This window comes from Cupriavidus campinensis, assembly GCF_905397395.1.
Classification (GTDB): domain Bacteria; phylum Pseudomonadota; class Gammaproteobacteria; order Burkholderiales; family Burkholderiaceae; genus Cupriavidus; species Cupriavidus campinensis.
Genome location: NZ_CAJPVH010000010.1, coordinates 1 through 55,743 on the forward strand (window position 1 = coordinate 1; position 55,743 = coordinate 55,743).

Below are 55,743 nucleotides of genomic sequence, written 5' to 3' on the forward strand. Positions count from 1 at the left end.
GGTGGCGACGACGCGCCCGGCCGACCAGCCCGCCGCCTCCAATGGCGCCGCCAAGCCGGCCGACGCCTCGCGTCCGGCCGAAAAGCCCGCCACGCGCCCGGCCGAGAAGCCGGTGGCCGACCCAATCGCCGAGATCGCCCAGGCTGACGCCAACAAGGTGGGTTACCTGCTCCAGGTGGGCGCCTTCCGCTCGCAGGACGACGCGGACCGCCAGAAGGCCAATCTGGCCATGCAGGGCTTCGAGGCCAAGGTGACCGAGCGCGATGTCAACGGGGTGAAGATGTACCGCGTTCGTCTGGGGCCGTTCAACCGTATCGAGGACATGAACCGGGCGCGCGACCGCCTGCAATCGAACGGTTTCGAAGCTTCGGTGATCCGCTTTACAAAGCAGTAACATGGCGGGCGGCGCCGCGGAGGAACCGGGCGCCGCCGCACTTGTCTTAACGGTCGGCTCGCCGCGTGCGGGCCATCCCCCTGATCTCTCTGACCTATCAGAAGGCCCTTCGAAGATGAAGAAAATCGCCGCTTTCCTCGCCACTGTCGCCGCCGTGGGCGGTCTGCTGATGACTGCGCCCGCAGCCATGGCCGCACCGGCCGAGGGCAAGGACTACACGGTGCTGAAGTCGCCCCAGCCGGTGCCGGCGGGCAAGATCGAAGTGACCGAGTTCTTCTGGTACGGCTGCCCGCACTGCTACGACTTCGAGCCGGAGCTGGAAGCCTGGGCCGGCAAGCAGGGCAAGGACGTGGTGTTCAAGCGCGTGCCGGTGGCCTTCCGCGACGACCTGCTGCCGCACACCAAGATCTTCTATGCGCTGGAGTCGCTGGGCAAGCTGGACGCGCTGCACGGCAAGGTGTTCGAGGCGATCCACAAGGACCGCAAGCGCATGCTGAGCACCGACGAGATCGCCGATTTCATGGCCAAGAACGGCATCGACCGCAAGCAGTGGCTCGATACCTACAACTCGTTCACGGTGACCACGAACGCCCAGCGCGCCAACAAGATCGCCGATTCGTACAAGATCGAGGGTGTGCCGACCGTGGTGGTGCAGGGCAAGTACGAGACTTCGCCGAGCATCGCCGGGACCAAGCCGGCTGCCATCCAGGCCCTGGATACCCTGGTTACCGGCGTGCGCGCGAAGAAGCTCTGATCCGCGCGGCATGACCCCAGACGGCCCGGTGCGCGAGACGCGTGCCGGGCCGTTTTGCATGGCCCGGGCCGTTCCATCCCTCCGTATTCACTATATTGATCCGATGCGACCCCTGAAAGTCTTCCTTACCGGCGCATCGAGCGGCATTGGCCAGGCGCTCGCACGCGCCTACGCGGCGCAGGGCGCCGTGCTCGGGCTGGTGGGCCGGCGTGAGGCCGCCCTGCGTGACTTCGCCGCCTCCCTGCCCAACCCCAACGCGGTACGCATCTATGCGGCCGATGTGCGCGATGCGGATGCCATGCACGCCGCCGCCACCGACTTTCTTGTCCATTTCGGCTGCCCCGACGTGGTGATCGCCAACGCGGGGATCTCCGTGGGCACCGTGGCCAGCGAGCGCGAGGATCTGGACGACTTCCGGCTGGTCATGGACACCAACTGGTTCGGCACCCTGACCACCTTCCAGCCCTTCCTGCACCCGATGCGCGAGCGCGCGCCCGGCGCCGGCGGCTGGCGCGGCACGCTGGTGGGCATCGCCAGCGTGGCCGGCGTGCGGGGGCTGCCTGGCGGCGGGGCCTACAGCGCCTCGAAGTCTGCCGTGGTCAAGCTGCTGGAAAGCCTGCGGCTGGAGCAGGCGCGGCACCGCATCCGCGTGGTGACCATCGCCCCAGGCTATATCCGTACGCCGATGACGGCGCACAACCCGTACCGCATGCCGTTCCTGATGGATGCCGATGTCTTCGCGCGCAAGGCCATCCGCCGGATTGCCGCCGGCACGCGCTACAAGGTGATTCCGTGGCAGATGGGGGTGGTGGCGTCGATCCTGCACGTGATGCCAATGTGGCTCTATGACAAGCTGTTCGCCCGCGCGCCGCGCAAGCCACGCAAGGCGGACCGCGCCGGCAGGGGAGACGCCTGATGTGGGCCGACGCCCTCGGGCAGGCCCACGGCCCGGCCAGTGGCGAGGTCCGCATCGCCTCGCTGGTGCCGTCCGTGACCGAGTTGCTGTTCGATCTCGGCCTGGCTGACCGCATGGTGGCCCGCACCGGCTTCTGCATCCATCCCGAGCCGGCGGTGCGGGCGGTGGAGAAGGTCGGCGGGACCAAGGACGTCAAGCTGGACAAGCTGCGGGCGCTGGCGCCGACCCACGTGGTGGTCAATATCGACGAGAACCGGCGCGAAACCGTGGACGAGATCCGCACCTTCGTGCCGCACGTGATCGTGACCCACCCGTGCGCGCCCGAGGACAACTTCGCGCTGTACCGGCTGCTGGGCGGCATTTTCAACAAAGTGCAACAGGCGGAGGGGCTGGCGCAGGCGCTCCAGGCCGAACTCGAGGCGATCCGCGCCCGGCGTTGGCCCGCGCGCACCGTGCTGTACGCGATCTGGCAGGACCCGTGGATGACGGTATCGCGCGCCACCTATATCAGCCGGATGCTCGCGCTGGTGAACTGGGCCACCTGGCCCGATGACGGCGCGGACCTCGCGGCCTGCGTCGATGGGGATTGCAGCCGGCCGAACGCGCCCGGCGAGCGCTATCCCACCTTTCGCTGGAGCGACGCGCTGGTGCGCGAGCTGGACGCCGTGCTGCTGTCGACCGAGCCGTACCGCTTCACCGAGGACCATGCCGATGCGCTCGAGCGCCAGATCGGCAGGCCGGTGATGCTGGTGGATGGCGAGATGCTGTCCTGGTACGGCAGCCGCGCCGTGGCCGGCGTGCGCTACCTCAGGACCCTCGCCGAGTCATTCTGAGACGTTTGGGCGTCAGGCCGCCCGGAAGCGGACGATGCCGTCGTCGCCGCATTCGCGCACAAGCTGGCCGCGATGCCAGAGCGCGTGCAGGTGCGCCAGCGCCTCGCCCATCGCGAAGGTCAGCTGGTGGATGTCGAACTGGCGCCGGAAGATCACGCCAACGATGTCGTGCGCATGGCACGGCTTCTCGGCACAGGCGGCCAGCGTCTCGGCCAGGCGGTCCACATGGTGCTCCTGCAACTGGCGGATGCGGGTGTGCAGGTTGCGGAACGGGCGGCCGTGCGACGGCAGGATCAGCACGTCGGCGGGCAGGTCTTCGTACTTGTCCAATGAGTCGAGGTAGAGCTGGAGCGGATTGGCCTCCGGCTCCATGTCGAACACGCTGACGTTGGTCGAGATGCGCGGCAGCACCATGTCGCCCGAGATCAGCACGTTGTTGGCGGCGTTGTAGAGCGCCACGTGCTCCGGGGCGTGGCCGAAGCCGGAGATCACGCGCCAGCCGGCCGTGGCCGGATCGGCGCCGATGTCCACGGTGTCCTCGTCCATCAGGCGGCGGTACTGTGTGGGCACCTCGGGCACCATCGACGGATAGTAGGCCTTGCGGGCGCGCAGCTTTTCCAGGTTGTCCGGGTCCGTCAGGCCGTGGCGGGCGAAGTGGCTCGCCGCGAAGTCGCCGCCGGCGTTCGAGCCGACGCCGCTGCCGCCCGACATCACGCGCGCGGTCATGTAGTCGCCCAGGCTCATCCACAGCCGCACATCCCAGTGCTTGCAGAGCCAGTGCGCCAGCCCCACGTGGTCCGGGTGGCAATGGGTCACCAGCACGCGCAGCACGGGCAGGCCGTCCAGCTCGTTGGCGAAGATGGTCTCCCAGTGCCCCTTGATGATGTCGTTGGTGATGCCGCAGTCGATGATGGTCCAGCCGTCCCGCCCGTCCAGGCGGTCGCGCAGGAGCCACAGGTTGATGTGGTCGAGCGCGAAGGGCAGCGGCATGCGCAGCCAGAAGACGCCGGGCGCCACTTCCTGGCGCGTGCCGGGCGCCGGCATGGTCTCGTCAAACGGGTATTGGAGCTGGCTTTCGAGTGCGTTCATGGGGCGTGTCTCGGTCGAATCCGGCGCCTTCGGGTGCAGCGGGGCACCGGGCGCTCTATGGGGGCATGTTGTCCAGTCATTGTCAGCGGCGGCACTTGACGCTAACGTTAACGTCAATCGTCGCGGCCTGCTCGTCATCTTAGACCAAAACTTGACCGCGCAACGAACGACCGTTCACTTTCCTGGGCGCATCATGCCGGCACAGCCATCCCCCGCCACCTACACCATTACCGACCTCGCGCGCGAGTTCGACGTCACCCCGCGCGCGATCCGGTTCTACGAGGATCAGGGCCTGCTCTCGCCTGACCGCGAGGGCCCGGGCGGGCGCAAGCGCGTCTATAACGGACGCGAGCGCACCCGCCTCAAGCTCACGCTGCGCGGTAAAAGGTTAGGGCTTACTCTCAACGAGATCCGCGAAATTCTGGATCTCTACGAGTCGCCACGCGATACCGCACCGCAGTTGGAGCGCTTTCTGGGCGCACTGTCGCAACACCGGGAAGTCCTGGAGCGCCAGATGGAAGACCTCCAGGCCCAGCTTGCGGAGATCGACCAGCACGAGCGCCATTGCCGGACGCTGCTGGCGGCACATGGTGAGGCCCCGAAGACCAGAACCGCCTGATGCCGCACTTTTAGCCATCCGCCTTCGGATGGAATTGACGTTTACGTAAACGTCAATAAAATACGCCCCACAACACCGACACGAACAGACAGGAGACCGACATGACCGAACTGCCAGGCCTGAGATTCGATCTGGGCGAGGACATCGAGATGCTGCGCGCCTCCGTGCGCAGCTGGGCGCAGGCCGAACTGGCGCCGCGCGCGGCCGAGATCGACCGGTCGGACCAGTTCCCGATGGATGCCTGGAAGAAGATGGGCGACCTCGGCGTGCTGGGCATCACCGTGGCCGAGGAGTACGGCGGCGCGAACATGGGCTACCTCGCCCATATGATCGCGATGGAGGAGATCAGCCGCGCGTCGGCGTCGGTCGGGCTGTCCTACGGCGCGCACTCGAATCTGTGCGTGAACCAGATCCACCGCAATGGCTCGGCCGCCCAGAAGGCGAAATACCTGCCCAAGCTGGTGTCGGGGGACTGGATCGGCGCGCTGGCGATGAGCGAGCCGAACGCGGGGTCGGACGTGGTCAGCATGAAGCTGCGCGCTGACTTCAAGGGCGACCGCTATGTCCTGAACGGCACCAAGATGTGGATCACCAACGGGCCGGACTGCGACGTGCTGGTGGTCTACGCCAAGACCGAGCCGGACCTCGGCGCGCGCGGCATGACGGCGTTTATCGTCGAGAAAGGCATGAAGGGCTTCTCGGTGGCGCAGAAGCTGGACAAGCTGGGCATGCGCGGCTCCCACACGGGCGAACTGGTGTTCGAGAACGTGGAGGTGCCGGTGGAGAACATCCTCGGCGCCGAGAACGGCGGCGCCAAGGTGCTGATGAGCGGGCTCGACTACGAGCGCGCCGTGCTGTCCGGCGGCCCGGTCGGCATCATGCAGGCGTGCATGGACGTGGTGACACCGTACATCCACGACCGCAAGCAGTTCGGTCAGAGCATCGGCGAGTTCCAGCTGATCCAGGGCAAGGTGGCGGACATGTACACCACGCTCCAGGCCGCGCGCAGCTATTTGTATACCGTAGGCAAGAACCTGGATTCGCTGGGCAGCGGGCATGTGCGCCAGGTCCGCAAGGACTGCGCCGCGGTGATTCTCTACACGGCGGAAAAGGCCACGTGGATGGCTGGGGAGTCGGTGCAGATCCTGGGCGGCAACGGCTATATCAACGACTACCCCACCGGCCGGCTGTGGCGCGATGCCAAGCTGTACGAGATTGGCGCGGGCACGTCGGAGATCCGCCGGATGCTGATCGGCCGGGAGCTGTTTGCCGAGACGATGTGATCGAATGTGATCTAAGCATCGCTCAACCGGTCCTGACGAACCCCTTTACAATTCCCTGACTCCTTACCGCACCGCAGCCGCCGCCCTCGACCATGTCGCACTTCCCCAAGCTGCTCTCGTCGCAGATTGCCTACGATGTGGCGCGGACCATGCTGGACGGCTTCGACAAGCACTACCGGCTGTTCCGCGAGGTCAGCCACGCGGCCAAGCTGCGCTTCGAGGCAGGGGATTGGCACGGGCTGCAGCAGCTCCAGCGTGACCGCATCGCGTTCTATAACGAGCGCGTGCGCGAGACCACGGTGGTCCTTGAGGACGAGTATGACGCCGCGCGGATCGAGGACGGCATCTGGCAGCAGGTCAAGCTGCACTACATCGGCCTGCTGACCAAGCACCACCAGCCCGAGCTGGCCGAGACCTTCTTCAACTCGGTCTGCACGCGGATCCTGCACCGCTCGTACTTCAACAACGATTTCATCTTCGTGCGGCCCGCCATCTCGACCGAATACATCGAGAACGAGGAATCGCCGACGCGCCCCACCTACCGCGCCTACTACCCGGGCAGCCGCGAAGGCATGGCCGCCTGTTTCGAGCGGATGGTGCACAACTACCAGCTGGAGCGGCCGTTCGAGGACCTGGCGCGGGATATCGGCTACGTGGTGCGCGCCTTCACCGAACACCTGGGCGAGGCGCGGATTGCGCCGAACTTCCAGATACACGCGCTATCGTCGCTGTTCTTCCGCAACAAGGCCGCCGTGATCGTCGGCCGGGTGCTGAACGGCGACCAGACCTACCCGCTGGCGATCCCGATCATCCACGGCCCGACCGGCCAGCTCGTGCTGGACACCGTGCTGCTGCGTCCGGAACAGCTGCTGATCCTGTTCTCGTTCTCGCATGCCTATTTCATGGTCGACATGGAGATCCCGTCGGCCTACGTGACCTTCCTGCGCGACATCCTGCCGCGCAAGCCGCGCGGGGAGATCTACACCGCGCTGGGCTTGCAGAAGCAGGGCAAGAACCTGTTCTACCGCGACTTCCTCCACCATCTGCAGCATTCGTCGGACAAGTTCGTGGTCGCGCCCGGCATCCGGGGGCTGGTGATGCTGGTGTTCACGCTGCCGTCGTTCCCCTACGTGTTCAAGGTCATCCGTGATGTCTTCGCCCCGCCGAAGGAAACCACGCGCGCGCTGGTGGAGTCGAAATACCAGCTCGTGAAGCAGCACGACCGGGTGGGGCGCATGGCCGATACGCTGGAGTATTCGGACGTGGCCTTCCCGCTGTCGCGCTTCGACGAATCGCTGGTGCGCGAGCTGGAAGCCCACGCGCCGTCGATGATCGAGTACCAGCGCGGCCGCGACGGCGGGCAGGAGATCGTGGTGCGGCACGTCTATATCGAGCGCCGCATGACGCCGCTCAACCTCTGGCTCCAGGAGGGTACCGACGAGCAGGTCGAGCACGGCATCGTCGAGTACGGCAACGCGGTCAAGGAACTGATTGCCGCCAATATCTTCCCGGGGGACATGCTCTACAAGAACTTCGGCGTCACGCGCCACGGGCGCGTGGTGTTCTACGACTATGACGAGATCGAGTACCTGACCGATTGCAACATCCGCCGCGTGCCCGAGCCGCGCAACGAGGAAGAGGAAATGTCGGGCGAGGTGTGGTACACCGTACGTCCGCACGACATCTTTCCGGAAACGTTCCGCACGTTCCTGCTCGGCGACCCACGCGTGCGCGCCGCCTTCCTGCGGCACCACGAGGATTTCTTCGATGCTGCCATGTGGCAGCACCATAAGGACCGGCTGATGGCCGGACACGTCCATGACTTTTTTGCCTATCAGAGTAAAGACCGCTTCATCCACCGCTACGGCCCCGGCGCCGACGACCACCACGCAGATTATCCAAGGAGGGCGGCATGACTGACGCCATCGCGCAACTGTTCAAGAACAACCGCGACTGGGTGGACCGCGTCAACGCGGAAGACCCCACCTTCTTCACGCGCCTGGCCAACCAGCAGGCGCCCGAGTACCTGTGGATCGGCTGTTCCGATTCGCGCGTGCCGGCCAACCAGATCCTCGGACTGGCGCCGGGCGAGGTGTTTGTCCATCGCAATATCGCCAATGTGATCTCGCACAGCGACCTGAACGCGCTGTCCGTGCTCCAGTTCGCCGTGGAGGTGCTCAAGGTGCGCCACATCACCGTGGTGGGCCACTACGGCTGCGGCGGCGTGAAGGTGGCGCTCAAGCGCGAGCGCGTGGGCCTGGCCGACAACTGGCTGCGCCACGTGCAGGACGTGGCGGACAAGCACGCGGCCTACCTCGGCACGGTGCTGCGCGAGGATGATGCCCACACGCGGCTGTGCGAGCTGAACGTGATCGAGCAGGTCAACAACGTCTGCCAGACCACGGTGCTCCAGGACGCCTGGGACCGTGGCCAGGCCGTGACGGTGCATGGCTGGGTCTACGGCGTGTCCGATGGCCTGCTGCGCGACCTCGGCATGGCCGCCAGCAACAACGAGGAACTGCAAGAACAACTGGCCGCGGCCTATCGCCAGTACGGCGACCCCCCGCAGGCCTCGATCCGCTGATTTTCAAGACAGTACGAACCGGTATTCAGGAGACAACCATGCAAGACCCGATCGTCATCGTATCCGCCGCCCGCACGCCCATGGGCGCGTTCCAGAGCGAGTTGAGCAGCCTGACGGCGCCGCAACTTGGCGCCGCGGCCATCCGCGCCGCCGTGGAGCGCGCCGGCCTGAAGCCGGAGCAGGTGCAGGAAGTGGTATTCGGCTGCGTGCTGCCGGCCGGCCAGGGGCAGGCGCCCGCGCGCCAGGCGGCGCTCGGCGCCGGGCTGCCGCTGGACGTGGCCTGCACCACGGTCAACAAGATGTGCGGGTCGGGCATGCGCGCGGCGATGACGGTCTTCGACGGCCTGCTGGCCGGTTCGTTCGAGATCGCCATCGCGGGCGGCATGGAAAGCATGACCAACGCGCCGTACCTGATTCCGAAGGGGCGCGGCGGCTACCGCATCGGTCACGGCATGATCTACGACCACATGATGCTGGACGGCCTGGAAGACGCCTACTCTCGTGACGAAAAAGGCGGGGGCCGCGCGATGGGCACCTTCGGCGAAGACTGTGCCGCCAAGTACGCCTTCACCCGCGCGCAGCAGGACGAATTCGCGATGGAGTCCGTGCGCCGCGCCCAGCAGGCCACCGAGAGCGGCGCCTTCCGCTGGGAAATCACCCCGGTGACGGTGTCCGGCAAGGCGGGCGACACGGTGATCGACACCGACGAAGGCCCGCGCCGCATCAAGGTGGACAAGATCCCGTCGCTGAAGCCGGCGTTCGCCAAGGACGGCACGATCACGGCGGCCTCGTCCTCATCGATCAACGACGGCGCCGCCGCGCTGGTGATGATGCGCGCATCGACGGCGAAGTCGCTCGGCCTGCAGCCGCTGGCGCGCATGCTCGGCCATACCTCGCACGCACAGGCGCCGGGCTGGTTCACCACGGCGCCGGTGGACGCCATCGCCAAGCTCTACCGCAAGCTGGACTGGACCACCGACAGTGTGGACCTGTTCGAGATCAACGAGGCCTTCGCCGTGGTGCCGATGGCGGCCATGCATGACCTCAAGATTCCGCGCGACAAGGTCAACATTCACGGCGGCGCGTGCGCGCTGGGCCATCCGATTGGCGCCTCGGGCGCGCGCATCATGACCACGCTGATCGGCGCCCTGCGCAAGACCGGCGGCAAGCGCGGCGTGGCCAGCCTCTGCATCGGCGGCGGCGAGGCCACGGCGGTCGGCATCGAAATCGTCTGATTTCCGCCCATCCCCACGACAACCACAGGAGTTCTCCCATGCCCACAGCCCTCGTCCTTGGCGCCTCGCGCGGTCTCGGTCTCGAGTTTGTCCGCCAGTACCGTGCCGACGGCTGGCGCGTCATCGCCGCCGCGCGCAGCGATGAGGGCGTGGCGGCGCTCAAGGCGCTCGGCGCCGAGGCCCACCAGCTGGACCTGACCGACGCCGGCGCGCTGGCCGGGCTGGGCTGGAAGCTCGATGGCGAGTCGTTCGACGTGGCCATCTACAACGCCGGCGTGATCGGTCCGCGCAGCGAAGGTGCGCAACCGGTCGTACGGGAAGACTTCGACGGCGTGATGCACACCAACGTGCTCGGGCCGATGATGGCCCTGCCGCTGATCCTGCCGTTCGTCGAGACCGGCAACCACGGGCGCGGCGGCGTGCTGGCCGTGCTGTCGTCGCGCATGGGCAGCATCGGCACGATGGACAGCAACCGTAGCTGGCTCTACCGCGTCAGCAAGGCCGGCGCCAACGCCGCCCTGAAGGCCGTCTCGCTGGACGCACGCCATGCCATCTGCGTGGCGCTGCACCCCGGCTGGGTGCAGACCGACATGGGCGGCCCCAAGGCCGACCTCACGCCGCAGCAGAGCGTCACCAGCCTGCGCCGCACGCTGGCCGGCCTGACCCAGCGCGACAACGGCAGCTTCCACAACTACGACGGCACCCCGCTCCCCTGGTAAGGGGAGGGAGACAAAGGACACCGGACACCATGCTGCTGACTCCCGAACAGGAAATGATCCGCGATGCCGTGCGGCAGTTCGCGCAGGACGTCATCGCCCCGCAGGCGGCGCAGTGGGACCGCGACAAGACCTTTCCGAAGGCCGTGCACAAGGAACTGGCCGCGCTGGGCTGCTATGGCGTGGCCGTGCCGGAAGAGCTGGGCGGGGCGGGGCTCGACTACCTGTCGCTGGCGCTGATCCTCGAGGAAATTGCCGCCGGGGACGGCGGCACCTCCACCGTCATCAGCGTGAACAACTGCCCGGTGTGCAGCATGCTGATGGCCTTCGCCAACGACGCGCAGAAGCAGCAGTGGCTGGCGCCGCTGGCGCGCGGCGAGATGCTGGGCGCGTTCTGCCTGACCGAGCCGCACGTCGGCTCGGACGCCGCCGCGCTGCGCACCACCGCCCGGCGCGATGGCGACCACTACGTGCTCAACGGCGTGAAGCAGTTCATCACCAGCGGCAAGCACGCCGACGTGGCCATCGTCATGGCCGTGACCGACAAGGGCGCCGGCAAGCGCGGCATCAGCGCCTTCCTGGTGCCCACGTCCACGCCCGGCTATGTCGTGGCGCGCATCGAGGACAAGCTCGGCCAGCATTCGTCCGATACCGCCCAGATTGTGTTCGAGGACTGCCGCATCCCGGCTGAGAACCTGCTGGGCGAGGAGGGCGCCGGCTACAAGATGGCGCTGTCCGGGCTCGAAGGCGGGCGCATCGGCATCGCCTCGCAGAGCATCGGCATGGCCCGCGCCGCGTTCGACGCCGCGCTGGCCTACGCCAAGGAGCGGGAAAGCTTCGGCCAGCCACTGTTCCAGCACCAGGCCGTGCAGTTCCGGCTGGCCGACATGGCTACCCGCATCGACGTGGCGCGCCAGATGGTCTGGCACGCGGCGACGCTCAAGGATGCCGGCCGGCCGTGCCTGAAGGAAGCCGCCATGGCCAAGCTGTTCGCCAGCGAGATGGCCGAGGCGGTCTGCTCGGACGCCATCCAGGTCTTCGGCGGCTACGGCTATGTGAACGATTTCCCGGTCGAGCGCATCTACCGGGACGTGCGCGTGTGCCAGATCTATGAAGGCACGAGCGACATCCAGAAGATCCTCATCGCCCGCGCGCTCGCCTGAGCGCGGGCGGGAAGCGTACTATCGGCAATCGTACTTGTACTATTGGCATTCCCATTAGGCAGTCCCCGTCGCAGTTCCTGACCCCAACGCAAGCGAATCTGACCTGGAGCCCCCTTCGCCATGACCGCACCGATCGACTTCTACTTCGATTTTTCCTCGCCCTACGGCTACTTCGCCAGCACCCGCATCGACGAGATCGCGCAGAAGTACGGCCGCTACGTGGCGTGGCATCCGATCCTGCTGGGCGTGGTGTTCAAGACGACGGGCTCCTCGCCGCTGCCGAGCATCCCGCTCAAGGGCGAATACTGCTGGCGCGACTTCGAGCGCACCGCCGAATTCCACCATATCGACTACAAGCGCCCGACCCACTTCCCGCTGCCCACCCAGCACGCCGCGCGCGCGGTGCTGTGGCTGCAGAACCACCATGGCGCCGATGTGGCCACGGCGTTCGCCAAGGCGGTGTACCGGGCGCTGTTCGTCGATGACCTCAATATCGCCGAGCCGGCGGAGCTGGCCAAGCTGGCCGAGCCGCTGGGCGTCGACCCCATCGCCATGAACGAGGGCGCCACCAGCTACCAGATCAAGGACCAGCTCAAGGCCGAGATCGAGGTGGCGATGGCCAAGGGCGTGTTCGGCTCGCCGTTCGTGATCATCGACGGGGAGCCGTTCTGGGGCTTCGACCGCTTCGAGCAGGTGGAGCAGCACCTCAAGAGCCGGCGGCAGACGGCACAGACCCCGCTGCGCGCCGTCGGCGGCAACGACATCACCAAGGAAAAGAAACCCGCATGACCGCAGCAACCCAGGCCCCTGTGCAGCCCTCCGCCTTCGATTGCGTGATCTTCGACTGTGACGGCGTGCTCGTCGACAGCGAGCCCATCGTCCACCGCGTGCTCAACGAGATGCTCAACGAGCTGGGCATCGCCATCTCGCTGGAGGAGTCGAAGCGCTGGTTCCTCGGCCGCGCCGTGCGCGACGAGCTGGGCAATATCGAGCGCCGGCTGGGCAAGCCGCTGCCCGAGAACTGGCTGTCGACGTGGCTCGCGCGCCGCAACCAGGTGCTGGAGGCCGAGGTGGTGGCCGTGCCGCACGTGCGCGAGGCCATCGAGGCGATCACCGCGCGCGGCCTGCCCGTGTGCGTGGCCTCCGGCGCGGACCGTATCAAGGTGAAGCTGCAACTGACGCGCACCGGGCTGGTCGAGCTGTTCCAGCAGGACGCGCGCGAGCACATCTTCTCCTCCACCGAAGTCGATCGCAGCAAGCCGGCGCCGGACGTCTACCTGCTGGCCGCGCGCACGATGGATGTCGATCCGTCGCGCTGTGTGGTGGTGGAAGACAGCCCCACCGGCGTGACGGCCGGCGTGGCGGCGGGCATGACCGTGCTCGGCTACGCCGCGCTGAACGACGCCCGTGAGCTGCGCCAGGCCGGCGCGCACACCATTTTCACGGACATGCGCCAGTTGCCGGAGCTGATCGGATGAGCCGAAGCCGCCCCATGCGCGCCGGTCCCGAGCCTTGCCCGTGCGGTCATGCCGACTACGCCGCGTGCTGCGGGCGCTTTCATCGCGGTGAGGCGCTGCCGCCCAACGCCGAGGCGCTGATGCGCTCGCGCTACAGCGCCTATGTGAAGGGGCTGGTGGACTGGCTGCGCCAGACCTGGCACGCCACCACCTGCCCGGACGACCTGGCCCCGGAGCGTGAGACGCGCTGGCTCGGGCTGACGGTCAAGGCCCACGCCCAGCAGGACGACACCCACGCCATCGTCGAATTCGTCGCCCGCTACAAGGTGGGCGGCCGCGCGTGGCGGCTGCATGAGCGCAGCCGCTTCGTGTTCGAGCCGCGCGCGGCCGGGGAGACGCCGCGCTGGCTCTATGTCGATGGCGAGATGCTGGGGCAGGACCAAGGGTAGGGATTGGCAGGGAAGCGGGAACGAGACAAAGAACAGGACGAGACATGCCCACGCTGGAAACCAAACTGAACGCACGCTCGGAAGCCTTCAAGGCCAATGCCGAGGCCATGCAGGCACTGGTGGCGGACCTCAAGGCCCGCATCGCCAAACTGGCCGAAGGCGGCGGCGAGGAAGCCCGCGCCAAGCACCTGGGGCGCGGCAAGCTGCTGCCGCGCGACCGCGTGCAGCAACTGCTCGATCCGGGCACGCCGTTCCTGGAGCTGTCGCAACTGGCCGCGTACGAGATGTACGACAACGCCGCGCCGGGCGCCGGCATCATCACCGGCATCGGCCGGGTGGCCGGCCAGGAATGCGTGATCGTCTGCAACGACGCCACGGTCAAGGGCGGCACCTACTACCCGATCACGGTCAAGAAGCACGTGCGCGCGCAGGAGATTGCCGAAGAGAACAACCTGCCGTGCATCTATCTGGTCGATTCGGGCGGCGCCAACCTGCCCAATCAGGACGATGTCTTCCCGGACCGCGACCACTTCGGCCGCATCTTCTACAACCAGGCCAACCTGTCCGCCAAGGGCATTCCGCAGATCGCCGTGGTGATGGGTTCCTGCACGGCCGGCGGCGCCTACGTGCCGGCGATGAGCGACGAGTCGATCATCGTCAAGGACCAGGGCACGATCTTCCTGGGCGGCCCGCCGCTGGTGAAGGCCGCCACCGGCGAGGAAGTCAGCGCCGAGGACCTGGGCGGCGCGGACGTTCACACCCGGCTGTCCGGCGTGGCCGACTACTTCGCCCAGAACGACCACCACGCGCTGTCCCTGGCGCGCAACATCGTCCAGCACCTGAACCGGCGCAAGCCGGACCAGATCCGCCTGCACGAGCCGGCGCCGCCGCTGTATCCCACCGAGGAACTGTACGGCGTGATCCCCACCGACACGCGCAAGCCCTACGACGTGCGCGAGGTCATCGCCCGCCTCGTCGATGGCTCGGAATTCGACGAATTCAAGGCGCGCTACGGCACCACGCTGGTCTGCGGCTTCGCACGGATCTGGGGCTACCCGGTGGGCATCATCGCCAACAACGGCATCCTGTTTTCGGAGTCGGCGCTCAAGGGCGCGCACTTTATCGAGCTGTGCTGCCAGCGCAAGATCCCGCTGGTGTTCCTGCAGAACATCACCGGCTTCATGGTGGGCCGCAAATACGAGAACGAAGGCATCGCCCGCAACGGCGCCAAGATGGTGACCGCCGTGGCCACGGCGCAGGTGCCGAAGTTCACGGTCATCATCGGCGGCTCGTTCGGCGCCGGCAACTACGGCATGTGCGGCCGCGCCTACTCGCCGCGCTTCCTGTGGATGTGGCCGAACGCGCGGATTTCGGTGATGGGGGGCGAGCAGGCGGCCAGCGTGCTGGCCACGGTGCGGCGCGACGGCATCGAGGGGCGCGGCGGCAAGTGGAGCGCGGACGAGGAGGAAGCGTTCAAGCAGCCCATCCGCGACCAGTACGAGCATCAGGGCCACCCGTACTACGCCAGCGCGCGGCTCTGGGACGATGGGGTGATCGATCCGGCGCAGACGCGTACCGTGCTGGGCCTCGGCTTGTCCGCCAGCCTCAACGCGCCCATCGGCGACATGAAGTTCGGCGTGTTCCGGATGTAGGCCCGCGCTTGCGCCGTTGCCGTTTCGACCTTTCGTTCACCGTATTTTTTCTGGTTTGACCATGCTTCGCCTTGCCCCCCTCGTTCGCGGCGTTGCCGTCGCGCTGGCCTGCGTCACGCTGTGCGGGGCGGCCCTCGCCCAGTCGGCCCAGGCCGCGCTGCCGCCGCGCACGATCGAGCGCGTGGTGATGGTGCCCAAGGCCGGCGCGGACGCCAACGTGGACCTGGAGACCACCATCTTCCGGCCCGCCGCCGATGGCCGCTACCCGCTGGTGGTGATCAACCACGGCAAGGCGCCCGGCAAGCCCGCCTACCAGGGCCGCGCGCGCTTTGCCGCGCAAAGCGCTGAGTTCGTGCGGCGCGGCTACGTGGTGGCGCTGCCGATGCGGCAGGGCTTCTCGAAGTCCGGCGGCGCCTACGTGGGCGGCAGCTGCAACATCAGCGCCAACGGCATGGCGCAGGCCGAAGACGTGATCGCCGCGCTCGACTACCTCGTGCAGCAGCCCTATGTGGACCCGACCCGCATCGTAGTGATCGGCCAGTCACATGGCGGGCTCTCGACCATGGCGCTGTCCGCCATCGGCTATCCGGGCGTGCGCGGCGTGGTCAACTTCGCCGGCGGGCTGCGCAATGCTGCCTGCGCCGGCTGGGAGAACAACCTGATCGATGCGTTCGGCGACTACGGCCGCACGGCGCGCTACCCGTCGCTCTGGTTCTACGGCGACAACGACAGCTTCTGGCCCTGGCCGCTGCCCGAGCGGCTGTACAACAACTACAAGGCGACCGCGAGCGGCCCCGCCGCCGACGCGCGCTTCGTCAACGTGGGCGAGTTCGATGGCGACTCGCACCGGCTGTTCAGCAGCCGCCACGGCATTGCGCTGTGGCTGCCGGAGGTCGATGCTTTCTTCCACCATATCGGCATGCCGTTCGACGACGACGCGCCGGAAGACCCGCCCAAGCCAGCCGGCGCCACAGAACGCGCCTCCTGACCCCCCATCGATGCACCGGAGACAGAGACCATGCACTTCACCACGCTGAACGTGACCGCCGCGCACCACGTTGCCACGGTCACGCTGAACCGCCCGGACGTGCGCAACGCGTTCAACGAAACCGTGATTGCCGAGGTGACCGGCGCCTTCCGCGCGCTGGGCGATACCCCCGAGGTGCGCGCCATCGTGCTGGCCGGCAACGGCCCGGCCTTCTGCGCCGGCGCGGACCTGAACTGGATGAAGAAGATGGCCGGCTACACGGACGATGAAAACCGTGCCGACGCGCTGACGCTGGCCCAGATGCTCCACACCATCTGGGCCTGCCCGAAGCCCGTCATCGCCCGCATCCACGGCGACACCTACGCCGGCGGCGTGGGCCTGGTGGCCGCGTGCGACATCGCCGTGGCTGCCGAGCCGGCCAACTTCTGCCTGTCCGAGGCCAGGCTTGGCCTGCTGCCGGCCACCATCAGCCCCTATGTGATCCGGGCGATGGGCGAGCAGGCGGCGCGGCGCTACTTCATCACGGCGGAACGGTTCGACGCCGCCGAGGCGCTGCGGCTCGGCTTCGTCCACGCTGTGGTGCCCGCCGCACAACTGGACACGAAAGTGGCCGAGATCGCCGCCGCGCTGGTCGCCAACAGCCCCAACGCCGTGCGCGAGAGCAAGCGGCTGGTGCAGGACGTGGCGGGGCGCGCCATCGACAACGACCTGCTGGCCGACACCGCGAACCGCATCGCGGCGATCCGTGCGTCCGAGGAAGGGCGCGAGGGCGTGCGCGCTTTCCTCGAAAAACGCGCGCCGGCATGGCGTCCGCAATGATTTTTTTTGCCGGTTTGTTTCGGGACGTTGCCGGACGTTAGCCGCCGGAAGCCGGATTGGCGCGACGCGTGCGTCACCGCATCCGCCAACATCGCGCAACATCGGCCAAATAGCCGCTAACGTACCGGGGCAGCCCGGTTTGCCAAGTCCCCAAGGACCTTCCTACCATGAGCCTCCCCATTCCGTCCTGCCTGCCAGCGCGCCCCGGCCTCGTCCGGCGTGGCGCCGGCGTGGACGGACAACAAAGGAGGCTTCCCTTGGCACATCCGGAACACCTTTCTTCCCCAGCGGCTGACGGATCACTCGCCGCGCGCAGCCAGCGCGCCGTGTGGCACCCGTGCACGCGCCTGCGGCCCGACGCGGGCGCCAACGAGCCGCCGCTGGCCATCGCGCGTGGCGAAGGCCCGTGGCTGATCGACACCGACGGCCGCCGCTACTTCGACGCCATCAGTTCGTGGTGGGTCAACCTGTTCGGCCACGCCAACCCGGTCATCAACGCCGCGCTGGCGGACCAGATGCAGACGCTCGAACACGTGATGCTGGCCGGCTGCACGCACGCGCCGGCCGTGGAACTGGCCGAGCGGCTGTCGGCGCTGACCGGCGGCGCGCTCGGCAATACGTTCTATGCGTCCGATGGCGCGTCGGCGGTGGAGATCGCGCTCAAGATGAGCTTCCACTACTGGCACAACACCGGGCTGCCGGCCAAGCGCGAGTTCGTGTGCCTGCGCCACAGCTACCACGGCGAGACGATGGGCGCGCTGGCCGTGACCGACGTGGCGATCTTCCGCGACGCCTACGCCCCGCTCACGCGCCGCGCCCACGTGGTGATGTCGCCGGACGCCCGCCAGGCGAATCCTGGCGAGAGCGCCGCCGATGTCGCCACCCGCGCGCTGGCCGACCTGGAAGCGCTGCTGCGCGAACGCGCCGGCCAGATCGCCGCGCTGATCGTCGAGCCGCTGGTGCAGGGCGCCGCCGGCATGGCGATGTATGACCCGTCCTATCTGGAAGGCGCCCGGGCGCTGTGCGACCGCTATCGCGTGCACCTGATTGCCGACGAGATTGCCGTGGGCTGTGGCCGCACCGGCACCTTCTTCGCCTGGGAGCAGGCGCGCGAGCGTCAGGAGGGCGAGGCGCTGCCCGCCCACGCGTGGCCGGATTTCCTGTGCCTGTCGAAGGGCATCAGCGGCGGCTACCTGCCGCTCTCGCTGGTGCTGTCGCGCCCGGAGATCCAGCGCGCCTTCGTGGCCGACGACATCGCGCGCAGCTTCCTCCACTCGCACTCGTACACCGGCAACCCGCTGGCCTGCCGCGCCGCGCTGGCCACGCTCGACCTGTTCGATTCGGAAGACGTGCTCGCCCGCAACCGCGAGCGCGCCCGCTGGCTGGCCGACGCCATGGCGCCGCTGGCCGCCGACCCGCGCCTCGTCAACGTGCGCCAGCGCGGCATGATCTGGGCCGCCGATGTGGACCCGGAGGTCGCCGGCGCCGATTTCGCGTCGCGCTTCCATCTGGCCGCGCGCGAACAGGGCGTGCTGGCGCGCCCCATCGGCCACACCATCTATCTGATGCCGCCGTACGTGTTCGACCAGACACTCGCTGAATGGCTGGGCGAGCAGCTGCTGGCCACGCTGCACGCCGTGGCGGGACCGATGCCGGAGGTGCGCCATGCTGCTTGAGCAACTGACCCGCGCCGCCGCCGACCGCGAAGCCCAGGCGCTGACGCGCCGGCGCCGCATCGCCCACACGGCCTGCGCGCCGCACCAGTCGGTGGGCGCCATCGACGCCAGGCCGGTGCCGCTGCTGACCTTCAGCAGCAACGACTACCTCGGGCTGGCCAACCATCCGGCGATTGCCGAGGCGCTGGCCGATGGCGCGCGCCGCTATGGCGCCGGCAGCGGGGCCTCCCACCTCGTCAGCGGCCACTCGATTGCGCACGCCCAGCTCGAACAGGAACTGGCGCGGTGGCTGGCGCCGCATATCCCGCAGGCGCAGGCGCTGTACTTCTGCACCGGCTATATGGCGAACCTTGCCGTGCTGACCTCGCTCGGCACCGCCGGCGCGACGCTGTTCTGCGAGGCGCTGAACCATGCCTCGCTGATCGACGGCGCCCGGCTGGCCCGTGCCGATGTGCAGCGTTATCCGCATGGCGATCTGGCCGCGTTGGACGCCCAGCTCGCCGCCCACACCGGCGGCCTGAAGCTGATCGTGACCGACAGCGTGTTCAGCATGGATGGCGATATCGCGCCGCTGGCTGGCCTGCTGGCACTGGCCGAGCGCCACGATGCGTGGATCATCGTCGACGATGCCCACGGCTTCGGCGCGTTGGGCGAGAACGGGCGGGGCGTGCTGGAGCACCTCGGCCTGCGCTCGGAACGGCTGATCTATATCGGCACGCTGGGCAAGGCCGCCGGCGTGGCCGGGGCGTTCGTGGCGGCGCACGCCACGATCATCGAGCATCTGGTGAACACCGCGCGCCCCTATATCTATACGACGGCGGCGCCGCCGGCCGTGGCGCACGCGCTGCTGACCAGCCTGACGATCATCGCCGGCGAGGAAGGGCGCCAGCGCCGCGCGCAACTGGGCGGCCTGATTGCCACGCTGCGCGACGGGCTGGGACGGCTGGCCGCCCAGGCCGGCTGGACGCTGGGCGAGAGCGACACGGCAATCCAGCCGCTGATCGTGGGCGACAACGCCGCCGCGCTGGCGCTGTCCGCCGCGCTGGAGGCCGAGGGCATCCGCGTGGGCGCGATCCGGCCGCCGACCGTGCCGGCCGGCACCGCGCGGCTGCGCATCACGCTGTCCGCCTCGCACACCGCGCAGGATGTGCAACGGCTGCTAGATGCCATCGCGCGGGCGGTCCCGCACCGGGAGGCCGCATGACGGACATCGACAAATCCATCGACAAGGACCAAGGCGAGGACAAAGGCGGGGACAACCGGCCGGGCCGCGTGGCCTGTTTCGTGACCGGCACCGATACCGGCGTTGGCAAGACCCACGCCACGGCCACGCTGCTGCACGCGCTGCACGCGGCGGGCTACACCACGGTCGGCATGAAGCCGGTGGCGAGTGGCGGCGAGTGGCTGGACGAGCGCTGGCAGAACGACGACGTGGAGCAGTTGCGCGCCGCCGGCTCGGTGATCGTGCCGCAGGAGGAGATGTGCCCGTTCCTGATGCGCACGCCGGTGTCGCCGCACCTGGCGGCGGCCATGGAGGGGCTGCGCATCACGCGCGAGCCGATCCGGACCGCGTTCACGTCGCTGCGCCATCGCGCCGAAGCCGTGGTGGTGGAGGGCGTGGGCGGTTTCCAGGTGCCGCTCGACGTGGGCGCCGCGCGCTGGAACACCGCCGACCTGGCTGAAATGCTCAACCTGCCCGTGGTGATGGTGGTGGGCGTCCGGCTTGGCTGCCTGAACCACGCGATGCTGACCGCCGATGCGGTGCGCGCGCGCGGGCTCACGCTGGCCGGCTGGATCGCCAACCGCATCGACCCCGACATGCTGCTGCCGTGCGAGAACATCGCCACGCTGCACGACGCGCTCGGCGCGCCTTGCCTGGGCGAGCTGCCCTGGCAGGTGGCCCCCGCCGTGGCGGCGACCGAACTCGACCTCGCCCCGCTGCTGGCCAGCATGCCGCCGCATATCCGATACACCGCCGTGGCCCAGTACGCTGACTGAGCCCCGACTACACAGAATCCCCAAAAAGATCATGACGCAACAATCGCAACAGACCCCCGCCCAGACCGTCGCCACGATTTCCGCCGACGCCCTGCGCCAGTCCGCCCGCAACCTGCAAGCCGCCGCCGAGCGTGACGAAAACGCCGCATGGCGTGTCGATGACGTCGCCGCGCTGTTCGCGCTGCCGTTCAACGACCTGCTGTTCCGCGCGCAGCAAGTGCATCGGGAACACTTCGACGCCAACACGGTGCAGCTTTCCACGCTGCTGTCGATCAAGACGGGCGGCTGCGAGGAGGATTGCGGCTACTGCCCGCAGAGCGCGCACCACGACGCCGGCGTGAAGGCCGAGAAGCTGATGGAGCTGGACGCCGTGCTGGAGGCCGCCCGCAACGCCAAGGCCAACGGCGCCACGCGCTTCTGCATGGGCGCCGCCTGGCGCAGCCCGAAGGACCGCCATCTGGAGCCGGTGATCGACATGGTGCGCGAGGTCAAGGCGATGGGCCTGGAGACCTGCGTGACGCTGGGCATGCTCAAGGCCGAGCAGGCGCAGCGCCTGGCCGACGCCGGCCTGGACTACTACAACCACAACCTCGATACCTCGCCCGAGTTCTACGGCAAGATCATCGGCACGCGGACCTACCAGGACCGCCTGGACACCATCGGCCACGTGCGCGGCGCCGGCATCAACGTCTGCTGCGGCGGCATCGTCGGCATGGGCGAGGCGCGCGAGGCACGCGCCGGCCTGATCGCCCAGCTGGCCAACCTGGACCCGTACCCCGAGTCGGTTCCCATCAACAACCTGGTGCAGGTGGAGGGCACGCCGCTGGCGGGCACCGAAGCGCTGGACCCGTTCGAGTTCGTCCGCACGATTGCCGTGGCACGCATCACCATGCCGCGCGCGATGGTGCGCCTGTCCGCCGGCCGCGAGGCCATGGACGAAGCGTTGCAGGCGCTGTGCTTCATGGCCGGCGCCAATTCGATTTTCTATGGCGAAAAGCTGCTGACTACCGGCAACCCGCAGGCCGAGCGCGACCGCGCGCTGCTGGCCCGGCTCGACATCCGCGCGGAAGGCTACGCGGGATGACGGCCCTGCCGTGAGGTAAGCAACTGGCCGCCCCCCGGATAACAAGGGAAACAAAGGAGGAGCCATGTTCAACAAGATCCTGATCGCCAACCGTGGCGAGATTGCCTGCCGCGTGGCGGCCACGTGCCGCCGGCTGGGCATCCGCACGGTGGCCGTCTACTCCGATGCGGACGCGAACGCGCGCCATGTGGCGTTCTGCGACGAAGCCGTGCATATCGGCGGCCCGGCCGCGCGCGACAGCTACCTGCGCGCGGACCACATCATCGAGATGGCCAAGGAGACCGGTGCCCAGGCCATCCACCCGGGCTACGGCTTCCTGTCCGAGAACGAGGCATTCGCGCAGGCGTGCGCCGCCGAGGGGCTGGTCTTCATCGGCCCGCCGGCCTCGGCCATCCACGCCATGGGCAGCAAGAGCGCGGCCAAGCAGCTGATGGAAAAGGCATCCGTGCCGCTGGTGCCCGGCTACCACGGCGAGGATCAGGACCCGGCGCTGCTGCGCCGCGAGGCCGACCGCATCGGCTACCCGGTGCTGATCAAGGCCAGCGCGGGCGGCGGCGGCAAGGGCATGCGCGTGGTGGAGGCGGGCGAGGGCTTCGAGGCCGCGCTGGCCTCGGTCAAGCGCGAGGCATCGGCCAGCTTCGGCGACGACAAGGTGCTGGTGGAGAAGTACCTGACCCGCCCGCGCCATATCGAGATTCAGGTTTTTGCCGACACCCACGGCAACTGCGTCTACCTGTTCGAGCGCGACTGCTCGGTGCAGCGGCGCCATCAGAAGGTGCTGGAGGAGGCCCCCGCGCCCGGCATGACCGAGGAACGGCGCCGCGCGATGGGCGAGGCGGCGGTGGCGGCGGCCAAGGCCGTGGGCTACGTCGGCGCCGGCACGGTCGAGTTCATCGCCAATCAGGACGGCTCGTTCTACTTCATGGAGATGAACACCCGCCTCCAGGTGGAGCATCCGGTCACGGAGATGATTACCGGCCAGGATCTGGTGGAGTGGCAGTTGCGCGTGGCGGCCGGCGAGCCGCTGCCGCTGACGCAGGACCAGCTCCACATCCACGGCCACGCGCTGGAAGCGCGCATCTACGCCGAGAACCCCGACAACCAGTTCCTGCCGTCCACGGGCACGCTGCGCTTCCTGCGCACGCCGCCGGCGGTGCAGTTCATGCTTGGCGGGGACTCCCACGGCCCGGCAGGCGTGCGGATCGATGCCGGCGTGCGCGAGGGCGACACCATCAGCCCGTTTTATGACCCGATGATCGCCAAGCTGATCGTCTGGGGCCCCAACCGCGACGCGGCGCTGGCGCGCATGGAGCAGGCGCTGGGCGGCTACCACGTGGTGGGGCTGCAAACCAACGTCGCCTTCCTGCAGCGGCTGGTCAAATCCGAGGCGTTCCGCACGGCAGACCTCGACACCGGCCTGATCGAACGTAACCAGTCCGTGCTGTTCCCGCCGCCCAAGGCGGCCGGCATGGAGGCCATTGCGCTGGCCGTGGCCGCGCTGCTCGAGCGCGAGACGCGCACGCGCCGCATCGACGAGGCCGACCGCCATTCGCCGTGGACCCACGCCGGCCCGTGGCGCCTGAACGGCCGGGAGTCCCGTACGCTGTACTTCTCGCACCGTGGCAACAAGGTGGAAGTGGTGCTGCGCGCCGACCCGCGCCGCAGCACGCTGATCTATGCCGATCAGGCAGCGCCGTTCGCCTATGTGTTCAAGGCGGATGACATCCGCGTGGACCTGGGCACCCGCCGCACCCACGGCCAGGTACACGTGGAGGGCGACATGTTCCACGTCTTCACGGCCGGCCGGCACACGGAACTGGCGTGGCTGGACCCGCTGGCCCACGCCGGCGAGGCCGAGAGCGAGGGCGGCAAGCTCACCGCGCCGATGCCGGGCAAGGTGATCGCGGTAATGGTCCAGCCGGGCAGCACCGTCACGCGCGGCACCCCGCTGCTGGTGATGGAAGCCATGAAGATGGAACACACCATCAGCGCACCCGCCGACGGCGTGGTCAGCGAAGTGCTCTACGGCGTGGGCGAGCAGGTGGCGGAAGGCGCGCAACTGCTGGCGTTTGCGGTGGCGGTGGCGGAGGCGGCTGGCGCCTGACCGGCGAACGCCGTCCCGTGCCAAAATGCCCCCACAACACCCCCGAAAAGAACTGGAGTCGAGATGAAGTTGCAGTTGTACGTGCCGGATGGCCGCTATGAACCCTGGATCGAAGGCTTTGCCGAGGCGCTGCCCGAGGCGCAATGCCTGAAGTGGGAGGAAAGCCAGGGCGAGGCCGCCGACTACGCCGTGGTCTGGCGTCCGCCCGTGGCCATGCTGCGCGGCCGCCAGGACCTGCGCGCGGTGTTCAACCTCGGTGCCGGCGTGGACGGCATCCTGCGCCTGCGCGATGAAGACCCGGACGCGCTGCCGGCCGGCGTGCCCATCGTGCGGCTCGATGACGCCGGCATGGCCGCCCAGATGGCCGAATACGTCACCGCCGCCGTGCTGCGCTACTTCCGCAAGCTCGACGCCTACGACGCCCAGGAACGCGCCGGCACGTGGAAATTCCTCAAGCCCCATCGCCGCGCCGACTTCACCATCGGCGTGATGGGCATCGGTACGCTGGGCGCCCACATCGCCCGCACGCTGGCGGGCTTCGGCTTCCCGGTGCGGGGCTGGAGCCGCTCGGCAAAGGCCGTGGATGGCGTGGAATCGTTCCATGGTGAGGATGGCCAGCGCGCCTTCCTCGACGGCCTGCACGTGCTGGTGAACGTGCTGCCGCTGACCGCCGAGACCGAGGACATCATCGACACCGGCCTGCTCTACCGCCTGGCCCGGGGCGCCTATGTGATCAACGTGGCGCGCGGCCCGCACCTGGTGGAAGACGACCTGCTGGCCGCCGTGCGCGAAGGGCAGATCGCCGGCGCCACGCTGGACGTCTTCCGCACCGAGCCGCTGCCGGCCGACCATCCGTTCTGGCAGGAACCGCGCATCACCATTACGCCGCATATCTCGGCGCTGACGCTGCGCGAGGACAGCATCGCCCAGATCGCCGGCAAGATCCGCGCGCTGGCCGAAGGCAAGCCGATTGCCGGCGTGGTGGACCTGCAGCGCGGCTACTGAGCCGGGCCCGCACGCCTAGACAAGGAACGAGGAGACAGCCATGACCCTGCCCCAGTACGTGAAGATCGTCGAAGTGGGCCCGCGCGACGGGCTCCAGAACGAAAAAGCGATGGTGCCCGCCGACGTCAAGGTGGCACTGATCAACCAGCTCACCGACGCGGGCTTCGTCAATATCGAAGCCGCGTCGTTCGTCTCGCCCAAGTGGGTGCCGCAGATGGCGGACGGCGCCGAGGTCATGGCGCGCATCCAGCGCCGCCCCGGCACGCTGTATTCGGCCCTGACGCCGAACTTGCGCGGCTTCGAGGGCGCCGTGGCGGCCGGGGCCGACGAGGTGGTGATCTTCGGCGCGGCCAGCGAGGCGTTCTCGCAGAAGAACATCAACTGCTCGATCGCCGAGTCCATCGCCCGCTTCGAGCCGGTGGCGGCTGCCGCCAAGGAAGCCGGCGTGCGGCTGCGCGGCAGCATCTCGTGCACGCTGGGCTGCCCGTATCAGGGCGAGGTGTCCGTCCACGACGTGGTGGACGTGGTGCGCCGCATGCGCGACCTGGGCTGCGACGAGATCGACATCGCCGATACCATCGGCGTGGGCACGCCCACCCGGGTGCAGGAGGTGATGCGCGCGGCGTCGATGGAGTTTGCGATCGACCGGCTCTCGGGCCACTTCCACGATACCTACGGGCAGGCGCTGTCCAACATCCTGGCCAGCCTGGAAGTGGGCATCGGCATCTTCCACGCGTCCGTGGCGGGGCTGGGCGGCTGCCCGTACGCCAAGGGCGCCACCGGCAACGTGGCCACCGAGGACGTGCTCTACATGCTCCACGGCATGGGGCTGCATACCGGCATCGACCTGGAAGCGGTGGTGCGCACCGGCGACTACATCTCCCAGGCAATCGGTCGCCCCAACAACTCGCGCGTGGGCCGCGCCCTGCTGACCAAGTGGGCGGCGGCGGACGACGCGGCGGTCTGCACCTGAGCTGCCCCCTATATAGATAGATAAGGAGAATCCACCCATGAGCGCGTCCCCCGCATCCAACGAGCCGAACGAACTCGGCGAATTGCCCGACGCCGCGCAGCGCGTGGCCGACCTGCTCGCCGGCATCGGCCATGACCGCCCGGTGGTGATGCTGCCGGCCACCGGCAAGACCTCGGCCGAAGCCGCCGCCGGGCTCGGCTGCAGCGTGGCGGAGATCGCCAAGTCGATCATTTTCCGGCGCGTGGCGGACGACGCCCCGGTGCTCGTCATCGCCAGCGGCAGCAACCGCGTGGACGAGGCCAAGGTAGCCGCCCGCGTGGGCCCGCTGGGCAAGGCCGACGCCAAATTCGTGCGCGAGAAGACCGGCTATGCGATTGGCGGCGTCTGCCCCATCGGCCACGCCGTGCCGCCCGTGATGCTGCTCGACCAGGACCTGTTCCGCTACGAGAGCCTGTGGGCCGCCGCCGGCCATCCGCACGCGGTGTTCAACCTCACGCCGCACCAGCTCCAGGCCATGACCGGCGCCGAAGTCGCCGACGTGGCGGCGCAGGTGGCGCCGGTGACGCCGGTGGCGAGCTGACCCGCGCGATGTCCGCCGTGCTCCCGCCCGCCGCGCGCCGCCTGCAGGCCGACCTCACGCGCGGCGCCGCTGCTGCGCTGGAGGCATCGCCGGTGGCGTCCCCGTGCCGCAACGTCTGCAAGATGGACCCGGTGACCGGCTATTGCGAAGGCTGCCTGCGCACCATCGAGGAAATCGCCGGCTGGTCCCAGGCCGATGACGCCGAGCGCCGGCGCGTGTGGGCGCTGCTGCCCGCGCGCGTGGCGTGGCTGGGCGGAGACGGGGCATGAGCGCGCCGCTAACTTTCCCTCCCTCGCTGCCATCCTCCGTCCGCGTATTCGAGCGCGGTTGGCTGTCGGCCAACAACGTGCTGCTGGTCGATGACGAGACCGGCGACACGGCGCTCGTCGACACCGGCTACCTGACCCACGCCGCCCAGACCGAGGCCCTGGTCGCGGCGGCGCTCGATGGCCGGCCGCTGCGGCAGGTCATCAACACCCATCTCCATTCGGACCATTGCGGCGGCAACGCCGCGCTGCAGGCGCGCTGGCAGCCGCACACGTCGATCCCGGCCGCCGAGGCGGCGGCGGTGTCCGCGTGGGATGACGACGCCCTGAGCTTCGTGGCTACCGGCCAGCAGTGCCAGCGCTTCACCTTCGACGCGCTGCTGCACGATGGCGACCACCTGCGTCTGGGCGGCCTGGACTGGCACGTAGTGGCCGCGCCGGGTCATGACCCGCACGCGGTCATGCTGTTCGCCCCCGGCCCGCGCATCCTGATCTCGGGTGACGCGCTCTGGGAAAACGGCTTCGGCGTGATCTTTCCCGAACTCGACGGCGAAAGCGGCTTCGCGGAACAGGCCGCCGTGCTGGCGCGCATCGCCGAACTCGACGCCCGCCTCGTCATCCCCGGCCATGGCCGCGTGTTCGGCGATGTGTCCGAGGCGGTGGCGCGCGCGCAGGGCCGGCTGGCCCACCTGCGCAGCGACCCGCTGCGCAACGCCAGCCATGCGGTGAAGGTGCTGGTGAAGTTCAAGCTGCTGGAGCAGCAGTCGATGTCGCGCGCCGCGCTGCTGGCGTGGATGCACGGCACGCCGCTGATGCAGCGCATCCACGCGCGCTTCATGGCCGAGACGCCGTTCGAGACGGTGTTCGCCCAGACGCTGCGCGGGTTGGCGGCAGTGGACGCGCTGGCGCTGGACGGCGAGACCGTCCACAACCGCGACTGAGGCCCCCGCGCCATGATGCCGCCGCTGCGGGGCAAGGACTTCATGCTGCGGCCCTTCCGTGCGGCCGATGTGCAGCCGTTCGCGGCGGCCGTGCGGGAGTCGATGGGCACCGTCGGCGCCTGGATGCCGTGGGCCCGGCACGACTACAACACGCTGGACGCCCAGGAGTGGTTCGCGCGTTGCGACGCCAATATGGCGGATGGCTCGGCGTTCGACATCGGCGTGTTCTCGCCCGATGGCCGCGAGCTGTACGGCGGCGTGGCGATCAACCAGATCCGGCCGGAGGACAACCTCGGCAACCTGGGCTACTGGATTCGGGAGAGCCGCCAGCGGCAGGGGCTGGCGGCCGGCGCGGCCACGATGATGGCCTGCCATGGCTTCCACGGGCTCGGCCTGACCCGCATCGAGATCGTGGCGGCCGAGGCCAACGTGGCGAGCCGCGCCGTGGCGGTGAAGATCGGCGCCACGCTGGAATGCATCGCCCGCAACCGGCTGATCCTGCGCGGCAGGCCGGTTGCGGCGGCGGTGTACTCGCTGGTGCCGGAGTGGTTCTCGGGGGGCTGACCCTTAGAACGACGTCCGCATGCCGATCTTGACGCTGCGGCCCGGCAGCGGGGCGATGTCGCGCAGGATCGACGTGGCGCTGCGGGCTTCCTGGTTGGTGAGGTTGTCCCCACGCACGTAGAACAGCGTCTGCACGCCCGATACCTTGAGCTTGTACGTCAGCGCCACGCCCAGCGTGGTGTACGCGTCGGTCGGCGTGTCGCCGCTCGGCACGCGGCTCTGGCGTGCGTTCCAGTTCACGTCCATGCGCGCGCCCCACGGGCCGGCGCCGTAGACCAGCGCGCCGCCCAGCCGTAGCGGGGACAGGCGCGGCAGGGCTTCGCCGGTGTTGCGGTTCTCGCCGTGGACGTAGTCGGCGCGGGCCTCGAAGTCCAGCGTGTCGCTGGTCGTCAGCATCTTCTGCAGCAGCCGCGTCTTGCCCTCGGCCTCGAAGCCGTACAGCGTGGCCGGCACGCCGAGGTATTGCAACTCCGGCAGCGCGCCGTCGCTGCCGGCGGCCACCACGTTGCCTTCCGCGTCGCGGAAGCTGCCCGAATTCACCAGCGCCAGGTAGTTCTGGAAGCGGCTGTAGTAGCCCGAGAGCGAGCCGCTATGGGCGCCCTGCTTGAAGCGCACGCCCAGGTCCAGCGAGGTGGCGCGTTCCTTGTTCGCGTTGGGGTCGCCCACCTCGTACGAGCCGGTGGCCAGGTGGGGGCCGTTGGCGTACAGCTCATAGAACGTGGGCGCGCGTTCGGTATAGGACAGGTTCGTGGTCACCGACCACACCGGGTCCAGCTTCCACAGCAGCCCGGCCGAGGCGCTGCCCGCGTTGAAGCTGCGGTTCGCATCGGTAAAGCGGTCGTTGCCGTTGGCGCTGGCCTTGACGCTGCTGTGATCCAGCCGGCCGCCGAGGTTCAGCTTCAGGTCGCCCGAGGCCACCAGCGGCATTTCCTCGAACACGAAGAGGGCGGCGTTGTCCGTGGCGGTGCTCGGCACGAACGCTTCCTCGCCCAGCGCGGAGAAGTTGGTGTGGCCGAACTGCGTGCCGATCACCCCGGTCATGTTGCCGATCTTGCCGTGCGTGGCTTCCAGGCGGGCGTCCCAGCCGTGGTTCTTGAAGATCGTGCCGGTCTCGCCGTCCTCGATCTCGCGGTGCTCGTAGTCGGTGTAGCTGAACTTGCCCTTCACCGCCTCGATAAAGCCGCCGGTGTTGTTCGACAGGTTGCGCGCCTCGCCCTCCACCGCGTAGCGGTCCTGGCGCATCTTGATGCGCGCATCGGCTTCGGCCGGGGTGCCGTAGTCGTTGCGATAGGTCGAGAAGTTGGCGCCGACGAAGCCATCGGTCCAGGTGTAGGCGCCGCCCATCGCGCCGCCTTCCTGGTGCGCGTTGGTGTTCGGAATCTTGCCGTAGGCCTCGCTCTCGCCCTCGGGCAGCGGCTGGGTGGCGCGCAGGTTGCCGCTGCGCGCGAAGCCGGGGATCTTCAGGTCGCTGGTCTGGCGCACGAAGGCATCGGCGTGCACGGCGAACTGGCCGTTGCCGGCCTCGATCAGGCCGCTGGCGTTGCGGCCCTTGTCGCCGCCGATGGTGCCGCTCACGTCCGCCGCGCCGCTCACGCCGGTAATCGGGTCGCGCGGGATGCGGTTATCGATCACATTCACCACGCCGCCGATGGCGCTGCCGCCGTACATCAGCGCCGCCGGGCCGCGTACCACCTCGATCTTCTCGGCCACCAGCGGGTCGATGGGCACCGCGTGGTCATAGGACAGCGTGGAGGCGTCCAGCGTGGAGCCGCCGTTCTGGAGCACCTTGATGCGGTCGCCATCGAGCCCCCGGATGATCGGCCGGCTCGCGTTCGGGCCGAAATAGGTCGATGTCACGCCGGGCAGGCTGTTCAGCGTCTCGCCGAGTGTGCTGGCCTGGCGCACGGCCAGTGCGTCGCCGCCGAGCGTGGAGACCGGCGCGACCATGTCGTTGAGGTCGCTGCCGAGCGGATTGGCGGTGACCACCACTTCCTTGAGGGTTTGCGGGACGGCCTGAGGGGCGACCGGAGTCGCGGCTTCCTGAGCCGAGGCACCGGCGCTGAAGCCGGCGGTGACGAGAAAGGCGGCAACGGCCGCCAGCGGGGTGCGGCGCACCGCCGAGGAGAAATGAATGGGGGAGGACATGGCTCGCGATTCGAATTCGATGACGAAGCGCGGGCGGTGTTCGTCACACCGCAGCCGCGCGATCAGGCGAAGACGGGCGAGGCAGGTGGGGCGCGGGAGTGGAAGGGCCGGGCGGCGGGCAGGTCGGGCCAGCGCCAGGCCAGGCTGGCCGGCTTGACCGGCTTGCCGAAAGCCAGCACCGGCAGGTCGAAGCTGCCGTGGTGGCTGTCAGCCAGCGTCGCGCCATCGAACAGCACGCACGAGTGCAGGCCGAGCTTGAGCGCGAAGGAATCGGTATGGGTGTCGGTACTATCGGCGGCGGCTTCGACCGTCACAGGCACCGTCGCGCCCGGCAGGCCGCCGTGCACCACACGGTGGACCAGACCGGCGTGCTGGGCCAGCAGCAGGCACAGCACGAGGCACAGCGCGGTCCAGAGGCCGGGGCCGCGCGCGCGCCAGCGGGCCATGTGGCCGCTGATACGGTCGGCGAGAAAGGAGGTGTCAGTGCGCATGGCCGCAATCGCACGCGTCATCGCCATGATCGTGGTCATGGTCGTGCGCGTGGTCATGATCGTGATCGTGATCGTCGGCGAATGCATCGCCCCAGTCGGGGAACGGGTCGGGGTAGGCCGCCCACGCTTCGGGGCCCGCCGCGAGTTCGGCGTCGGTCAGCAGGCAGGCGTCCAGCCGGGCTTCGAGCCCCGGGGCGTCGAGGTTCTCGCCGATCAGCACGAGTTCCTGGCGGCGGTCGCCGTATTCGGCGGGCAGGCCGTCATCGACCATGTCGGCCTCGATGCCGGCACGCGAGGCGGCGTCAGCCGGCCATTCCTCGGCGTCGATCGCGGCCCACCAGGCGCCGGCGGCACCGGGACGGCACACGCCGCCCGCCTGATGCCAGTCGCCGGCAATGTCCATGCGGCTGGCCAGCCAGAAGATGCCCCGGGAGCGCAGCACGTCGCCATGCTCGCGCATCCATTCGGTATGAATCAGGTCTGCAAAACGCTGCGGATGGAACGGGCGGCGCCGGCGGTACAGCAGGGCCCCCATGCCAGCGGCGGCCGGCACCGGCTCGCCCTGCAGTGCCACCTGCCAGCCGGCGGCGTTCGGCGTGGCATCCGGGTCGAAGCGGCCCGTGCCGAGCACGCGCCCGGCCGGCACCTTGCCGTGGCTCGCATCGACCAGGTCGGCGCGCGGGTTCAGCGCGTGCAGCACCGCGTGCAGGCGGCCCAGCTGGCCGGCATCGACCAGGTCGATCTTGTTGATGACGATGACGTCCGCCACTTCGATCTGGTCGATCAGCACGTCCACGACGGTACGGTCGTCGCCGTCATGGGCGGCGAGGCCCCGCTCGGACAGGAAATGGGCGTCGTGATAGTCGCGCAGGAAGCGCTCGGCATCGACTACCGTCACCAGCGTGTCCAGGTGCGCCACGCCCGCCGGGGCGTCGCCGTGGGCGTCTTCGAAGGCGAAGCCCTCGGCAATGCCGAGCGGCTCTTCGGTGGCCTGGGCCTCCACCACCACGTAGTCGTGCTGGCCGGCCTGCGCCAGACGGTCCACCTCGGCCAGCAGGTCGCCCTGGCTCGCGGCCACGGCCACGCGCGCGCCGCCCTGCGCGAGCAGGTGTTGCAGCACGGTGGTCTTGCCGGCGCCGGAGAAGCCGGACAGCACGGTGACGGGCAGACGAGGAGCCATGGAACGGGTGATTTTGGCGATGGGCGCCAAAGCGGCGCGCAAGGTGTTATTGCAACAAGGTTGCGACTGTAGCAGAAAGCCGCCCCGGACGACAGCCCGGCCATGGCACCACAAAGGGCGGGCGTCCTGCCATGGTAGTGCCGTGGCCGGCGTGAGACAAACCTCGTCGCCAAACTCGCCCGAAACGGGTCAGCAAACGGGTCGCAAACGGGTCACCAAACGCGTCACCCAAACAAAACGGCCCGGATGACCGGGCCGTGTTTGTCGGAGCGGAGCGGGAGATCAGTCCCCGAACAGCCTCTGGCGCAGTTCGCGGCGCTGCTGCGCTTCCAGCGACAGCGTGGCCGTCGGGCGGGCCAGCAGGCGCGGTACGCCGATCGGCTCGCCGGTTTCCTCGCACCAGCCGTAGTCGCCGGACTCGATGCGCTGCAGCGACTGCTCTACCTTCTTCAGCAGCTTGCGCTCGCGGTCGCGGGTGCGCAGTTCGAGCGCGTGTTCTTCCTCGATGGTGGCGCGGTCGGCCGGGTCCGGCACGATCACCGTCTCGCGCAGGTGTTCCGTGGTCTGGTCCGCATTCTTGAGGATTTCGTCGCGAAGCTGCTCAAGGCGATTCTTGAAGAAGGCCAGTTGCGCCTCGTTCATGTAATCCTTGTCGCTCATCTTCAGGATTTCAGCTTCAGTCAGAAGTTTGTTGCTGCTCATGGTTGCTGCTGATTCTCTTGTTGATGCGACCGGCGGCGTCTTGGTCCGCTCGGGTGCAGTGGCCGCCCGCTTGCGCGGTGCGGTCGGTTCACTCTGGCTGGCTGCAGTCTTGCTGCTTCGCGTGCCTCCCTTGGCCTCGCCCGCATCGGCGTGCGCCGTACTGCCGCGGGGAGCTGGCGCTGCCTTCACTGCTGGCTGCGCGTCTGGCGTCTCCGCCGCAGCGGTGCCTGTCTTGCTGCGGCTTTCTTTGGTCTTGGTTGCGGCTGTCATGGGGACACCTCTCTCTACGCGTCGACGAGTGACGGCGCTGTTGCCAAGGTACCCCAAGCGGAGGGCGGTCTCCGCATGAAGCACTGCGACCGCGCCTGCCGGCGGCCCGCCTCATGCTGACGACGACCGCCGCCCTGCCAATACCGGCGCCGCCAAAACGTGCGCCGCCCGTATCAAATCCGGCCTATTGTACTTGAACAAATTTTTCGTAGATATGGGAGAAAGCCGGACAAGAGACAGGAGTTTTCCCGGTACCCCGCCGAAAGGAGGGGCAGGGCGGGTGGAAAGCCGGTCCGGCGGCAACCGCCACAGAATGCGGCGGTTGCTTCACATCAGAGCCAGGGGCTCAGGCCAGGCAGGCGGCCAGTCCCTTGAGGATGGCATCGCGCGGCAGGTCCACGCCGATAAAGACCATCTTGGTGCCCGGGGTCTCGTCCTCCCACTTGGCGCCGATGTCGCTGCCCATCAGCTGGTGCACGCCCTGGAACACCACCTTGCGGTCCACGCCTTCCATATAGAGCACGCCCTTGTAGCGCAGCAGCTTCTCGCCATAGACCGACAGGATGCCCGACAGGAATTCCTCGAGCTTGCCGTAGTGGAACGGCTTGTCGCTGCGGAAGACGAACGAGGCGATGTGGTCAGTATGGTGGTGATGGTGGTGGTGATCGTGCACGCCATGCCCGTGACCGTGGTCATCGTGGTCGTGGCCGCAGTGCTCGTCGTGCACGTGGCCATGATCGTGGTCATGGTCGTGCTCATCGTGCTCATCGTGCTCGTGGGCCTCGGCGCGCAGGAAATCGGGGTCGATCTCCAGCTTCTCGTTCAGGTTGAAGCCGCGCAGGTCGAAAATCGTGTCGATCGGGGTCTCGCCGAAGTTGGCGGTGCGGATCGGTGCGCGCGGGTTCATGTGCAGCAGGCGGTGGCGCAGGTCGGCCACTTCGGCCTCGGGAACCAGGTCGGACTTGGTGATGAAGATGGCGTCGGCAAAGCCCACCTGGCGCTGCGCTTCCTCCTGCTTGTCCAGCTGGAGATTGCCGTGCTTGGCGTCCACCAGCGTGATCACGGCGTCCAGCAGGTAGCGCGCGGCGATTTCCTCGTCCATGAAGAAGGTCTGCGCCACCGGGCCCGGGTTGGCCACGCCGGTGGTCTCGATCACCACGCGGTCGAAATCGAACTTGCCTTCGTCGCGCTGGGTGATCAGGTCGGACAGCGCCTGCACCAGGTCGCCCCGGATGGTGCAGCAGATGCAGCCGTTGCTCATCTGCACGATCTGCTCGCGGCCGTCCTGCACCAGGATCTCGTTGTCGATGTTCTCCTCGCCGAACTCGTTCTCGATGACGGCGATCTTCATGCCGTGCTGCTCGGTGAGGATGCGCTTGAGCAGCGTGGTCTTGCCGCTGCCGAGGAAGCCCGTCAGGATCGTGACCGGGATCAGTTTGGACATGTCTTGGAACTCCGGGAAAGGTTTGCGGCGCCTAGTGCGCGCCGCCGGCGCCGCGCGTGCGGCCGCATTCAGCGCACACACCGTTGACGGTCAGCTCCACGTGCTCGACGGCAAAGCCGCGCGGCACCTTGGGCGCCACCGACGGTGCGGGCACGCCGGCCGCCTCGAGGCAGAACGTGCGGTCGCAGCGGGTGCAATGGAAATGGCTGTGCTGGCGATGGACCTCGGCGCGCGCGGCCTCGTGCTCCACCAGCGTGAAGCGGAACACGCGGTCATGGCCCGCGCGCTTCTGCGCCAGCCCCTGCTCGACCAGCCAGTCGAGCACGCGGTAGACCGTGACGCGGTCCACGTCGCCATCGGCCGGCAGGCGGTCGATCACGGCCTGGTGCGTGAGCGGGTCTTCGGCGTCGATCAGACAGGCGAGGATGGCCACGCGCGGCTGCGTCACGCGCGCGCCCAACTGGCGCAGGCGCGCCTGCGCGGCTTCCAGCGTGGCGTCGGGGAGCGGTCCGGCTGCCTGGGCGGCCAGATGCGGGGCGGTGCGTGTCATGCGGGCCATTTAACCATAGCGCCCGGGTCGATGCAATTCAGTTGCGTAAGCGGCCGCGCGGCGCAAGCGTGGCACAAGCGTGGCAAATCCGCCGAAAACGCCGCTTTCTCGCGGGTTAGCCCCTATACCTCGCTAATCTTTCAGGTTGCTAACATCCACCTCCGGCTCCGCCTGTCAGCGGGGTCAGTTGCTGTTCGCTTCCCATACATTGAGCCGATGGTCACCGCGTGTTTTCCGATATGGACCGCGACCGGCGGCGCCGCCTCCCAGGCGGCCCGGCCGGCGGCAAGCGTGAAGAGAGGAGGAGGCAAGGCGGACGGTGAGAACGGGAAAAGCAGGGTATCCAGGAGAGACAGTAATGAAACGAGTTGCAATGCATTTCGCGGCCGCGCTGGCAGTTGCCGGCGTGGGCGTTTTCACGGGGGCCCAGGCTCAGGAATATCCGGGCAACAAGCCCGTCCAGGCCGTGGTGCCGTTCGCGGCCGGCGGCCCGACCGACAAGGTGGCGCGCGAGCTGACCATGGTCATGTCCAAGCACCTGGGCACCACCATCGTGATCGAGAACCTGGGCGGCGCCGGCGGCACCATCGGCGCCAAGAAGGTGGCCCAGGCCAAGAATGACGGCTACACCATCCTGATCCATCACATCGGCATGTCTACGGCCCCGGCGCTGTACCGGAACCTGGGCTTCGACCCGCTCAAGGACTTCGAGATGGTCGGTGAAGTGGCCGACGTGCCGATGGTGCTGGTGGGCAACAAGCAGCTGCCGCCGGCCACCTTCAAGGACCTGGTGCCGTACATCAAGGCCAATGCCAGCAAGCTGTCGCTGGCCAACGCCGGTATCGGCTCGGCCTCGCACCTGTGCGGCCTGCTGTTCCAGAGCGCAATCCAGACCGAGCTGACCACCGTGCCGTACAAGGGCACGGCGCCGGCGCTGACGGACATCCTGGGCGGCCAGGTCAACCTGATGTGCGACCAGACCACCAACATCGCCGGCCAGCTGAAGGCGGGCGCGCTGAAGCCGTACGCGGCCATGCAGTCGCGCCGCGTGGAGGCCTTCAAGGACATCCCGACCGCGGCCGAGCAGGGCCTGCCGGGCGTGGAAGTGAAGATCTGGCACGCCATGTACGCCCCGAAGGGCACGCCGAAGCCGGTGATCGACAAGCTCTCCGCCGCGCTGCAGAAGGCGGTGACCGACCCGACCTTCCGCGCCAAGATGGCCGAGCTGGGTGCCGAGGCCGTGCCGGCCCAGCGCGCCACGCCGGATTCGCTGCGCACGTTCCTGACGTCGGAAATCAACAAGTGGACGCCGGTGATCAAGAAGGCCGGGGTGTACGCGGACTAAGCACGGACTAACCCCCGCGCCAGCCCGGAAGGCATAAGGCCACGCAGCGATGCGTGGCCTTTTTGCTTTGGCCCCCGGCCGGGCGCTTCTACCTTCTATATTGTGTGGATTGCCCGTGTCGGGCGCTTGTGATGCGTGCGGCTCTTGAAAGCGCGCCGCGTGTCGCCACCTACCCCCCTGACACATTCCACAGATCACAGAAGGACCACGAAGGCACCATGGAACAGTATCACGGCACTACCATCGTCAGCGTCCGGCGCGGCAACCAGGTTGCGCTCGGCGGTGACGGCCAGGTCACTCTCGGCAATATCGTGATGAAGGGTACGGCACGCAAGGTGCGCCGCATCTACAACGGCAAGGTGCTGGTCGGGTTTGCCGGCAGCACGGCCGACGCCTTCTCGCTGCTCGACCGCTTCGAGGCCAAGCTCGAGAAGTACCAGGGCAACCTGACCCGCGCCGCGGTGGACCTGGCCAAGGACTGGCGCTCGGACCGCGCGCTGCGCCGGCTCGAGGCCATGCTGATCACGGCCGACCGCGACACCACGCTGGTCATTACCGGCAACGGCGACGTGCTGGACCCCGAGGGCGGCATCGCGGCCATCGGCTCGGGCGGCGCGTACGCGCAGTCGGCGGCCAAGGCGCTGGTCGAGAACACCGAGCTGGCCCCCCAGGATGTGGTCGAGAAGGCGCTGACCATCGCCGGCGAGCTCTGCATCTACACGAACACGAACTTCGTCATCGAGACGCTGGAATAAGCGTCGCCGCGTGGCGCTGCACCGCCCTGCACTGAACCCCCGGATACCATGTCGCAAACCATGACCCCTTCGGAAATCGTTTCCGAACTCGACAAGCACATCATCGGCCAGAACAAGGCCAAGAAGGCCGTGGCCGTGGCGCTGCGCAACCGCTGGCGCCGCCAGCAGGTGGAAGACCCGCTGCGCCAGGAAATCACCCCGAAGAACATCCTGATGATCGGGCCCACCGGCGTGGGCAAGACCGAGATCGCGCGCCGGCTGGCCAAGCTGGCCGATGCGCCGTTCATCAAGATCGAGGCCACCAAGTTCACCGAAGTGGGCTACGTCGGCCGCGACGTGGACACCATCGTGCGTGACCTGGCCGAGATGGCCATCAAGCAGACGCGCGAATCGGAAATGAAGAAGGTGCGCACCAAGGCCGAGGACGCCGCCGAGGACCGCATGCTGGACGTGCTGCTGCCGCCGCCGCGCGACATCGGCTTCGCCCAGACCGAGGACAAGGACTCGAACACGCGCCAGGCCTTCCGCAAGAAGCTGCGCGAGGGCCAGCTCGATGACAAGGATATCGAGCTGGAAGTGGCCGCCGGCCTGCCGAGCATGGACATCATGGGCCCGCCGGGCATGGAAGACATGACCGAGCAGATCCGCACGATGTTCGCCGGGCTGGGCCAGGGCAAGAAGCATCGCCGCAAGATGAAGGTCAAGGAAGCGTTCAAGCTGCTGATCGACGAGGAGGCCGCCAAGCTCGTCAACGAGGAGGAGCTGAAGCACAAGGCCATCGCCAACGTCGAGCAGAACGGCATCGTGTTCCTGGACGAGATCGACAAGATTGCCAGCCGCAGCGACGTGGGCGGCGGCGAGGTGTCGCGCCAGGGCGTGCAGCGCGACCTGCTGCCGCTGGTGGAAGGCACCACGGTGAACACCAAGTACGGGATGATCAAGACCGACCACATCCTGTTCATCGCCTCGGGCGCGTTCCACCTGAGCAAGCCGAGCGACCTGATTCCCGAACTGCAGGGCCGTTTCCCGATCCGCGTGGAGCTGGAGTCGCTGTCCGTGCAGGACTTCGAGGCCATCCTCACCCAGACCGACGCCAGCCTGACCAAGCAGTACCAGGCGCTGCTGAAGACGGAAGAGGTGGACCTGCAGTTCGCGCAGGACGGCATCCGCCGGCTGGCCGAGATCGCGTTCTCGGTGAACGAGAAGGTCGAGAACATCGGCGCGCGCCGGCTGTACACGGTCATGGAGCGGCTGCTGGAAGACCTGTCGTTCCACGCCACCCGCTCCTCGGGCGAGACGGTGACCATCGACGGCAAGTATGTCGATGAGCGCCTGGCCGACCTGGCCGGCAACGAGGACCTGTCGCGCTACGTGCTGTAAGCCGCCCCGGCGGATTTGAAGGAACAACGAGCCAGACCGATGTCTGGCTCGTTTTGTTTTGGGGTCTTGACCGGCATGTGTCAGCGGCCCGCGCGGATGCCTCCCGCCAGTAACGACCGTAAGCATTGGTAAGCATGCTGGCGCCGGACCTCGTCGAAATGCGACCCTTGCGCACCTTGCTGGTCGATGGACCGGAGCGGGAGCCACCGCACTTCACTTCAAACACCTGCCGGGAGTCTGCCTATGTCGCGCCAACCTTCGCGCACGCTTTTTTTCAAACGCAACCAGGTGCGCAAGCGCCGCGTTGCCATCGCCACCGCGAGCGTGGTGGCGAGCATCACCGCCGCCACCGTCTTCCTGTGCGTCCGGCCCGCCGTGACCCCGGCCGCCGCCGCCGCGCTGCCGATCCCGGCTTCGGCCTCGGTCCACGCGGACCAGCCCGAGCGGCAGGCCGCGCACGAGGGGCAGGCTGCCGCCACGGCGCTGGCCATCGCCTCGGGCGAGCTGGTCACGCTGGCCGACCGCCACGCCAGTGACGCCGTGCGCATGGCCGGCGTGGCGCATGAGTCGTCCGCCGACGACCTGGGCTGGGACTACGTCCAGCTGCGCCTGTAAGTCGTTTCTCTTCGCCCTGGCGTGCCTAGCGCGACACCGGCCGCTTGCCGAGCTTGCGCTGCAAGGTGCGCCGATGCATGTTCAGCGCCCGCGCCGTGGCCGAGATATTGCCGCCGTGCTCGGTGAGCACGCGCTGGATGTGCTCCCATTCGAGCCGCGCCACCGATAGCGGCGTGGGCTCCTCCAGCGCCGCCTCGGCCGCCTCTTCCGATATTCCCGCCATCAGCGCCGTCAGGATCGAATCGACATTGGCCGGCTTGGCCAGGTATTCGTCCGCCCCCTGCTTGACCGCCGCCACGGCTGTGGCAATGCTCGCGTAGCCGGTCAGCACGAGGATGCGCGCGTCCGGCAGCGCGGCGCGCAGCGGCGCCACCAGATGCAGGCCCGATTCCGCCTGCGCCGTGCCGCTGGCTTCGGCGGGTGGTCCCAGATGCAAGTCCAGCGTGACGTAGGCAAACGGCGTGCGCGCGGCCAGCGCCAGCGCCGCGCTGCCGTGGTGGGCCACCTGCACCGCATAGCCGCGCCGCGTCAGCGCCCGCGCGAGCGTGCCGGAGAAGACCTCGTCGTCATCGATCACCAGGAAGGGCGTTGCGTCGGTGGGCGCGGGGGTGTCTGTCATCACGGTTGGAAGTCGGGGGAAGTCAGGTTGAGCGGGGCGGCGCCGGCCAGCGGCAGGCGCAGCAGGGCCACGGTGCCGCCGGCGCGGTGGTCCTGCCAGGAGAGGCTGCCGCCAAGCTGGCGCGCGGCGCTCTGTGCGAGGTAGAGGCCGATGCCCTGGCCACCATGCGTGCTGGCCACGGGGGCCTCGCCCAGTTGCGCGCGCAGCGCCGGGGGGATGCCGCCGCCGTGGTCAGTGACGGCGAAGCGCAGCGCGTGGTCATCGCCGGTGATATCCAGCCGTAGCGGCGGCGCCTGGCGCATCGCGTGGCCCATGGCCTGCTGGCTGCGCGCGGCGTTGTCCAGCAGGATGGTCAGGATCTGGCTCACGCGGGCGGCGTCCACGGGCTGCGTGGCGGCGTCCGGTGCCAGCGTCGATTGCAGGCTGGCCTGCGGATGGCGCAACTGCCACCGCTCGACGAACGGCGCGAGCCAGGTGTCGAGCGGCTGCGGCGCCAGCGGTTCGCGGTCCGCGCGCAGCCGGGCCAGGATCGAGCGGCACAGGTCCAGCTGCTGCTCCATTGTGCGGAAATCCGGGAGGTAGTCGGCGACTGGCGTGGTCCCGCGCGCGGCGTCTGAGGCATCGCCCCGCAACTCGCCGGCGATGACCGCCAGCGTGGCCAGCGGCGTGCCGATCTCATGCGCGACAGCCGCCGCCTGGTCGTTCAGCGCCTCGGCGCGCGACTCCCGCAGCAGTTGCTCCCGGGCGAGGTTGAGTTGGGCATCGCGCTGGCGCAGCACGCCCGAGAGCCGCGCCACGAAGAAGGCGATCATCACCGCGCTGGCCACGAAGTTCAGCCACATGCCGGCCAGGTGGTAGTTCACCGCGTTGTCCGGGTTGTGCAGGTGCAGCGGCACGTAGTCGAGCAGCAGCAGCGAATAGCACGCCAGCGCGTAGAGGGCGAGCGCCGAGACAAACCGCCACGGCAGGATGGCCGACGCGATGGCAAGCCCCGGCAGGTAGAACGAGACGAAGGGATTGGTGGCGCCGCCGGTGTAGAACAGGATGGCCGACAGCGCGGTCAGGTCCACGATCATCTGGGCCATCAGTTCGGCGTCCGACGGCACGGTGTTGTGCTGCCCGTGCCAGTGCAGCCGCGCCACCGTAGTCACATTGAAGATGGCCTGCGCGGCGAACAGGTAGAGCAGCGGCTTGTAGGGCAGGTGGATGCCGGCCACCGATTCGCACGACACCAGCAGCAGCGCCTGTCCCGCCAGCAGCGCCCAGCGCAGCCAGCACAGGCGGCGCAGGCTCACCAGGCCGTGGCGCTGGGGCGCCACGCCCGGCATGGCTGGGGCGGGGGCCGGCGCGACGGCGGCAGCGGGGGGCGGCGGTGCGGTGAGGGGCGGGGTAGACGTGGAGGGCGGCATGCCGGCAGTGTAGCAATGCCGCCATGCCACGCGGCGGCGGCGACCCGGCGTGCGACACCGTGCCGCATTCAGGCCGGCCCCCGGCGCTGCCAGACTACGCGGTTGCCATGCCCGGCAGGTTCGGGAGCGCCATGGTCTAATAGCCGCCTTTCGCTGAATTCCGTTGATTTCGTGGAGATGTTACCGATGCAAGCCCGTTTTCGCGCGCCGCGCGCCGCCTCGATCGTCACCCTGGCCCTGGCCGGCCTGCTGGGCAGCGCACATGCGCTGGCACAGGTGGACGTGAGCAATGCCTGGGTGCGCGGCACGGTGCCGGCGCAGTCGGCGTCCGGCGCGTTCATGACGCTGCACGCGCATGAGTCGGCCAGGCTGGTGGGCGTGTCGTCGCCCGTGGCCGCCGCCGAGCTGCATGAGATGAAGATGGAGAACAACGTGATGCGCATGCGCCAGCTGCCGTCGCTGGACCTGCCGCAGATGCAGGATGTGGAACTCAAGCCGGGCGGCTATCACATCATGCTGATGGGGTTGAAGTCCCAGCTCAAGGCCGGGGATACCGTGCCGCTGACGCTCAAGATCGAGCAGAACGGCAAGATCGTCGAGCAGCAGGTCAAGGCGCAAGTGCGCGACCTGACCGCCGGTGCGCCGCCGGCAGGCGCCGGCGGCCATGGCGACCACAAGCATTAAGGCTTGGATCGCCCGATCCCTCCGGACGGTCAGCCGCGCAGGCTGATCGCCGCCTCCGCTTCCGATGCCGGCGTTGCCGCCGCCTGCAGCACCCGCTCGCGCAGCCAGGTGTGGCCCGGATCCGCCTCGGCCCGCTCGGGCCAGATCATGCTGTAGCTGAAGCCGGGAATCGAGAACGGCGCCTCGAAGATGGTCAGGCGCGGATCTTCCAGCGCTGCCAGCGTGCGCCGGGCCGCCGTCAGGACCATGTTGGTGCCGGCTATCAGCGCCGGCGCCACGCTCCAGTGCGGTACCGTGCACGCGATCTTGCGGCGGCCGCCCAGGCGCGCCACGGTGGCGTCGATCAACTCCCCGCGCTCGCTCGCCGCGCTCACCAGCACGTGGGAGCGCGCCAGGTAGGCCACGTGATCGAGCCGGCCGGTGTCACGCACCGTGGCGGCATCCACCGCACACGCAAAATCATCGTCGAACAGCACCGCCGTGCGCACGCCTTCCGGCTGGTAGGTGAAGGCGCCCAGCGCCATGTCGAGTTCGCCGTCGGCCACTTGCGCCGTCATCGTCTCGCGGCTGGCCTGCGTGACCACCAGGTCGATGTTCGGCGCGGCCTTGCGCACCGCGCGCAGCAGCCGGGGCAGCACCACCAGCGCGCCGTAGTCCGACATCGCCAGCCGGAAGGTGCGGCGCGCCATGGACGGCTGGAAGCCGCCGGGGCCGAGCAGGATGCGCACTTGCGCCAGCGCCTCGGCCAGCGGGGCGGTCAGTTCATGCGCGCGGGGCGTCAGCACGAGCCCGCCCTGACCGCGCACGAGCAAGGGGTCGTCGAGCAGTTGCCGCAGCCGCGCCAGCGAATGGCTGACCGCCGGCTGGCTCAGTTGCAGCCGCAGTGCGGCGCGCGAGATATGGCGCTCGGCAAACAGTGCCTCGAGCACCACGAGCAGATTGAGGTCGATTCCGCGTAGGCTATTCATGTGGTGAATATTAAACCGGAAGTCTCCGGTTATGCCATTCGTCGAGCGGAATTTTTAGAGCTTTAGGTGTCTTGCGAGGCGTCCCGCCGGGCCGTCAGGCAATCCGGACACAGGCAATGCTGGCCCGCGACGATCTGCCGTGCCGGCAGCAGCGGCTGGTTGGCGCACCAGCATTCGGGCAGGCCGGCCACGTAGCCGCACACGAAGGCCGCGCCGCAGCCGCTGCACCGCTCCACGGGGCGCAACTGGCCGGTCCGGATGGTCGATGGATCGGTCATGGCCTGGGGTCCCCATCGTCCTGCCCGAGCCGGCGCATGGCCTCCCGCATCGACCGCATCTGTCCGCTGAAGTGAGTGCAGGCCGCGCAGATGGCCAGATGGCCGCGCACGCGCAGCCGCTCGCCCAACGTCAGGGGCTGGTCCATGCCCTTCATGGTCAGGTGATGGATTTCCTCGCAGTTCGGCAGCAGGCGGCGGCGGGGTTCGGGCATGAGACGGATTCGGCGTTTTCCTACGTTGTGCTGCCCATATGGCTGTTGATGTCCCGCTGCCTCGACGTTGCATGCGCAGCTCGAACAATTAAAGAAAGTGCGATTTTTTCAAGGAGGCCGCTGACGCAGAATAGTCCTGCGCTCTGAGACGAGCAGACAGCCCGCTCCGGTCGCTTCCTTCTCTTTCACCACAAATTTCGAGCAAATTATGACACGCAAAATTATTTCCGCCGCCCTCCTGATCGTTGCAGCCTCCGCTTCGCAGATCGCTGCCGCTTCGGACGGCACCATCACTTTCACGGGAAATGTTACGGCGCAAACCTGCACCATCAACGGCGGTGCCGCTGGCAAGAACTTCTCCGTGGCGTTGCCGAAGGTTTCGACCTCGTCGCTGGCCGCCGCCGGTGCAACCGCTGGCCGCACGCCCTTTTCCATCGCCTTGACGGGTTGCAACCCGGTCGCCGGCACGGTGCGTACCTTCTTCGAGGCCGGCCCGACGACGGACCTGACCAACGGCCGCCTGAATCTGACCGGTAGCGCTGCCGGTAACGTGCAGATTGAACTGCTGAACCCGGATCTGACGCAGGTGAAGGCCGGCTTTGCCGACGCCTCGCAGAATTCGAAGCCGGTGACGCTGGCCTCGGGTGCTGGCACGCTGAATTACTACGCCCAGTACTACGCGAAAGGCGCTTCGACGGCTGGCGCAGCCAACTCGAGCGTCACCTACACGATCGCCTATCAGTAATGCCTCCACTCCGGGGGGCCGCCTGGCAATGGCCGCTCCCCGCAGTACGGCAAGCCTTGTGGGGCCGGCCGGAGTCTGCTGACTCCGACAAGGCCTGACCCCTTCAGGGCAACTCCGGCAACCCCTCCCTCCCGGGTCGACTTTCAAAGCGTGCCTCTGGCACGCAAGGGACCCCTTTTGCCTGACAACCGGCCATCCAAAATGCGTAGAAGTCAAAGGAAGTTTGTATTAAGGCCGGTGAGCCTCGTGGTCCTGGCAATGTTCGGCTGGGGCAGCGCCTTCGCACAATCCGCGGAGGAAACGGCCGGCAGCCAGAACGCCGGGGTGCTTGCCGAAGTTGAGTTCAACGACGAATTTCTGCATCACGACAAACATCGACGCATCGATGTCAGTCGTTTCAACAAGGGCGGCACGGCGCTGCCGGGCAGCTATCGGGTCGATCTTTTCGTGAATCAGCATTCCGTGGGCAAGGCGGAGATTACGCTGCGCCAGATCGGCGCGGACGTGCGGAACGTGCAGCCGTGCATGACCAAAGCCATGCTCGAGCGCCTTGGCGTGGCGATGACCAAGTTGTCGCCCGAATCGCTCGCCCTGTTACAGGACGCCAACACTTGCGCGCTGATGCCGGATCTTATCGAAGGGGCGCGTGCCACCTTCGACCAGGCCGATCTGCGCCTGGACGTGAGCGTGCCCCAGGTGGCGATGCTCCGGTCTGCGCGCGGCTATGTGGATCCCCAATACTGGGACGACGGTGTCACGGCAGCCACCCTCCAATACAACGCCAATGCCTATCGCAGCGAGCAATTCGGCACCGCCTTCAACCAGGCCTATGTTGGACTGAACGCTGGCTTCAATGTCGGCGCCTGGCGGTTCCGCCACAACGGCAGCCTGAACCACAACGACAACGGCACGCAGTACCAGAGCGTGCAGACCAATGCGCAACGTTCGCTGGCTTCCATCAATAGCCAGATCGTGCTCGGCGACAGCTTCACCGACGGCGCACTGTTCGACAGCGTGGGCGTGCGGGGTGTGACGCTGTCCACCGATGACCGGATGTTCCCGGAATCTCAGCGCGGTTACGCGCCGGCGATCCACGGGATGGCCAACACCAACGCCCGCGTGCAGGTGCGTCAGGGCGGCAACGTCATTTATGAAACCACCGTGGCGCCCGGGCCGTTCGAGGTCAATGATCTTTATCCCACCGGCTACGGCGGCGACCTGGAAGTGGTGGTGACGGAGGCAGATGGCACCACCCGTGTGTCCCGCGTGCCGTATGCGGCCGCCGTCAACGCGCTTCGGCCGGGCCGGCTGCGCTACACGGCGACCGCGGGCAAGTATCGCGATGCCAACGTGGATCGGCATCCGATGATGACGCAGGCCACGATCCAGTACGGCTTCAGCAATATGGTGACCGGCTATGGCGGCATCATCGCGGCGGAAAACTACCTCGCAGCCATGGGTGGCGCGGCGCTGAATACCAGTTACGGTGCGTTCGGCGCGGATGTGACGCAGTCCTACTCGCGGCAACAGAATCTGCCGGATCTGAATGGGCAAAGTTTCCGGCTCTCATTCAGTAAGATGGTAGCCCCAACCAATACCAATATCGCGGTGGCCGCTTATCGCTACTCGACCCGTCATTACCTCAGCCTGGCTGACGCCGTGCGTTTGCAGGACCTGCACAGCGAATTCGAGCTGAACGGCACGCCGCGCGGCAGACTGCAGCTCACGCTGAACCAGAGCCTGCCGGCGGGGTATGGATCGTTCTACCTGTCTGGCTCGACGCAGAATTACTGGAGTCGCACAGGGTCCAGCACGCAGTTTCAGCTTGGCTACAACAACAGCTACCGGCGCCTGACTTATGGCGTCGCCGCATCGCGCCAGCTCAATCTGACGACTGGCAAATGGGATTCTAGCGTGATGCTGAATCTGGGTATTCCTCTGGGCAAGAGTGCGCATGCGCCGTACGCCAGTTCGCGCCTGCAGTACGACTCCAATGGCGCGGTCACCGCCCAGCAGGCGGTGACCGGCACACTGGGCAAGGACAACGCTTTCGCCTACGGTATGAATGTCGATGTCAACAGCGGCACCGGCAGTTCGACGCGGTTTGGCGCCAACGCATCGTACGCGTCGCCCGTGGCGGGCTTCAACGGCAGTGCCAGCGTGAGCAGCCAGTATCGGCAGGCCAGCGTGGGCATGACGGGTGGCGTAGTGGCCTACGGCGGCGGTGTCGTGCTGACCCCGACCATTGGCGAAACCATGGCGATTGTCGAGGCGGATGGCGCCAGTGGCGCCAGCGTGACCAGCGGCAGCGGCCTGCGGGTGGATCCGTGGGGCCATGCGGTGGTATCCAGCCTGGCGCCGTTCTCCTTGAACCAGGTCGAGATCGACCCGAAGGGGTTGCCGATGTCCGTGGAACTGCGATCCACCACACAGCCGACCGTACCGACGGCGGGCGCGGTGGTGCGCGTGAAGTTCGAGACGGACCATGCCGGACGCGCGGCGGTCCTGCGGGTGCGCACGGCGGACGGCAAGCCCCTGCCGTTTGGCGCACAGGTACTCGATACGGAAGGGCAGCACGTGGGCGTCGTGGCGCAGGGCGGGCGCATTGTCGTGCGTGGGCTGAAGTCCGACAGCGGGGTGCTCCACGTGGCGCCGCATGGCACCTCGGAACCGGCCTGCCAGATTCCTTACGTGCTGCCGGCGGTGGAAAGCGGCAAGCCCGGCAAGTTCGCAGTGGTCGATATCACGTGCGAGTGACGGCGCTCCCCATTCTCTTTGTCTCTATTCGGGTTCAAGCATGAAGAAAATACTAAGGCTGGTCGTCATATGGCTGATCTCCCAAATGGCCGCCACGGCCTACGCGGTGGAATGTGCTTCCGACTCCATGACGTTCGTGGATGTCCTGTCCTCGCAGTTCAACGTGCCGGCCAATTCGCAGGAAGGTACCGTGCTTTGGCAGGAACAGTGGCCTTCCGTGCGGTTCACTTGCACTAATGCCAAGATCTCGGAGGAAATCTCGTTCTGGGTCAATCCGGACCGCCTGGTGCTTGGTGCGGGTGTGGAGCCGGCGATTATCTTTAACGGCAGGACGTATACGGCGATCAGCGGCAATGTGGGCACCGGTGTTTTCATCAAACCCGGAGAAACCCGAACTTTCACGCTTAGCTATACCGTCGCCATCATCCGCAAAGGCGTCGTGCCGCCCTCCGGCGTCACAGCTGTCTCCAGCTACCCCATGTTTCAAATGGACGGGGCGGGCGGGCTGAACTATCAGCGCGGGCTGAACTTCAGGCATGTCGTGACCGGCGGCACGTTCCACTATGCCGTGGGCGGATGCAAGCTGCAAACGGGAAGTGCGACAAAGGCGGTGAGCCTGCCTGCTACGCCGATGATCAACACGGTGGGCGGAACGGCTGGCGCCACCGATTTTTCCATTCGGGCAACCTGCGACAACCTTGCCAACAAGGTCAGTTTCCAATTCTCCGGCCCCACCGATCCCGCGGATGCGCGCCAGTTCCGCAACACGGCACCGCAGGGCGCGCAGAACATCGCCATCAACCTTGTGGCGCCCTATAACGGGATCACCATCCCGGCCCAGGGGGGGGCCGCGGCCATCCGCGAAGCATCTGTTTCCGCAGGTACTGCAACGCTAAACCTGCGTGCGTCTTATATTCGTACTGCATCGCCTGCCACGGCGGGTCCGGTTTCGGCGCAAGCCGAAGTCACGGTGACGTACAACTGAACGGCCTTCACTTTCCTTATCGTGCAATGACTCAACTACTCAAAGCGATGTTGGCTGCGGGCGCGTGCGCGCTGGCCTTGGCGAGCGCGATGCCGGCGCAGGCGGCAGTTGTCCTGGCGGCCACGCGCGTGGTCTACAACGCCTCCGATGCCGAGGCGACACTCCGGCTCAGCAACGAGGGCGACAGTCCGATGCTGACGCAGTCCTGGTTGGACAAGGGCGACGCCACCGCGTCGCCGTCTACCATCGACGTGCCGTTCACGGTGATGCCGCCGGTGTCGCGCATCGATCCCGGCAAGGCGCAGACCCTGCGCATTCTCTATACCGGCGAGCCGCTGCCGCGTGACCGGGAATCTGTGTTCTGGCTCAACGTGCTGGAGGTTCCGCCCAAGCCGGACGCCAGCGGCACCGATACCAATTTCCTGCAGATGGCGTTTCGCTCGCGTATCAAGCTGTTCTTCCGCCCCGAGGGGCTGAAGGGCCAGGCCGCGGATGCCCCCTCCCAGCTCGTCTGGCGCCTGGTGCCGCAAGGCAGTGCGGGCAAGGGTCCGGCGCTCGAGGCGCGCAATCCCACCGCTTACCACGTGTCGTTGGGAACCGTGGAGCTGGTGGGCGGCGGCAAGTCGGCAAAGTTCGATGACGGCGTCATGGTGGCGCCCGGTGAAGCCCAGACGATTGCGCTGACCGGTGAACTGCCCTCGACGGCACAGGCCACGGTGAAATACCAGGCCATCAACGACCACGGCGGCGTCCTGGAGGGCGAATCGTCGTTGGCCCCGGCGATGTCGGCCTCAGGCACGCCGTAAACGGCCACGGCCAGGAGTCCGCCGCGCCTGGGGCTTCCCTTACGGCGCGGCGGGGGCGATTGTTGTATTCGCACCACGGTTGCCGAACCATTTCACTTCCAGGCATTCGCGCAGCCGCATGCGGGCGCGGTACAGCATCACCCATGCGTTGGTCGCGCTGATCTGCAATGCCTGACAGATTTCTTCGGTCTCCAGTTCAAGCCATTCCCGCATCATGAAAATCCGCGCAGCCTTGGCGGGCAGGCGGTCGACGCAGGTTTGCAGCACTTCGAAGAACTCGCGCCGCTCGAAAGTGCGGTCCGGGTCGCCCCAGTCGGAGGGGGGATGCTGGTAATGGCCGTTGCGCGTGAACAGCGCGTCGAAGGCATCCTGCTCGGATTGCGGCTCGCCATCGTCGCCCGTGGCCAGCGCCAGACGCACTTCGCGCCTGCCGCTGCGCAGGAGATCGACGATCTTGTGCTTGAGAATGCCGACCAGCCACGTGCGCAGCGCCGACTGGCCCGCAAAGCGCTCCGGGTGCTCCAGCGCGGCCAGCAGGGTCTCGGAAACGGCGTCTTCGGCGAGCGCCTCGTCGCGCAACTGCAACCGGGCAAAGCGCAGCAGATAGGGCCGCACGGCCTGGAGTTCGGCGGGATCGAGGCTCATTGCGGGGGCGGCATCGGGCGTGCCGGGGCTGAGGTTCTTGTCGTCTTCGCGCGTGCCGCGCGGTTTCTTGTAAAATCGGCGCCTGCCCGTCAAAGCCAGTCCGGCGGACGGATTCGCCATGATACCTGCTGATTCCAACGGATGTCCCTTGCCATGAACGCCGACAATCCTGGGCCGGCCACCACCACGGTTGCCGCCATCGCCCCCTCCCTCAAGGCCGAGATCCTCGCTGAGGCGCTCCCCTATATCCGCAAGTTCCACGGCAAGACCATCGTGGTCAAGTACGGCGGCAATGCGATGACGGAGGAGAAGCTCAAGCACGGCTTCGCGCGCGACGTGATCCTGCTGAAGCTGGTGGGCATGAACCCGGTGGTGGTGCACGGCGGCGGGCCGCAGATCGACGAAGCCCTGAAGAAGGTGGGCAAGGTCGGCACGTTCATCCAGGGCATGCGCGTCACCGACGAGGAAACCATGGAAGTGGTGGAGTGGGTGCTGGGCGGCGAGGTGCAGCAGGACATCGTCATGCTGATCAACCAGTACGGCGGCCAGGCCGTGGGCCTGACCGGCAAGGACGGCGGCCTGATCCGCGCCAAGCGCCTGCAGATGCCGGACCGCGAAAAGCCCGGCACCTTCATCGACATCGGCTACGTGGGCGATATCGAGGCGATCAACCCGGCCGTGGTCAAGGCGCTGCAGGATGACGCGTTCATCCCGGTGATCTCCCCGATCGGCTTCTCCGACGACGGCCAGGCGTACAACATCAACGCCGATGTGGTCGCCGGCAAGATGGCCGAGATCCTCAAGGCCGAGAAGCTGGTGATGATGACCAACATCCCGGGCGTGATGGACAAGAAGGGCAACCTGCTGACCGACCTGTCCGCGCGCGAGATCGAGGAGCTGTTCGCCGATGGCACGATCTCGGGCGGCATGCTGCCGAAGATCTCGTCGGCGCTGGACGCCGCCAAGAGCGGCGTGCACTCGGTCCACATCATCGACGGCCGTATCGAGCACTCGCTGCTGCTGGAAATCCTGACCGAGCAGGCGTTCGGCACGATGATCCGCTCGCACTGAGCCGGATTTGCGGGCGATGCGGGGCGGATTGCCGCCGCGCCGCCCGCACCCCTCCCACAAGTCATCCCCCTGCAGCCCGGCGTGTTCCTCAGACAACCTCACCAGCGCCGCGGCGTGGCGCACGCGCGCCCGTCGGAGGCATCGACCCCCGCCGCGCGGCGGCGTCCCCGGCATCCGCGGGTGCGCCGCCCAGCGGGCGACCAGTCGGGCGATATCGTCTGGCTGTTCGATCTCGACAACACGCTGCACGACGCCTCCCACGCGATCTTCCCGGCCATCAACCGGCGCATGACCGCCTATGTGGCGCGCGTGCTCGGCGCCGATGAGGCCACCGCCAGCCGCGTGCGGGTGGAGTACTGGCAGCGCTACGGCGCCACCCTGCTCGGCATGATCCGCCACCATGGCGTGGATGCGGCCGATTTCCTGCACGAAGCCCACGACTTCCCGGCGCTGGCCGAGATGGTGCGCGTGCGGCGCGGGCTGGCCGCCGCGCTGCGCCGGCTGCCCGGGCGCAAGATCCTGGTCACCAACGCCCCGCGCGACTACGCCCGGGCGGTCATGGCGATTGCCGGCATCGAACGCTGCTTCGAGCGCGTGGTGGCCATCGAGGACATGTGGGTGCACGGCCATCTGCGGCCCAAGCCTGACCGCCGCATGCTGCGCCGGCTGCTGGCGCGCACCGGCGTGGCGCCCCATCGCGCGGTGCTGGTGGAAGACACGCTGTCGCATCTGAAACACTATGCGGGCACGGGTATCCGCACCGCCTGGGTAACCGGCTACCTGCGCACGCTGGCGCCATCGCGGCCCCATCCGGTGCCGGAGACCGTTCCGGTCCCGGTCGATGCCGCCGTGCCGGGCGCCGTGGCCGACGCCGCCACGCGCACCGCGCTGGCCGCCGAAGACCGCCAGCACGTGGGCCACGGCGCCCAGGAGCGCTCGGTGACGATGATGGCCGCCGAAGCGCAGCTTCCGCCACCTGGCGCGGATGGCGCACAATACGGCACGGCGCCGCAGCAGTTGCCCGACCATGCCCCGCGCGTACGGGCGCGCGTGGTGAATCGGCCCGGCTATGTGGACATAAAAGTACAATCGATGCATCAACTCCTACGACGAATACGGAGAACCGGGTCATGACGCAAACCATCGAAAGCCAGCCGGAGGCGCCGCCGCTCGTGGCCGCCACCGCCATCCAGACCGCCGAAGGGCCCGCGCGCAAGCGCCCGCGCCCCGGCGAGCGGCGCATCCAGATCCTCCAGACCCTGGCCGGCATGCTTGAGCATCCGCGCGGGGAAAAGATCACCACGGCGGCGCTGGCCGCCAGGCTGTCGGTCTCGGAAGCCGCGCTGTACCGCCATTTCGCCAGCAAGGCGCAGATGTTCGAGGGCCTGATCGGCTTTATCGAGCAGACCGTGTTCGGGCTGATCAACCAGATCACCGCGCAGGAGGAGCATGGCCTGCGCCAGGTGCAGGCCATCGTGCGGATGCTGCTGTCGTTTGCCGAGAAGAACCCCGGCATGACGCGCGTGCTGACCGGCGAGGCGCTGGTGGGCGAGCACGAACGGCTGCAGGAGCGCATCAACCAGATGGTGGATCGGATCGAGGCGTCGCTGCGCCAGTGCCTGAAGGTGGCCGTCACGCAGGCCGCCTTCCCGGCCGACGCCGACATTCCGGTGCGCGTGGCGCTGATCACGGCGGCCGTGCAGGGCCAGTGGCACCGCTACGTGAAGAGCGGCTTCCGCAAGGCGCCGGGCGAGAACATCGACGCCCAGCTGCGGATCCTGCTGGGCTGAAACCAGCGGGAGGACCGGGGGCGCGTCACACGCGGCCAGCAGCGCACCCGGGAACTGCACTATAATGGCCGCGTCGCGCCGATTTGATGACTGGCTTGCGGGCGCGCGGCAGCCAACGGGGATCTCAGGATGACCGCCGGCTGCCACTATAAATGCGGCTAAAGAGGTTGGGTCGGTGCCTCGCGGGAGCAATCCACGATATGGCGCCGACGCGCGGGACACCGCGACATGCCCGACTTGGCTGCGACACACGCAACTGCCAGTCGGGTTTTTTTATGCCCGCTCGCCGCGGGCCCCCTCCATGACAGATGTTGCTATTCCTGCCGCCGTACCGGCTGCCGACCTGCCAGCCGGCTCCGTCGGCGTCGTCACGCCCCGGCGCATGCACTTCGCCGAGCCGCTGCCGCTGCGCAACGGCAGCCAGCTGGCCGGCTATGACCTGATGGTGGAAACCTACGGCACGCTCAATGCGGCGGCATCGAACGCCGTGCTGGTGTGCCATGCGCTCAACGCCTCGCACCATGTGGCCGGCATCGCGGCGGACAATCCGCGCGACATCGGCTGGTGGGACAACATGGTTGGCCCCGGCAAGCCGCTCGATACCGACCGCTTCTTCGTCATCGGCGTGAACAACCTCGGTTCCTGCTTCGGCTCGACCGGGCCGATGAGCACCAACCCGGCCACCGGCCAGCCCTATGGCGCGCTGTTCCCGGTGGTGACGGTGGAGGATTGGGTCAACGCCCAGGCGCGCGTGGCCGACGCGTTCGGCATCACGCAGTTCGCCGCGGTGATGGGCGGCAGCCTGGGCGGCATGCAGGCGCTGGCCTGGAGCCTGATGTACCCGGACCGGCTGCGCCACTGCATCGTGGTGGCGTCCACGCCCAAGCTGTCGGCGCAGAACATCGCCTTCAACGAGGTGGCGCGCAGCGCCATCCTGTCGGACCCGGACTTCCACGGCGGCAACTACTACGCGCACAACGTCAAGCCGAAGCGCGGCCTGCGCGTGGCGCGCATGATCGGCCATATCACCTACCTGTCCGACGAAGACATGGCCGAGAAATTCGGCCGCTCGCTGAAGTCCGAGGACATCCGCTTCTCGTTCGACGTCGAGTTCCAGGTGGAAAGCTACCTGCGCTACCAGGGCGACAAGTTCGCCGAGTACTTCGACGCCAACACCTACCTGCTGATCACCCGCGCGCTCGACTACTTCGACCCGGCGCTGGCCTATGGCGGCGACCTGAAGCGCGCGATCTCCCACACCCAGGCCAGCTTCCTGGTGGCGAGCTTCACCACCGACTGGCGCTTCGCGCCGAACCGCAGCCGCGAACTGGTCAAGGCGCTGCTGGACAACAAGCGGCCGGTCTCGTACGCCGAGATCGACGCCCCGCACGGCCACGACGCCTTCCTGCTCGACGACCCGCGCTACCACAACCTGATGCGCGCCTATTACGAACGCATTGCCGAGGAGATCGGCGCATGAACGCCTCCGCCAATCCCAATATCCTCGCGCTGCGGCCGGACTTCCGCGCGATTGCGCGCTGGATCGAGCCCAATTCCACGGTGCTGGACGCCGGCTGCGGCGACGGCAGCCTGCTGCGCGTGCTCCAGGACGAACTGGATGTGCAGGCGTATGGCATCGAGATCCGCGACGAAGGCGTGCTGGCCTGCGCCCAGAAGGGCGTGCACGTGATCCAGCAGGACCTGGAGGGCGGGCTGGCGCTGTTCGAGGACCGGAGCTTCGACACGGTGATCCTGTCCCAGACGCTCCAGACCATCCACAACACGGCCCAGGTGCTGCGCGACACCCTGCGCGTGGGGCGCGAGTGCATCGTCTCGTTCCCGAACTTCGGCTACTGGCCGCACCGGCTGTCGGTGTTCCGGGGGCGCATGCCGGTGTCGGAATCGCTGCCGTACCAGTGGTACAACACGCCGAACGTGCGCGTGCTGACCATCAGCGACTTCGAGGCGCTGGCGCCCAAGGTGGGCCTGCGCGTGCTGGACCGCGTGGTGATGCACGAGGGCGTGACCGTGAACTGGGGCGAGAACTGGCGCGGCAGCCTGGCGGTGTACCGGGTTTGCGCGGTGTGAACCTGGCTTGACGCCGGGGCCGGGTCGGCATACCGTACGACGATTACCGAACGATCGTACTATTTTTTTGCCATGACCCAAGCGCCCCACACCGACTCGCAACATCCGTTCGACCTCGCCCTGGCGCTGGAGCCAGCCGGCGCGCACCGCTTCCTGGGGCACACCAGCCAGGCCTACTGGAACATGATCGGCCCGTTCGGCGGGATGACGGCGGCCACGCTGCTCCAGGCGGCGCTGCGCCACCCGGAGCGGCTGGGCGATCCGATTGCGCTCACGGTGAATTTTGCCGGGCCGATTGCGGAAGGGCCGTTCGAGATCGAGGCGCGTCCGTCGCGGACCAACCGCTCCACCCAGCACTGGCATCTGGAGCTGCGCCAGAACGGCGAGGTGACGACCACCGGCAGCGCGGTCTTCGCCGTGCGGCGCGAGACCTGGGGCAGCGGCGAGGCCGTCATGCCCGACGTGCCGCCCGCCGACACCCTGCCCGGCATGGGCGGCTTCGCGCCGGTGCGCTGGATCGGCAGCTACGACATGCGCGCGGTGCGCGGCGCCAAGCCGTCAGCGGCCGTCGGTACCGAGCATCCGGACAGCCTGACCCAGTTCTGGCTCCGTGACGAACCGGCCCGCACGCCCGACTATGCCGCCGTGGCGGCGTGGTGCGATGCCTTCTATCCGCGCATTTTCCTCAAGCGCGCCGGCTTCGTGCCGGCCGGCACGGTGTCGATCACGACCTATTTCCATGCCGATGCGGCCACGCTGGCCGAGTTGGGCGACAGCCACGTGCTCGGCAGCGCGCGGGCGCAGGTGTTCCGCCAGGGCTTCTTCGACCAGAGCGCGCAGATCTGGAGCGCCAGCGGCGTGCTGCTGGCCTCGTCGCACCAGATCGTTTACTACAAGGAATAAGGCCGATCAGGCCGGACGCGGCACGCCCGGCTCCTTGGCCGGCTCGCGCGCCTGGGCTTCGTAGCGGTGGACCGTGCCGCGCATCGCCCAGAGCAGGGCCACGCCGGGCACGGCCGCCACCACGGTGCCGAGGTAGAAGGGCGCCCAGCCCCAGGCTTCGACCATATAGCCCGAGGTGGGCCCCACGTAGACCCGGCCAATCGATGCCAGCGCGGACAGCAGCGCGTACTGCGTGGCCGAGAACGAGCGGTTGCACAGCGTCATCAGCAGCGCCACGAAGGCCGCCGTGCCCATGCCGCCGCAGATGTTCTCGATGGCGATGGTCGCGCCCATGCTCCAGATATGGGGCGGCGTGACCGAGAGCACCCAGTAGCCGAGGTTCGACACGGCCTGCAGGATGCCGAACAGCATCAGCGACCGGTACAGCCCCAACCGCACCATCAGCGACCCGCCGAACAGCGCACCGATGATCGTTGCCGCGAGGCCCAGCGTCTTGTTGACGATGCCCACCTCGCCCGGATCGAAGCCCAGGCCCCGGATCAGGAACGTGGTGGAGAGGCTGCCGGCAAAGGCGTCGCCCAGCTTGTAGAGCACGATCAGCAGCAGCAGCCACCATGCGCCCTGGCGCCCGAAAAAGTCGCGCAGCGGGCCGACCACGGCTTCCTCCAGCGTGCGTGGCTGGCGCGCCGGCACGTCCGGCTCGGGCGCCCAGAACAGCGTCAGCAGCCCCACCGACATCAGCGCCGCCATCAGCAGGTACATGC

The 55,743-nt window shown here is 67.9% G+C and carries 57 protein-coding genes (1 of these 57 only partly in view); 43 read left to right on the top strand and 14 right to left on the bottom strand.

Features of this window, described 5'->3' with window-relative positions:
* The 4 genes from KHO18_RS08565 to KHO18_RS08580 all read left to right on the top strand — a co-directional run.
* A partial coding sequence (locus tag KHO18_RS08565) for an SPOR domain-containing protein (protein WP_211943011.1) occupies positions 1-394 on the top strand: 394 nt, incomplete at its 5' end.
* A 115-nt stretch (positions 395-509) separates the two neighbouring features.
* Complete coding sequence (locus KHO18_RS08570) at positions 510-1,148, top strand: thiol:disulfide interchange protein DsbA/DsbL (protein WP_144199272.1); 639 nt, start codon at positions 510-512, stop codon at positions 1,146-1,148.
* A 103-nt stretch (positions 1,149-1,251) separates the two neighbouring features.
* Positions 1,252-2,064, top strand: a complete 813-nt coding sequence (locus tag KHO18_RS08575; RefSeq protein WP_144199270.1) for an SDR family oxidoreductase — start codon at positions 1,252-1,254, stop codon at positions 2,062-2,064.
* Positions 2,064-2,897, top strand: a complete 834-nt coding sequence (locus KHO18_RS08580; protein WP_144199268.1) for a helical backbone metal receptor — start codon at positions 2,064-2,066, stop codon at positions 2,895-2,897. Before KHO18_RS08575 ends, KHO18_RS08580 begins: the two co-directional genes overlap by 1 nt.
* A gap of 12 nt (positions 2,898-2,909) precedes the next feature.
* Here the strand turns inward: KHO18_RS08580 and KHO18_RS08585 are convergent, their stop codons facing one another.
* The gene (locus KHO18_RS08585; RefSeq protein ID WP_211943012.1) at positions 2,910-3,986 is read right to left on the bottom strand and encodes an MBL fold metallo-hydrolase; all 1,077 of its coding nucleotides are present in this window, start codon (positions 3,984-3,986) and stop codon (positions 2,910-2,912) included.
* 193 nt (positions 3,987-4,179) lie between these two features.
* On the opposite strand from KHO18_RS08585, the gene KHO18_RS08590 reads away from it, so the two are divergent.
* The 24 genes from KHO18_RS08590 (at position 4,180) to KHO18_RS08705 (ending at position 28,142) form a co-directional block, all read left to right on the top strand.
* Positions 4,180-4,605: a MerR family transcriptional regulator gene (locus KHO18_RS08590; protein WP_211943013.1), complete on the top strand. Its 426-nt coding sequence runs from the start codon at positions 4,180-4,182 to the stop codon at positions 4,603-4,605.
* Between the two features lie 101 nt (positions 4,606-4,706).
* Positions 4,707-5,888: an isovaleryl-CoA dehydrogenase gene (locus KHO18_RS08595; protein ID WP_144199264.1), complete on the top strand. Its 1,182-nt coding sequence runs from the start codon at positions 4,707-4,709 to the stop codon at positions 5,886-5,888.
* 92 nt (positions 5,889-5,980) lie between these two features.
* Positions 5,981-7,804: a bifunctional isocitrate dehydrogenase kinase/phosphatase gene (gene aceK, locus KHO18_RS08600; RefSeq protein WP_144199262.1), complete on the top strand. Its 1,824-nt coding sequence runs from the start codon at positions 5,981-5,983 to the stop codon at positions 7,802-7,804.
* Positions 7,801-8,472, top strand: coding sequence for a carbonate dehydratase (gene can / locus KHO18_RS08605; RefSeq protein WP_144199260.1), 672 nt, complete (start codon positions 7,801-7,803; stop codon positions 8,470-8,472). Before aceK ends, can begins: the two co-directional genes overlap by 4 nt.
* A gap of 38 nt (positions 8,473-8,510) precedes the next feature.
* Complete coding sequence (locus KHO18_RS08610; protein WP_144199258.1) at positions 8,511-9,707, top strand: acetyl-CoA C-acetyltransferase; 1,197 nt, start codon at positions 8,511-8,513, stop codon at positions 9,705-9,707.
* A 38-nt stretch (positions 9,708-9,745) separates the two neighbouring features.
* The gene (locus KHO18_RS08615; protein WP_144199256.1) at positions 9,746-10,426 is read left to right on the top strand and encodes an SDR family oxidoreductase; all 681 of its coding nucleotides are present in this window, start codon (positions 9,746-9,748) and stop codon (positions 10,424-10,426) included.
* A 29-nt stretch (positions 10,427-10,455) separates the two neighbouring features.
* Positions 10,456-11,586 (top strand): acyl-CoA dehydrogenase family protein, encoded by a 1,131-nt coding sequence (locus tag KHO18_RS08620; RefSeq protein WP_211943014.1) that lies wholly within the window; start codon positions 10,456-10,458, stop codon positions 11,584-11,586.
* A 120-nt stretch (positions 11,587-11,706) separates the two neighbouring features.
* Positions 11,707-12,375: a 2-hydroxychromene-2-carboxylate isomerase gene (locus KHO18_RS08625; protein WP_144199252.1), complete on the top strand. Its 669-nt coding sequence runs from the start codon at positions 11,707-11,709 to the stop codon at positions 12,373-12,375.
* On the top strand, positions 12,372-13,064 hold the full coding sequence (locus KHO18_RS08630) for an HAD family hydrolase (RefSeq protein ID WP_144199250.1): 693 nt from the start codon (positions 12,372-12,374) through the stop codon (positions 13,062-13,064). Before KHO18_RS08625 ends, KHO18_RS08630 begins: the two co-directional genes overlap by 4 nt.
* Positions 13,061-13,492, top strand: a complete 432-nt coding sequence (locus KHO18_RS08635; protein WP_211943015.1) for a YchJ family metal-binding protein — start codon at positions 13,061-13,063, stop codon at positions 13,490-13,492. Before KHO18_RS08630 ends, KHO18_RS08635 begins: the two co-directional genes overlap by 4 nt.
* A gap of 44 nt (positions 13,493-13,536) precedes the next feature.
* Complete coding sequence (locus KHO18_RS08640) at positions 13,537-15,144, top strand: carboxyl transferase domain-containing protein (protein WP_144199246.1); 1,608 nt, start codon at positions 13,537-13,539, stop codon at positions 15,142-15,144.
* Positions 15,145-15,205: 61 nt separating this feature from the next.
* The gene (locus KHO18_RS08645; RefSeq protein ID WP_144199244.1) at positions 15,206-16,132 is read left to right on the top strand and encodes a dienelactone hydrolase family protein; all 927 of its coding nucleotides are present in this window, start codon (positions 15,206-15,208) and stop codon (positions 16,130-16,132) included.
* A gap of 30 nt (positions 16,133-16,162) precedes the next feature.
* On the top strand, positions 16,163-16,951 hold the full coding sequence (locus KHO18_RS08650; RefSeq protein ID WP_144199242.1) for an enoyl-CoA hydratase/isomerase family protein: 789 nt from the start codon (positions 16,163-16,165) through the stop codon (positions 16,949-16,951).
* Between the two features lie 257 nt (positions 16,952-17,208).
* Entirely contained in the window at positions 17,209-18,627 is a 1,419-nt protein-coding gene (gene bioA, locus KHO18_RS08655; RefSeq protein ID WP_377731805.1) for an adenosylmethionine--8-amino-7-oxononanoate transaminase, read from the top strand.
* Entirely contained in the window at positions 18,617-19,831 is a 1,215-nt protein-coding gene (gene bioF, locus KHO18_RS08660; RefSeq protein WP_144199238.1) for an 8-amino-7-oxononanoate synthase, read from the top strand. The genes bioA and bioF overlap by 11 nt, the downstream gene beginning before the upstream one ends.
* Positions 19,828-20,625, top strand: coding sequence for a dethiobiotin synthase (gene bioD, locus KHO18_RS08665; RefSeq protein ID WP_211943017.1), 798 nt, complete (start codon positions 19,828-19,830; stop codon positions 20,623-20,625). Before bioF ends, bioD begins: the two co-directional genes overlap by 4 nt.
* 31 nt (positions 20,626-20,656) lie before the next feature.
* Complete coding sequence (bioB, locus tag KHO18_RS08670; protein ID WP_144199234.1) at positions 20,657-21,709, top strand: biotin synthase BioB; 1,053 nt, start codon at positions 20,657-20,659, stop codon at positions 21,707-21,709.
* Between the two features lie 64 nt (positions 21,710-21,773).
* On the top strand, positions 21,774-23,813 hold the full coding sequence (locus tag KHO18_RS08675; RefSeq protein ID WP_211943018.1) for an acetyl/propionyl/methylcrotonyl-CoA carboxylase subunit alpha: 2,040 nt from the start codon (positions 21,774-21,776) through the stop codon (positions 23,811-23,813).
* 63 nt (positions 23,814-23,876) lie between these two features.
* Positions 23,877-24,818: a 2-hydroxyacid dehydrogenase gene (locus tag KHO18_RS08680; RefSeq protein ID WP_144199230.1), complete on the top strand. Its 942-nt coding sequence runs from the start codon at positions 23,877-23,879 to the stop codon at positions 24,816-24,818.
* A gap of 40 nt (positions 24,819-24,858) precedes the next feature.
* Complete coding sequence (locus KHO18_RS08685) at positions 24,859-25,791, top strand: hydroxymethylglutaryl-CoA lyase (RefSeq protein WP_211943019.1); 933 nt, start codon at positions 24,859-24,861, stop codon at positions 25,789-25,791.
* A gap of 37 nt (positions 25,792-25,828) precedes the next feature.
* Positions 25,829-26,371, top strand: a complete 543-nt coding sequence (locus KHO18_RS08690; protein ID WP_211943020.1) for a YbaK/EbsC family protein — start codon at positions 25,829-25,831, stop codon at positions 26,369-26,371.
* Positions 26,372-26,379: 8 nt separating this feature from the next.
* Positions 26,380-26,640: a DUF1289 domain-containing protein gene (locus KHO18_RS08695; protein WP_144199224.1), complete on the top strand. Its 261-nt coding sequence runs from the start codon at positions 26,380-26,382 to the stop codon at positions 26,638-26,640.
* The gene (locus tag KHO18_RS08700) at positions 26,637-27,578 is read left to right on the top strand and encodes an MBL fold metallo-hydrolase (RefSeq protein WP_211943021.1); all 942 of its coding nucleotides are present in this window, start codon (positions 26,637-26,639) and stop codon (positions 27,576-27,578) included. The genes KHO18_RS08695 and KHO18_RS08700 overlap by 4 nt, the downstream gene beginning before the upstream one ends.
* A 15-nt stretch (positions 27,579-27,593) precedes the next feature.
* Positions 27,594-28,142: a GNAT family N-acetyltransferase gene (locus KHO18_RS08705; RefSeq protein WP_149137608.1), complete on the top strand. Its 549-nt coding sequence runs from the start codon at positions 27,594-27,596 to the stop codon at positions 28,140-28,142.
* Between the two features lie 3 nt (positions 28,143-28,145).
* Here KHO18_RS08705 and KHO18_RS08710 read toward each other — a convergent pair whose 3' ends face one another.
* The 6 genes from KHO18_RS08710 to KHO18_RS08735 form a co-directional block, all read right to left on the bottom strand.
* On the bottom strand, positions 28,146-30,287 hold the full coding sequence (locus tag KHO18_RS08710; RefSeq protein ID WP_211943022.1) for a TonB-dependent receptor: 2,142 nt from the start codon (positions 30,285-30,287) through the stop codon (positions 28,146-28,148).
* A gap of 62 nt (positions 30,288-30,349) precedes the next feature.
* Positions 30,350-30,835 carry a hypothetical protein gene (locus KHO18_RS08715; RefSeq protein ID WP_244844636.1) on the bottom strand — a complete coding sequence of 162 codons (486 nt, stop codon included), beginning with the start codon at positions 30,833-30,835 and terminating at the stop codon, positions 30,350-30,352.
* On the bottom strand, positions 30,768-31,958 hold the full coding sequence (locus tag KHO18_RS08720) for a GTP-binding protein (protein ID WP_144199217.1): 1,191 nt from the start codon (positions 31,956-31,958) through the stop codon (positions 30,768-30,770). The genes KHO18_RS08715 and KHO18_RS08720 overlap by 68 nt, the downstream gene beginning before the upstream one ends.
* Before the next feature lie 282 nt (positions 31,959-32,240).
* Positions 32,241-32,930 carry an RNA polymerase-binding protein DksA gene (gene dksA, locus KHO18_RS28430; protein ID WP_244844638.1) on the bottom strand — a complete coding sequence of 230 codons (690 nt, stop codon included), beginning with the start codon at positions 32,928-32,930 and terminating at the stop codon, positions 32,241-32,243.
* Positions 32,931-33,276: 346 nt separating this feature from the next.
* Positions 33,277-34,374, bottom strand: a complete 1,098-nt coding sequence (locus KHO18_RS08730) for a CobW family GTP-binding protein (protein ID WP_211943023.1) — start codon at positions 34,372-34,374, stop codon at positions 33,277-33,279.
* A gap of 31 nt (positions 34,375-34,405) precedes the next feature.
* A complete protein-coding gene (locus KHO18_RS08735; protein ID WP_211943024.1) occupies positions 34,406-34,924 on the bottom strand; it encodes a Fur family transcriptional regulator in 519 nt (172 codons plus the stop codon).
* A gap of 358 nt (positions 34,925-35,282) precedes the next feature.
* Here KHO18_RS08735 and KHO18_RS08740 point away from each other — a divergent pair, with 358 nt between their 5' ends.
* The 4 genes from KHO18_RS08740 (at position 35,283) to KHO18_RS08755 (ending at position 39,019) form a co-directional block, all read left to right on the top strand.
* On the top strand, positions 35,283-36,269 hold the full coding sequence (locus KHO18_RS08740; RefSeq protein ID WP_144199211.1) for a tripartite tricarboxylate transporter substrate-binding protein: 987 nt from the start codon (positions 35,283-35,285) through the stop codon (positions 36,267-36,269).
* 218 nt (positions 36,270-36,487) lie between these two features.
* Positions 36,488-37,024: an ATP-dependent protease subunit HslV gene (hslV, locus tag KHO18_RS08745; protein ID WP_144199209.1), complete on the top strand. Its 537-nt coding sequence runs from the start codon at positions 36,488-36,490 to the stop codon at positions 37,022-37,024.
* Between the two features lie 48 nt (positions 37,025-37,072).
* Positions 37,073-38,404, top strand: a complete 1,332-nt coding sequence (gene hslU, locus KHO18_RS08750) for an ATP-dependent protease ATPase subunit HslU (protein WP_211943025.1) — start codon at positions 37,073-37,075, stop codon at positions 38,402-38,404.
* A gap of 243 nt (positions 38,405-38,647) precedes the next feature.
* Positions 38,648-39,019, top strand: a complete 372-nt coding sequence (locus KHO18_RS08755; protein ID WP_211943026.1) for a hypothetical protein — start codon at positions 38,648-38,650, stop codon at positions 39,017-39,019.
* Positions 39,020-39,044: 25 nt separating this feature from the next.
* Here KHO18_RS08755 and KHO18_RS08760 read toward each other — a convergent pair whose 3' ends face one another.
* Positions 39,045-39,638 carry a response regulator transcription factor gene (locus KHO18_RS08760; RefSeq protein WP_144199205.1) on the bottom strand — a complete coding sequence of 198 codons (594 nt, stop codon included), beginning with the start codon at positions 39,636-39,638 and terminating at the stop codon, positions 39,045-39,047.
* Complete coding sequence (locus KHO18_RS08765; protein ID WP_211943027.1) at positions 39,638-41,047, bottom strand: ATP-binding protein; 1,410 nt, start codon at positions 41,045-41,047, stop codon at positions 39,638-39,640. Before KHO18_RS08765 ends, KHO18_RS08760 begins: the two co-directional genes overlap by 1 nt.
* Positions 41,048-41,233: 186 nt before the next feature.
* Between KHO18_RS08765 and KHO18_RS08770 the strand changes: the two genes are divergently transcribed.
* Positions 41,234-41,731, top strand: a complete 498-nt coding sequence (locus KHO18_RS08770; protein ID WP_144199203.1) for a copper chaperone PCu(A)C — start codon at positions 41,234-41,236, stop codon at positions 41,729-41,731.
* Positions 41,732-41,760: 29 nt separating this feature from the next.
* Here the strand turns inward: KHO18_RS08770 and KHO18_RS08775 are convergent, their stop codons facing one another.
* The 3 genes from KHO18_RS08775 to KHO18_RS08785 all read right to left on the bottom strand — a co-directional run bounded on the left by KHO18_RS08775 (position 41,761) and on the right by KHO18_RS08785 (position 43,189).
* Positions 41,761-42,699, bottom strand: coding sequence for a LysR family transcriptional regulator (locus KHO18_RS08775; RefSeq protein WP_144199201.1), 939 nt, complete (start codon positions 42,697-42,699; stop codon positions 41,761-41,763).
* Positions 42,700-42,761: 62 nt separating this feature from the next.
* Complete coding sequence (locus KHO18_RS08780) at positions 42,762-42,977, bottom strand: cysteine-rich CWC family protein (protein ID WP_211943028.1); 216 nt, start codon at positions 42,975-42,977, stop codon at positions 42,762-42,764.
* Positions 42,974-43,189, bottom strand: coding sequence for a zf-HC2 domain-containing protein (locus KHO18_RS08785; protein ID WP_144199197.1), 216 nt, complete (start codon positions 43,187-43,189; stop codon positions 42,974-42,976). The genes KHO18_RS08780 and KHO18_RS08785 overlap by 4 nt, the downstream gene beginning before the upstream one ends.
* Positions 43,190-43,397: 208 nt before the next feature.
* Between KHO18_RS08785 and KHO18_RS08790 the strand changes: the two genes are divergently transcribed.
* From KHO18_RS08790 to KHO18_RS08805, 4 genes are all read left to right on the top strand, one after another.
* Entirely contained in the window at positions 43,398-43,934 is a 537-nt protein-coding gene (locus tag KHO18_RS08790) for a fimbrial protein (RefSeq protein ID WP_144199195.1), read from the top strand.
* Positions 43,935-44,111: 177 nt separating this feature from the next.
* The gene (locus KHO18_RS08795) at positions 44,112-46,691 is read left to right on the top strand and encodes a fimbria/pilus outer membrane usher protein (RefSeq protein ID WP_244844640.1); all 2,580 of its coding nucleotides are present in this window, start codon (positions 44,112-44,114) and stop codon (positions 46,689-46,691) included.
* Positions 46,692-46,731: 40 nt separating this feature from the next.
* On the top strand, positions 46,732-47,676 hold the full coding sequence (locus KHO18_RS08800) for a fimbrial protein (RefSeq protein WP_186296880.1): 945 nt from the start codon (positions 46,732-46,734) through the stop codon (positions 47,674-47,676).
* Between the two features lie 26 nt (positions 47,677-47,702).
* Positions 47,703-48,482 (top strand): fimbria/pilus periplasmic chaperone, encoded by a 780-nt coding sequence (locus KHO18_RS08805; protein ID WP_144199189.1) that lies wholly within the window; start codon positions 47,703-47,705, stop codon positions 48,480-48,482.
* 39 nt (positions 48,483-48,521) lie between these two features.
* On the opposite strand, the gene KHO18_RS08810 is transcribed toward KHO18_RS08805, so the two are convergent.
* Positions 48,522-49,127, bottom strand: a complete 606-nt coding sequence (locus KHO18_RS08810) for a sigma-70 family RNA polymerase sigma factor (protein ID WP_144199297.1) — start codon at positions 49,125-49,127, stop codon at positions 48,522-48,524.
* A gap of 153 nt (positions 49,128-49,280) precedes the next feature.
* Between KHO18_RS08810 and argB the strand changes: the two genes are divergently transcribed.
* The 6 genes from argB (at position 49,281) to KHO18_RS08840 (ending at position 54,979) form a co-directional block, all read left to right on the top strand.
* A complete protein-coding gene (gene argB / locus KHO18_RS08815; RefSeq protein WP_092291393.1) occupies positions 49,281-50,198 on the top strand; it encodes an acetylglutamate kinase in 918 nt (305 codons plus the stop codon).
* 81 nt (positions 50,199-50,279) lie between these two features.
* The gene (locus KHO18_RS08820; protein ID WP_144199187.1) at positions 50,280-51,332 is read left to right on the top strand and encodes a pyrimidine 5'-nucleotidase; all 1,053 of its coding nucleotides are present in this window, start codon (positions 50,280-50,282) and stop codon (positions 51,330-51,332) included.
* A complete protein-coding gene (gene slmA, locus KHO18_RS08825; protein ID WP_144199184.1) occupies positions 51,329-51,988 on the top strand; it encodes a nucleoid occlusion factor SlmA in 660 nt (219 codons plus the stop codon). Before KHO18_RS08820 ends, slmA begins: the two co-directional genes overlap by 4 nt.
* Before the next feature lie 301 nt (positions 51,989-52,289).
* Positions 52,290-53,468: a homoserine O-succinyltransferase MetX gene (gene metX, locus KHO18_RS08830; RefSeq protein WP_144199182.1), complete on the top strand. Its 1,179-nt coding sequence runs from the start codon at positions 52,290-52,292 to the stop codon at positions 53,466-53,468.
* Complete coding sequence (gene metW / locus KHO18_RS08835; protein WP_144199180.1) at positions 53,465-54,076, top strand: methionine biosynthesis protein MetW; 612 nt, start codon at positions 53,465-53,467, stop codon at positions 54,074-54,076. Before metX ends, metW begins: the two co-directional genes overlap by 4 nt.
* A 72-nt stretch (positions 54,077-54,148) precedes the next feature.
* Positions 54,149-54,979 carry an acyl-CoA thioesterase gene (locus KHO18_RS08840; protein WP_144199178.1) on the top strand — a complete coding sequence of 277 codons (831 nt, stop codon included), beginning with the start codon at positions 54,149-54,151 and terminating at the stop codon, positions 54,977-54,979.
* A 6-nt stretch (positions 54,980-54,985) separates the two neighbouring features.
* On the opposite strand, the gene KHO18_RS08845 is transcribed toward KHO18_RS08840, so the two are convergent.
* Positions 54,986-55,743 carry the 3' portion of a muropeptide transporter gene (locus tag KHO18_RS08845; protein WP_144199174.1) on the bottom strand. 526 nt of this gene lie beyond the right edge of the window, so the window shows 758 of its 1,284 coding nt (coding positions 527-1,284); its start codon lies off the right edge, out of view; it ends in the stop codon at positions 54,986-54,988.

Excerpts from the sequence above, each read along its gene's own strand:
- KHO18_RS08730 (WP_211943023.1), bottom strand. The coding sequence starts at position 34,374 with ATGTCCAAACTGATCCCGGTCACGATCCTGACGGGCTTCCTCGGCAGC.
- metW (WP_144199180.1), top strand. The coding sequence starts at position 53,465 with ATGAACGCCTCCGCCAATCCCAATATCCTCGCGCTGCGGCCGGACTTC.
- KHO18_RS08595 (WP_144199264.1), top strand. The coding sequence starts at position 4,707 with ATGACCGAACTGCCAGGCCTGAGATTCGATCTGGGCGAGGACATCGAG.
- KHO18_RS08790 (WP_144199195.1), top strand. The coding sequence starts at position 43,398 with ATGACACGCAAAATTATTTCCGCCGCCCTCCTGATCGTTGCAGCCTCC.
- KHO18_RS08615 (WP_144199256.1), top strand. The coding sequence starts at position 9,746 with ATGCCCACAGCCCTCGTCCTTGGCGCCTCGCGCGGTCTCGGTCTCGAG.
- KHO18_RS08710 (WP_211943022.1), bottom strand. The coding sequence starts at position 30,287 with ATGTCCTCCCCCATTCATTTCTCCTCGGCGGTGCGCCGCACCCCGCTG.
- can (WP_144199260.1), top strand. The coding sequence starts at position 7,801 with ATGACTGACGCCATCGCGCAACTGTTCAAGAACAACCGCGACTGGGTG.
- KHO18_RS08755 (WP_211943026.1), top strand. The coding sequence starts at position 38,648 with ATGTCGCGCCAACCTTCGCGCACGCTTTTTTTCAAACGCAACCAGGTG.
- KHO18_RS08635 (WP_211943015.1), top strand. The coding sequence starts at position 13,061 with ATGAGCCGAAGCCGCCCCATGCGCGCCGGTCCCGAGCCTTGCCCGTGC.
- KHO18_RS08610 (WP_144199258.1), top strand. The coding sequence starts at position 8,511 with ATGCAAGACCCGATCGTCATCGTATCCGCCGCCCGCACGCCCATGGGC.
- KHO18_RS08785 (WP_144199197.1), bottom strand. The coding sequence starts at position 43,189 with ATGCCCGAACCCCGCCGCCGCCTGCTGCCGAACTGCGAGGAAATCCAT.
- KHO18_RS08770 (WP_144199203.1), top strand. The coding sequence starts at position 41,234 with ATGCAAGCCCGTTTTCGCGCGCCGCGCGCCGCCTCGATCGTCACCCTG.
- KHO18_RS08715 (WP_244844636.1), bottom strand. The coding sequence starts at position 30,835 with ATGACCACGCGCACGACCATGACCACGATCATGGCGATGACGCGTGCG.
- KHO18_RS08645 (WP_144199244.1), top strand. The coding sequence starts at position 15,206 with ATGCTTCGCCTTGCCCCCCTCGTTCGCGGCGTTGCCGTCGCGCTGGCC.
- KHO18_RS08650 (WP_144199242.1), top strand. The coding sequence starts at position 16,163 with ATGCACTTCACCACGCTGAACGTGACCGCCGCGCACCACGTTGCCACG.
- KHO18_RS08685 (WP_211943019.1), top strand. The coding sequence starts at position 24,859 with ATGACCCTGCCCCAGTACGTGAAGATCGTCGAAGTGGGCCCGCGCGAC.
- hslU (WP_211943025.1), top strand. The coding sequence starts at position 37,073 with ATGTCGCAAACCATGACCCCTTCGGAAATCGTTTCCGAACTCGACAAG.
- KHO18_RS08760 (WP_144199205.1), bottom strand. The coding sequence starts at position 39,638 with ATGACAGACACCCCCGCGCCCACCGACGCAACGCCCTTCCTGGTGATC.
- KHO18_RS08775 (WP_144199201.1), bottom strand. The coding sequence starts at position 42,699 with ATGAATAGCCTACGCGGAATCGACCTCAATCTGCTCGTGGTGCTCGAG.
- bioF (WP_144199238.1), top strand. The coding sequence starts at position 18,617 with ATGCTGCTTGAGCAACTGACCCGCGCCGCCGCCGACCGCGAAGCCCAG.
- argB (WP_092291393.1), top strand. The coding sequence starts at position 49,281 with ATGAACGCCGACAATCCTGGGCCGGCCACCACCACGGTTGCCGCCATC.
- KHO18_RS08585 (WP_211943012.1), bottom strand. The coding sequence starts at position 3,986 with ATGAACGCACTCGAAAGCCAGCTCCAATACCCGTTTGACGAGACCATG.
- KHO18_RS08705 (WP_149137608.1), top strand. The coding sequence starts at position 27,594 with ATGCCGCCGCTGCGGGGCAAGGACTTCATGCTGCGGCCCTTCCGTGCG.
- KHO18_RS08840 (WP_144199178.1), top strand. The coding sequence starts at position 54,149 with ATGACCCAAGCGCCCCACACCGACTCGCAACATCCGTTCGACCTCGCC.
- KHO18_RS08735 (WP_211943024.1), bottom strand. The coding sequence starts at position 34,924 with ATGACACGCACCGCCCCGCATCTGGCCGCCCAGGCAGCCGGACCGCTC.
- KHO18_RS08780 (WP_211943028.1), bottom strand. The coding sequence starts at position 42,977 with ATGACCGATCCATCGACCATCCGGACCGGCCAGTTGCGCCCCGTGGAG.
- KHO18_RS08620 (WP_211943014.1), top strand. The coding sequence starts at position 10,456 with ATGCTGCTGACTCCCGAACAGGAAATGATCCGCGATGCCGTGCGGCAG.
- KHO18_RS08630 (WP_144199250.1), top strand. The coding sequence starts at position 12,372 with ATGACCGCAGCAACCCAGGCCCCTGTGCAGCCCTCCGCCTTCGATTGC.
- KHO18_RS08700 (WP_211943021.1), top strand. The coding sequence starts at position 26,637 with ATGAGCGCGCCGCTAACTTTCCCTCCCTCGCTGCCATCCTCCGTCCGC.
- KHO18_RS08625 (WP_144199252.1), top strand. The coding sequence starts at position 11,707 with ATGACCGCACCGATCGACTTCTACTTCGATTTTTCCTCGCCCTACGGC.
- dksA (WP_244844638.1), bottom strand. The coding sequence starts at position 32,930 with ATGACAGCCGCAACCAAGACCAAAGAAAGCCGCAGCAAGACAGGCACC.
- KHO18_RS08680 (WP_144199230.1), top strand. The coding sequence starts at position 23,877 with ATGAAGTTGCAGTTGTACGTGCCGGATGGCCGCTATGAACCCTGGATC.
- KHO18_RS08765 (WP_211943027.1), bottom strand. The coding sequence starts at position 41,047 with ATGCCGCCCTCCACGTCTACCCCGCCCCTCACCGCACCGCCGCCCCCC.
- bioD (WP_211943017.1), top strand. The coding sequence starts at position 19,828 with ATGACGGACATCGACAAATCCATCGACAAGGACCAAGGCGAGGACAAA.
- metX (WP_144199182.1), top strand. The coding sequence starts at position 52,290 with ATGACAGATGTTGCTATTCCTGCCGCCGTACCGGCTGCCGACCTGCCA.
- hslV (WP_144199209.1), top strand. The coding sequence starts at position 36,488 with ATGGAACAGTATCACGGCACTACCATCGTCAGCGTCCGGCGCGGCAAC.
- KHO18_RS08740 (WP_144199211.1), top strand. The coding sequence starts at position 35,283 with ATGAAACGAGTTGCAATGCATTTCGCGGCCGCGCTGGCAGTTGCCGGC.
- KHO18_RS08695 (WP_144199224.1), top strand. The coding sequence starts at position 26,380 with ATGTCCGCCGTGCTCCCGCCCGCCGCGCGCCGCCTGCAGGCCGACCTC.
- KHO18_RS08590 (WP_211943013.1), top strand. The coding sequence starts at position 4,180 with ATGCCGGCACAGCCATCCCCCGCCACCTACACCATTACCGACCTCGCG.
- KHO18_RS08570 (WP_144199272.1), top strand. The coding sequence starts at position 510 with ATGAAGAAAATCGCCGCTTTCCTCGCCACTGTCGCCGCCGTGGGCGGT.
- KHO18_RS08800 (WP_186296880.1), top strand. The coding sequence starts at position 46,732 with ATGAAGAAAATACTAAGGCTGGTCGTCATATGGCTGATCTCCCAAATG.
- KHO18_RS08810 (WP_144199297.1), bottom strand. The coding sequence starts at position 49,127 with ATGAGCCTCGATCCCGCCGAACTCCAGGCCGTGCGGCCCTATCTGCTG.
- KHO18_RS08575 (WP_144199270.1), top strand. The coding sequence starts at position 1,252 with ATGCGACCCCTGAAAGTCTTCCTTACCGGCGCATCGAGCGGCATTGGC.
- KHO18_RS08690 (WP_211943020.1), top strand. The coding sequence starts at position 25,829 with ATGAGCGCGTCCCCCGCATCCAACGAGCCGAACGAACTCGGCGAATTG.
- KHO18_RS08675 (WP_211943018.1), top strand. The coding sequence starts at position 21,774 with ATGTTCAACAAGATCCTGATCGCCAACCGTGGCGAGATTGCCTGCCGC.
- KHO18_RS08640 (WP_144199246.1), top strand. The coding sequence starts at position 13,537 with ATGCCCACGCTGGAAACCAAACTGAACGCACGCTCGGAAGCCTTCAAG.
- slmA (WP_144199184.1), top strand. The coding sequence starts at position 51,329 with ATGACGCAAACCATCGAAAGCCAGCCGGAGGCGCCGCCGCTCGTGGCC.
- KHO18_RS08720 (WP_144199217.1), bottom strand. The coding sequence starts at position 31,958 with ATGGCTCCTCGTCTGCCCGTCACCGTGCTGTCCGGCTTCTCCGGCGCC.
- bioB (WP_144199234.1), top strand. The coding sequence starts at position 20,657 with ATGACGCAACAATCGCAACAGACCCCCGCCCAGACCGTCGCCACGATT.
- KHO18_RS08580 (WP_144199268.1), top strand. The coding sequence starts at position 2,064 with ATGTGGGCCGACGCCCTCGGGCAGGCCCACGGCCCGGCCAGTGGCGAG.
- aceK (WP_144199262.1), top strand. The coding sequence starts at position 5,981 with ATGTCGCACTTCCCCAAGCTGCTCTCGTCGCAGATTGCCTACGATGTG.
- KHO18_RS08805 (WP_144199189.1), top strand. The coding sequence starts at position 47,703 with ATGACTCAACTACTCAAAGCGATGTTGGCTGCGGGCGCGTGCGCGCTG.